The organism is Phytohabitans houttuyneae (genome assembly GCF_011764425.1).
GTDB classification, from domain to species: Bacteria; Actinomycetota; Actinomycetes; order Mycobacteriales; family Micromonosporaceae; genus Phytohabitans; species Phytohabitans houttuyneae.
Genome location: NZ_BLPF01000004.1, coordinates 1,145,134 through 1,202,161 on the forward strand (window position 1 = coordinate 1,145,134; position 57,028 = coordinate 1,202,161).

Consider the following 57,028-nt stretch of genomic DNA (forward strand, 5'->3'; position numbering starts at 1 on the left):
CCGATCTTCTCCCACTCGTACGCTAGCGCCGGACTCATCCAGCCGCGGCACGACGGCAGCTGGTGGCACAACTTCTGGGCGCACTGACTGGTGGTGGTGACGCCGCGGGCGGTGGCGATCGGCGTTCGGTTGGAGGCGTGATGGGTGGCATACCCGGCCCGAGACGGAAGCCGTGGCGGTCCGCCGCCGCGGCCGCCGGGTGGCGGTCGTGCTGCTGGTACTCATTGGACAGTTGCTCGACGATCAGGCGATCGCGCCGAAGGCGCTGGTGCTGACGGCGGGTCTCGCGGTGTTCGCACCGCTGGGCGCGCTTGTCGTCGCCGGCGTGCCGGGGCATCCGGTGGGCCGGCTCATGTTCGCCGCCGGCGCGTTCGCCTGCGCCTCGCTGCTGGCGGCGAGCTGGGCGTCGTGGCTGCCGTTCGCGTGGTTCGCCCAGTGGTCGGGGTGGCCACCGCTCGGTCTCGTCGTGCTCTCCCTGCTGTACTTCCCGGACGGGCGCCTGCCCTCCCCGCGGTGGCGCGTGGTGGCGGTCGGGATCGCCGGGGCCACCGTGATCGCGGCGGGAGCGCTCGCGGTGGCGGCCATCGACCACCCGCGGGACCTTGTGACGGTCGGCGGCACCGACCTCACCGCGCGGGCCGAGGTGCTCGACCGGGTAGCCAAGATCGCGGTACTCGCGGTAGGCGCCGGCCTGGTGGCCGTCGTGGCTTCGCTGGTGGTGCGGTGGCGCCGGTCCGCGGGGAAGACCGCCAGCAGTTGGCCTGCCTCCTGCCGGCAGCGGTGCTCCTTCCGGTCGCGCTCGTCTTCGAGGGCTTCGGCCTGACCGGCTCGTGGGCGCTCGCTGCCGCGGCCATCCCGCTCGGGATGGCGGTGGCCGTGCTGCGGTACCGGCTGTACGACCTCGACCGCGTCATCAACCGCACGGTCGTGTGGCTGCTGATGACGCTGCTGCTGATCGGCGGGTTCGTGGCGATCGTGGCGATCCTGCGCGACCTCGTGATGCGCGGCAGCACCTCCAACGCCTCGCTCGTCGCGACCGGCATGATCGCGGTGGCCTTCGAGCCCGTGCGGCGGCGCGTCCAGCGCCTGGTCGACCATCTGCTGTACGGGCAGCGCGACGACCCGTACAAGGTGATCGTCAACCTCGGCGACCTGCACGGGAAGACGACCGACCCGGACGCGATGCTGCCGCTGCTCACGAGCGCGATCGCTGGCTCGCTGCGCGTGCCGTACGTGGCGGTGCGGGTGTCCACACCGGACGGTTTGCGGCTGGTGGCCGAGCACGGGCGGACGGGCACGCAGCTGGAGGAGTTCACGATGGTGGCGCGGGGCGAGACGCTCGGCGAGCTGCTGGTGGCGACGCGTGGCATCGGCGACAGGTTCAGCCAGCGGGAGCGGCGCCTGCTGGCCGATGTGGCGCAGTACTTCGCGGCAGTAACCGAGGCAACCCGGCTCATCCGCGACCTTCAGGAGTCCCGCGAGAGGCTCATCAACGCGCGCGAGGAGGAGCGCAAGCGCTTGCGCCGCGACCTGCACGACGGCGTGGGGCCGGCGCTGACCGGGATCGGCATGCAGGTGCGGGCGGCTCGCAAGGCCGCGGCCGAGCCGGAGAGGGTGGGCCGCATCCTGGAGGACATGACGGCCGACCTGCAGGTGTGCCGCTCCGAGGTGCGCCAGCTCCTGGACCACCTGCACCGGCCGCCGGAGCTGGACCGCGGGCTGGAAGCCGCGCTGCGCGTGCAGTGCCAGCGGTTTCACAGCCCATCGCTCACTGTGGACCTGCACGTGGCCGCGCACCTGGACGGGTTGCCGGCGGCGATCGAGGTGGCGGCGTACCGCATCGTCAGCGAGGCACTGACCAATGTGGCCAAGCACTCGAGGGCGGAGAGCTGCCGCATCATTGTCGACGCCGACCGGGCCCTGAGCATCCAGGTGGTCGACGACGGTATCGGCATCGTGTCCAGGGAAAACGGCAACGTCGGCGTGGGTTTGGAGTCCATGCGCGAACGGGCCGCCGAGCTGGGCGGTGAGTGCCTGGTCACTCCCGGCGACCCGCGGGGCACGGCCGTTCGCGTGCAACTGCCGATCCCGCTGGGGCGACACGTCCGGAAGGCTGGTGATTCTCCGCTTTGAGGGTACGCATTCCGGCTTTCCGGGCGTTAACATGCGGGCGGCCACTTGCCGTCCTTGACGCCGAGGTGAAACGTGCTGCCACGTTGCCGGGTGCTGATCGTCGACGACCACCCCGTGGTGCGACGCGGCCTCCGGGCGATGCTGGAGGACGAGGAGTGGGTGGAAAGCGTGGCCGAGGCGTCCACTGTGGAGCAGGCGGTGCGCGCGGCGGTGAGCCACAAAGCCCAGGTCGTGGCCATGGACATCAACCTGCCCGACGGCGACGGCATCGAGGCGACCCGGCGCATCGTGACGCTCTGCCCCGGCGTGCGGGTCCTCATCGTCACGCTGTACGACGACAAGGACAAGGTGGCGCGGGCGCTGAAGGCCGGCGCCCGGGGTTACGTGCTCAAGGACACCGAGCCTGACACGATCGTGGACGCGCTCCGCACCGTGGCCGACGGTGGCGTGGTGCTCGGCCCCAAGGTGGGCCCGGAGGTGCTCACCACGCTGCAGCGCACGCCCACTCAGCTGCCACCCCCGTTCGACAAGCTCACCCCGCAGGAGCGCAAGATCCTCGCCGGCCTGGTGCGCGGCGCCACCAACGCCGAGATCGGCCGGGGCTTGGGCCTGAACGAAAAGACGGTGCGCAACTACCTCACCGGAGTGTTCGAAAAGCTCGGCGTGGACAGCCGCGTCCAGGCCGCACTCCGCGCCCGCGACGCCGGTATCGAAGGTTAGAGTCCGCACCGCCGATTCTGATACGGCGAGTTATTGGCGCCGTCCGGCCACGCGGTTCGGGACATCGGTACCTTCGATTCGGGACGCCTCCAGGCAAAAAATCATCGTCATGACGTGGTCCACCGGCGACCGCTCCCCAGCCCCCGCGATGAGCGGCGCTGGGTCAGCGTGCTGTTCGTGGATCTGGTCGGCTTCACCCGCCGCGCGGGCCGGCTCGACCCGGAGGACGTGCGTGCTCTCCAGCGGGAGTACTTCAGCCGCGTCACCCGCGCCGTCGGCCGCTGGCAGGGCGTGGTGGAGAAGTACGTCGGCGACGCGGTGCTCGCGGTCTTCGGCGCGCCCGAGTCCGACGAGTACGACGCGTACCGGGCGGTGCTCGCGGGCCTGCACGTGCAGCGCGAGCTCGCCGGCCTCGCCTGGCCCGACGGCACGCCGGTCCGGGCGCGCGTCGGCGTGGGCACCGGCGAGGTCATCGTCGACCTCGCCGCCGTGCGCGACGGGGGACAGGCGCTGGTGTGCGGCGACATCGTAAACACCGCGGCCCGGGTGCAGGTCCACGCGGCGCCAGGCACGGTCGTGGTCACGGACGCGACGCGGGGGGCCACCGGCCCGTGGGTACGCTACGCCCCGCTGCCCGCCATCACCCCCGCCGGAAAGCCCGCCCCCGTCGACGTGTGGCGCGCGGTAGCGCCAGTGGCGCCATCGGCTCCTGACGGTTCCGTCCCGCTGGTCGGCCGCGCCGCCGAGCTGTCCACTGTGGCCGCCAGGGTGACCGGCGCGCTGGCCGAGCGGGCTCCGGCGCTGGTGCGGGTGACCGGCCCGGCCGGGGTCGGCAAGTCCCGCCTGGCCCGCGAGGCGCTGGCGGCGACCGGCGCACGCTGGTGGGTCGGTTACGGCACGCCCTGCGGCGCCAGCTACTCGCCGCTCGCCGACCTCGTCCGCCGCCAGGCTCGCGTGGAGGACGCCACCCGCCCGACCGACGTGCGGCGCCGCCTGCGGGCGTGGGCAGGCGACCTTGTTCCCGCGGGCGACCTGACCTCCGTCCTGGATGGACTGTTCCGCTTGGTGGCGCCACCGGCCGAGCCCAAGCGCCCGGTGGCCGCTGTCGTCGCGCCGCTCGCGCGCCTTGAGGGCGACGGGGTGGCGCCTGGCGGACCGTTTGCGCCCCTTGAGGGTGACCGGGTGGCGTGCGGCGCGGGGTTGAGGGTGACCAGGGCGCGTCTGGTGGTCTGGGCGTGGTGGTGGGTGGCCTGGGTGCCTCCGTTGTGCCCGGCGCGGCGGTGGACGACCGGGTCGCGGAGGGTGCGCCGTTCGTGGCCGAGGGGCGGGACCCGGCCGTTGAAGGTGCCCTGCTGGCGGTCCTTCGGGCGGCCGCGGCGCACGCCCCGCTGGCGCTTCTCCTCGACGACCTGCACCTGGCCGACCCGGCGACCCGGGCGTTCGTGGCCGATCTCCCCGCGCGCCTCGGCCCCCTGCCGCTGGCGGTGGTCGTCACCGACCGCGCACCGGCGGGACCGTCCGCCGTAGCACTCCAGCCGCTGGGCGCGGCGGACACCGGCCGGCTGCTGCGGCACCTGCTCGACCAGTCCGGCTCACCCCACCGCCTGGCTGCTCGCCTCGCCCCGCTGTGCGGCGGCATCCCCGGCTACGCGGTGGAATACGCACGGGCGGTCGCCGCGGACGGCTTCCCGAAGTGTGGCGAGCCGCCCTTGCCCGCGCGGGTGCGGGGCATCGCTTCCGCCCGCCTCGGCCGGGTCGACGAGCGCGACCGCGCGGTGCTCGGCGCCGCCGCGATCCTCGGCGACACCATCTCCGCCGAAGCGGTGGCGGCCCTGCTGGGCGGCGACGCGAGCACCGCTCGGGCGGCGCTGGCCCGGCTGGGTGGCCTGCTGGTGGAGCGGCCCGGCGCGGAGTACACGTTCGCGGACCCGGCCGTGCGCCAGGTCGTCTACGCCCGGCTGCCCCGCGCCGTGCGGGCCGGGCACCACTGGCGGGCCGCGCTCCGGCCGGGCATACCCGTGGCGAGGGCGCGGCACTGGCGGGCGGCCTCCGCCCTCGACCGGGCGCTCCACGGCGGCAGGGCGGCGACGGATGAGTCTCGCTCCGGTCAGGTCGGGGTCGCGCTTGGAATCACTGGCCCCGGGCCGGGGAGCGTGCGAGGTCGGGGGTGGGTGAGCGCTGGTCCGTGGAGCGTGCGAGGCCGGGGTGGCTGGGCCGTGTTGCGGGGAGCGCGCGAGGTCGAGGGTGGCTGAGGCGTGGTCTGGGGAGCGCGCGAGGTCAGGGATCGGTGAGCTTCGGTCGGGGCAGCGCGCGCGGCCAGGGATGGGTGAGACCCGGTCGGTGGAGCGCGCGAGGCCGACGGTGGGCGAGCCCTCGGCCGGCGAGGGAGGGACGTGCGTGGCGGCCGCGAGCCGCGGGGACGGCAGGCGGGGGAGCGAGCCTTCACGGGCTCACTTGGCATCACTCCGGCCTCGGGCGGCCGGCCGGCAGCGCACGCAGCGGGAGCGGAGCGCGCGGCCGGCCGCCCGAGCACAACACGCCGGTGGAGGAGCGCCGCGCCGGGCGGCCTCACAAACACAGCGCAATGGCGGACGGTGGGCGTGCCGGCCGGCCTCTTATGCGCAGCGCACTGGCGGACCGTAGGCGCGCTGCCCTGGCTTCCGCGCACAACGCATGGATGGACCCGGGCCGCGCCAGCAGGCCGGCCGGGCACAGCACACGAGTGGTCCCGGGCCGCGCCAGGCGGGCGTCCGGGCACCGGGGCGAGGAGGGCGGGCGCCGTACACCGCCGGAGGCGGGCAGCTCCGGGCGGCTCAGTGCCCAGCCCCTGGGCCGCGTCCCACGGATGCGGCCGCCTCAAACAGCGGCCGGCGGCGCTGGACGAAAGGCCATTCCAGACCCCAGCCCGCTGGCGAGCCGCAGCGACAACCGCGCTAGTCGGCCTCAAACGGGCCGACGTTGGTCTCCACCCAGTCGACGAGCGGGCGCAGGCGCCGCCAGTCCGTGCGTACCAGGTCGAAGGCGGCGCGGCCCTCCAGCTCCGGGCCCGCCGCGTGGCGGCGGCCGGCGGTGAGGGCCTCGTGGCGCATCAGCTCCAGGCGCGGGTGGTCGGCGGGGCAGCCGCGCGGGCGGGTCTTCACGCGGTCGCCGCCGGGCTCGAAGCCGTGGCGGGTGAGGGTGCGCACGATCTTCTCCAGCTCGACCCCCGTGGAGGGGGCGTCGACCGCGGCGCGGAAGCGGGCGGTCTGGTCGCGCGAGTGTGCGTAGAACCCGGCCGCCGTAAACAGGCCTCCGGCGTCGACGTGCACGTAGTAGCCGACGCCGCTGGCCACCTCGAAAAACGCGCCCTGATGGGTCTTGTAGGGCGATTTATCCTTCGAGAAGCGTACGTCCCGGTGGGGGCGGAACACTTTCGGCTCGGCGCGCACCAGGGGTGCCAGCTCGGCCGCGAGGTCGCTCATCGGTCCGCGGACGCAGCCGTCGTACACGTCCTTGTGCGCGGTCCAGTAGGTCTTTGAGTTGTCCGCCTCCAGGCCCTCGTAGAACACGAAGGCCTCCGCGGGGAAGCCGGCGAACGCCACGGCCCTAAACCGCGTCGCCGATCTGGACCTTGGGCTTCGGCATGCGCATGCGGCGGAAGGTGATCGAGCGGGTGATCGCGTAGAGGTACAGCGAGCCCATGCGCGCGGTCGACTTGGGGAAGCGCTCGCGCACCAGGCGCTTGACCTTGCGAGAGATCAGCACCGAGTCGACCACGACGCCGAGCGCCAGGGCCGCCCACATGATGTTGGAGACGAAGCGGACGGCGGGTGGCATCGCGGCCGACGAGCCGATCAGCACGATCAGCGCGCCGCCGAAGAACCACGTGCCGACCGTGCGCCGCGAGTCCACAACGTTGCGCACGAGCAGCCGCTCCGGGCCGCGGTCGCGGGCGAGAAGGTAACGCTCGTCACCGGCTCGCATGCCGGCCGCGGCCTCCGCCCGGTCGGCACGCTGCTTTTCGCGCATCCGCTTGTACGCCTCGCGGCGGTTGGACGGCGCGGGCTCGGCCGCTCGGCGGCGGCTGGCGCTGGCGCGCTTGGGCGTCTCGACGCCCAGCTCCTTCTTGCTGGGCGTGTAGCCCTTGGGGCGGCCTTCGGCCTCATCGGCTGACGAGGACGCCTCGTCGGCCGGCGAGGAGTCGACGACGTCGGTGGACTTGCGGCGGAACAGTGACGGCACGCTCACGAGGGTACCGGGATCACGCGCGCTCGGCGTGCGCGCCCAGCGCCGCCAGCTTCGCCTCGAAGTCCTCGTAGCCCCGGTTGATCAGGTCGACGCCGTACACCCGGGAGGTGCCCTCGGCCGCCAGCGCCGCGATCAGGTGGCTGAAGCCGGCCCGCAGGTCGGGGATGACCAGGTCGGCCGCGTGCAGCTTGCTCGGACCGGCGATCACCGCGGAGTGCTTGAAGTCGCGCCGGCCGAAGCGGCACGGGGTGCCGCCGAGGCAGTCGCGGTACACCTGGATCGTGGCGCCCATCGAGTTGAGCGCCTCGGTGTAGCCCAGGCGCTGCTCGTACACCGTCTCGTGCACGATCGACAGCCCGCGCGCCTGGGTGAGCGCGACCACCAGCGGCTGCTGCCAGTCGGTCATGAAGCCGGGGTGCACGTCGGTCTCCAGCGCCACGGCCTTGAGCTCGCCGCCGGGGTGCCAGAAGCGGATCTTGCCCTCCTGGCCGGGGCTGCCGTTGCGGGGCGGGCGCATGTCGGTGACCTCGTACGCCCCGCCGACCGAGCGGAAGACGTTGAGGAACGTCATCATGTCGACCTGCTCGGCGCCGAGCACCTCGATGTCGCCGCCGGTGGCCAGCGCCGCCGCGGCCCAGCTGGCGGCCTCGATGCGGTCGGGGATCGGGCGGTGGGTGTACCCGCCGAGGCGTGGCACGCCCTGGATCTCGATCACCCGGTCGGTGTGCACCTTGATGATCGCGCCCATCTTCTGCAGGACGCAGATGAGGTCGATGATCTCCGGCTCGACGGCCGCGTTGCGCAGCTCGGTCACGCCGTTGGCCATGACCGCGGTGAGCAGCACCTGCTCGGTGGCGCCCACGCTCGGGTACGGCAGCTCCAGCTTGGTGCCGTGCAGCCCGTTGGGCGCGGTGAGGTGCATGCCGTCCGCGGCCTTGTCGACCACCGCGCCGAACTCGCGCAGGGCCTGGATGTGGAAGTCGATCGGCCGCGGGCCGATGTGACACCCGCCGAGGTCCGGGATGAACGCGTGACCCAGGCGGTGCAGCAGCGGCCCGCACAAGAGGATCGGGATGCGGCTGGAGCCGGCGTGCACGTTGATCTCGTCGGAGTTGGCGCTCGCCACGTTGGCGGGGTCGAGGACCAGCTCGCCGTCTTCGGCGCCGTCGCTGACCCGGACGCCGTGCAGCTCCAGCAGGCCGCGCACGACCTCGACGTCGCGGATGCGCGGCACGTCGTACAGCCGGCTCGGCGCGTCGCCCAGCAGTGCCGCCACCATCGCCTTGGAGACGAGGTTCTTGGCACCGCGGACCCGGATCCGCCCGTGCAGCGGAGTACCGCCGTGCACGGTCAGGACGTCATTGACGGTCAACGCACAACCTCCACCAGATGGCACCAACGCGGCACTCTGCCCCCGATCACCGCCCGAGGAGCATAGCGCTCCGTGACGTGGCGAGCGGGGTGCACACCGTATGAGGTGGCACGAAACGGGGAGACCGTAAACGTTGTGCTACACAGCGTTACGGCAGGGCGAGCATCTGGTCAAGCGCGACGCGCGCGTGATGTGCGGTGTCGGCGTCCACGGTGATCTGGTTGACCAGCCGTCCGGCGGCCAGCTCCTCCATCGCCCACACGAGGTGAGGGAGGTCGATGCGGTTCATCGTGGAGCAGTAGCAGACGTTGCGGTCCAGGAACATGATCTGCTTGTCCGGGTGGGCGTTGGCAAGACGCCGTACCAGATTGAGCTCGGTCCCCACCGCCCACGCCGAGCCGGACGGCGCCGCGTCGATGGCCTTGATGATGTACTCCGTCGAGCCGACCTGGTCGGCGGCCGTGACCACCTCGTGGCGGCACTCGGGGTGCACCAGCACGTTGACGCCCGGCACCCGCTCACGCACCTCCTCGACGCAGCTGAGCGTGAAGCGGCCGTGCACCGAGCAGTGCCCCCGCCACAGGATCATCTTGGCGTCGCGCAGCTGCTCCGGCGTGAGGCCGCCGTTTGGCTTGTGCGGGTTGTAGAGGACGCAGTCGTCGAGGTCGAAGCCCATCTCGAGGACGGCCGTATTGCGCCCCAGGTGCTGGTCCGGCAGGAAGAGCACCTTCTCTCCCCGCTCGAACGCCCAGGTCAGCGCCCGCTTCGCGTTGGAGGACGTGCAGACCACGCCGCCGTTGCGGCCGACGAAGCCCTTGATGTCGGCCGAGGAGTTCATGTACGTCACGGGGACCGTGTCGCCCGCGATCCCGAGGTCTTCCAGCAGCTCCCAGGCGGTCTCCACCTGAGGCAGCGCGGCCATGTCGGCCATCGAGCAGCCGGCGCCGAGGTCGGGCAGCACGACCTTCTGCGCGTCGGAGGTGAGGATGTCGGCGCTCTCGGCCATGAAGTGCACGCCGCAGAAGACGATGAACTCCGCCTCCGGCCGGGCGGCCGCCTCGCGGGCCAGCTTGAACGAGTCGCCGGTGACGTCGGCGAACTGGATCACCTCGTCACGCTGGTAGTGGTGGCCCAGCACGAAGAGGCGGTCGCCGAGCGCGGCCTTGGCCCGGCGGGCCCGCTCGACGAGGGTGGGGTCGCTCGGCGAGGGCAGCTCGCCGGGACACTCGACACCCTTTTCTGCGGAGGAGTCACTGCCCCGACCGAGCAGCAGGAGGGCGGCGCCGGTGCTCGACGGCTCGATCCACGTGGAAGTCACGCCCTCCATGATGCGCCCGGACGCAGGTCCGACGCTGTGTCCTGCCACACTGCGGAATCATGCGTGTGCTGATCTGTCCGGACAAGTTCGCCGGTACCCTCTCCGCTCCGGAGGTCGCCGCCGCGGTCGCGGAAGGCTGGCTCTCGGCCGCGCCCACCGATGAGATCGTCAGCCGGCCGCTCTCGGACGGCGGTCCCGGCTTCGTCGACGTCCTCGCGGAGGCCCTTCCCGGCCGCCTGGTGCCTGTGGAGACCGTCGACCCGCTCGGCCGCGCGACGGCCGGGGCGGTGCTGGTGGTGGGTGACACCGCCTATGTGGAGAGCGCACAGGCGTGCGGCCTGCACCTTGTCGAGCCGGCCGAGCGGGACGTGCGGCGGGCGACCTCGTACGGCCTCGGTGTCCTGGTCACGCACGCGGTCGAGAGCGGCGCGCGCACCGTCGTGGTCGGCCTCGGCGGCTCCGCCACGAACGACGGCGGCGCCGGCATGCTCGCCGCGCTGGGGCACCGCCGGTGGACGATTCCGGGTACGCGCTGCCGTACGGCGGGGCGGCCCTTGTCACGGTCGCGGGGCTGGGCGGCACGCCGCGGCTGCGCGGTGTGGAGCTGGTCGCCGCCACCGACGTGGACAACCCGCTGACCGGGCTGCACGGGGCATCCAATGTGTACGGCCCGCAGAAGGGCGCGACGCGCGAGGACATCATGCTGCTCGACGGTGCGCTGGAACGGTGGGCCGGCGTGCTGGAGAAGCTGCCCACGTGCCCACCCGCCGTGGCCGGCCAGGCCGGTGCGGGTGCGGCGGGCGGCCTGGGCGCCGCGATCCTCGCGCTCGGCGGCCGGTGTGAGTCCGGTGTCGCGCTGGTCAACCGCCTGATCGGGCTGGACGCCGCGTTCGACGCCGCCGACCTGGTCATCACCGGCGAGGGCTCGTTCGACTTCCAGTCCCTGCGCGGCAAGGTCGTCGCCGGCGTGGCGGGTGCGGCCCGCGACCGGGGCGTGCCCTGCGTGGTGGTGGCCGGCCAGGTGAGCGCCGGCCGCCGTGAAGCCGCGGCGGCCGGTGTGACCGAGTCATGGTCCCTGACCGAACACTTCGGCACCGAGCAGGAGGCGATGACCCGCCCCGCGGACGGCCTCCGCGAGATCGCCACCCGCCTGGCCGCCGGCTGGCGCCGCTGACCGCGCCGCTGGCGCCGTCCGCGCTGACCGCGCCGCCCGTGCCGTTGATCAGGGAGTTGGTGCTGTGGCGCGCCGTGCGACACGCCCACCAACTCCCTGATCAACCGCTTCAGGGGGTCAACCGCCTAAGGGTCAGCGGCGGCGGAGGCCTAGCAGGGAGATGGCGAGGCCGAAGGCGGCTACGCCGGTGACGAACCAGATCGCTGGGTAGAAGGAGTCGGGCACCGTGCCGGGCGCTGGTTGTGCGGTGGCGATCATCGCTGTCACGCCGGCCAGCACTATCGCGCCACCCACCTGGAACGACGCCTGGACCAGGCCGGATGCCAGGCCCTGTTCCTCATCGGCCACGCCGGCGGTGCCTTGGATGTTGAGGGCCGGGTACGCCAGCGCGAAGCCGAGGCCGAGCAGCAGCATCGTGGGCAGGATCACACCGAGGTAGCGAGGCTCGCCGTCGATCCGCAGGAAGAGCAGGTAGGCGGCCATGAACGACAAGAGGCCGCCCACCACGACCCGCCCGGTGCCGAAGCGGTTGACGAGCGCGGCCGTTCGTGGCCCCCCGAAGGCCACGATCAAACCGCCGGGCAGGAACGCCATCGCCATCGCCAGCGGCGACCACCCGAGCACCACCTGCGTGTACTGCGCGCCGAGGAACTGGAAGCCGACGTACGAGCCGACGACCGTGAGCGCGGCGAGGTTGGCGCCGACCAGCCTGCGGTTGCGCAGGATGCCCAGGCGCACCAGCGGGTGGGCCACCCGCCGCTCGATCGCCACGAACGCGGCCAGCAGCGCCGCGACCAGCACGAACGAGCCGATCGTGCGAGCCGAGAGCCAGCCGGCCGAGGGTGCTTCCACGACGGCGTACACCAGGAGCAGGAGCGCGCCGGTGACGGTCGCCGCGCCGGCGATGTCGTACCCCCGCTTTTGAATGTTCTCGCGGACGTCCGACGGGATGAGCCGGATGCCCGCGACGAGCACGGCGAGCGCGATCGGCACCGGCAGGAGGAAGGTCCACCGCCAGCCGACCTCGGTCATCAGCCCGCCGAAGATCAGGCCCATCGAAAAGCCGCTCGCACCGCAGGCGGTGAAGAAGCTCAGCGCCCGGTTGCGGGCGGGACCCTCGTGGAAGGTGGTCGTGATGATCGAGAGCCCGGCCGGTGCCGTGAAGGCGGCCGCCACGCCCTTGACGAAGCGGGTACCGACAAGGAGCGCCGGGTCGTTCACGAGGCCGCCGAGGAGCGAGGCGACCGCGAAGATCGCGATCGACCAGAGAAACACGCGGCGTCGGCCGAGCAGGTCGGCGGTGCGGCCGCCGAGCAGCAGGAGCCCGCCGTAGCCGAGCACGTAGCCGCTGACCACCCACTGGAGGGTGGAGTTCGAGAGGCCGAGGTCGGCCTGGATGGATGGGAGGGCCACGCCGACCATCGATACGTCGAGGCCGTCGAGGAAGAGCGCGCCGCAGAGCACGAGGAGCGTCCCCCAGAGGCGAGGAGTCCAGCGCTGCTGCGGCTGTATCTCCTCGGCTACCGACTCGGGGACAGGGGTCGTTGCGGTAGAAGCCATGAGCAGGAAAGTACTTGCGCATGCATCTAATGCACAAGCAAATTATGTGTTAACACACATCTGATAGGATGTCGGCGTGTCCGAGCAACCCGGCATCGTGCAGACGTGGCGCACGCTGGCGCAGCGCTACCACGACGCCTCCTGCGCGCTGGAGCGCGAGCTCCACGAGCGGCACGGGTTGGGCATGAGCGAGTTCGAGGTGCTCGACCGGCTGGCCGGCGTGGTGGAGGGAAAGCTGCGCATGCAGGAGCTGGGTGAGCAGGTTCACCTCAGCCAGAGCGCGCTCTCCCGCGCGGTCGCCCGCCTTGAGCGCGACGGCCTGGTCTGCCGGGCACTGTGTCCGCAGGACCGGCGAGGGGTCTTCGTCACACTGACGGAGGAGGGTTTGCGCCGCCAGCAGGCCGCCCGACCCACGCAGCGCGCTGTGCTCACGGAGATTCTGGGTAAAACTGGCCTAGACTCGAACGACAGTCCATTGGGAATCGCCGGCTAGCGGGCTAGCGTTCCCCCTTAGGTACCGAAACATCCGCACCCGGCACAGGGAGATCTCCAAGTGACCACTCCGCAGACCGAGTCGACCGAGGCCAAGGCCGCGACCACCGTTGTCCTCAGCGACGTCGCGGCGCAGAAGGTCAAGGCCCTGATCGAGCAGGAAGGCCGCGACGACCTGCGGCTGCGGGTCGCCGTGCAGCCGGGTGGCTGTTCGGGCCTGCGTTACCAGCTCTTCTTCGACGAGCGTTCGCTCGACGGCGACGTTGTGAGCGACTTCGACGGTGTCGAGGTCGTCGTCGACCGCATGAGCGCGCCTTACCTGGCCGGCGCCACGATCGACTTCGCCGACCGGATCGACGCACAGGGCTTCACCATCGACAACCCCAACGCGCAGGGCTCCTGCGCCTGCGGCGACTCGTTCCACTGAGCTGACCGTCCGAGACGGGGCCATCCCAAGGGGTGGCCCCGTTTTCGTGTCCAGATGGTGACGACGCGGCGACGGACGCGCCAACGGTGTGGGTAGGCTGTCCGCGCACCGCAACACCCCCGTACCTGATCGCGAGGGCAGCATGAAGATCGCCGTCACCGGCTCGATCGCCACCGACCACCTGATGCATTTCCCCGGCCGGTTCGCCGACCAGCTCATCGCCGACCAGCTGCACAAGGTCTCCTTGTCGTTCCTGGTCGACGACCTGGTGGTGCGGCGTGGTGGCATCGCGGCCAACATCGCGTTCGGCATGGCACAGCTCGGCCTTCGCCCGGTGCTGCTCGGCGCGGTGGGCGCCGACTTCGCCGACTACCGCTCCTGGCTGGAGCGGCACGGGGTCGACTGCGACTCGGTGCACGTCAGTGAGGTGGCGCACACGGCCCGCTTCGTCTGCACCACCGACAACGACCTCTGCCAGATCGCCTCGTTCTACGCCGGCGCGATGAGCGAGGCCCGCAACATCGAGCTGGCCCCGGTCGCCGACCGCGTGGGCGGGCTCGACCTGGTGCTGGTCAGCCCCAACGACCCGGACGCGATGATCCGCCACTCGCAGGAGTGCCGCGAGCGCGGCTACCCGTTCGTGGCGGACATCTCGCAGCAGATGGCCCGCATGGACGGCGGCGACCTCAGCAAGCTCATCGACGGCGCGGCCTACCTGCTCACCAACGACTACGAAAAGTCGCTGCTGGAAAGCAAGACCGGCATCTCCGGCGAGCAGATGCTCGACCTGGTGGGCATCCGGGTGACCACGCTGGGCAAGGACGGCGTGGAGATCAGCGGCCGCGACATCGAGCGCATCCACGTTCCGGTGGTGCCGGACGTGCGCACCGAGGACCCGACCGGTGTCGGCGACGGATTCCGCGCCGGCTTCTTCTCCGCCCGCTCGTGGGGCCTGAGCCTGGAGCGCTCCGCCCAGGTCGGCTCGCTGGTGGCCGCGCTCGTCCTGGAGACGGTCGGCCCGCAGGAGTACGAGATCCGGTCGGACGCCTTCCTCAAGCGCCTCGCCGGTGCCTACGGCGACGAGGCGGCCGACGAGGTCCGCGGCCACCTGTCCTAAAAGCATTTTCAAGAAGATGTGAGCTACCGCGACGATGCTCCGTCGTGGTCCGGACCGTTGCGCGTCCCGCGGCCTCACCCTCCGTGGGTGCACGACCCGATCCAAGCGCGTTAGGCGCCGATGCTGCGCTGGATGGCGGCGGTCGCGGCGGTGAGCATCAGGTTCTGCGCCATGGTCAGCGCCCAGCGGCCGGCGGCGGCGAGGCGGCTTCGCACGGTCTGTTCGTCGGCGCGGCGGGCGGCCTCCTCAGCCTCCCGCACCCGCGCCACGACCTCCCGCTCCTGGTCGGTGCGCGCGCCTGCCGCCATCGCCTCCCGCAGCTCGGCCAGCTCCTCGGCGAGCGCGCGGAAGTCGGTCGGTCCGAGCACCTGCTGGTGGTGTACCTGGCCGATCTCCACGTGCTCCTGGTTGCCGATCGCGCCGCCGGTGTTCGTGACCGGCGCGTTGAACGTGAAGTTGTCCCTGTTGGTCATGGCGCTGCCTCCCTGGCCGCCCTGGTTGTGGATGACGATCGGGTTGATCCGGTTGAGGGCGCCCCGCAGCTCCTCGATCTCGCGGTGAAACCGCTGCTCCCGCTCGCAGCGGCGAAGCGTCGACTGCAGCAGCAGCTCGGTGTTGCCCTGGTCGTTCTGCCCGCTGACCAGGCCGAGCAGGTTGTTGCGGGTCACCAGCCGGGCCGCCTCGTTCCAGTGGGTACGGGCGTGCCGCGCGTGCACCCGGCACTGCGCCCAGTCGCGCTCGTCGACCGCGTACTCGGCCTGCGACCACGAAAGCCAGCCGCGCACGTACGCCAGCTCCATGCGGCGCAGCGCGACCACGTTGCGGGTCATGCTCTCGGCGACGGCCGCCTCGACAAGTGACTCGAACACCCGGATCGACTCCTGGCCGCACTCCACCGCCGCGCCGTGGTTGCCGACCTGGACCTCCCGGAGCATCTCGACCTGGCTCTGCACCGCCCGCGCGTACGCCAGCGTCACCGACAGGTCCCGCTCCAGCTCCTGAAACTGCGCCGCCGAGCTGCCGTCGTCGCGGCGGTGCTCCTCGCGGGCGCTCTCCAGCAGCTCCTCGAACATCACCCGGCACCGGTCCAGGAAGTGGTACGCGCCGCGGAAGTTGGCCGCCCGCATCTCCCGCAACCCGCTCAGGAACTCGTTCGTGGCATGCGCGAGCATTCCGCGGAGCATGCCCACCTGCTGCTGCGGCAGGTCGCTACGGGCGAGCTGGTCGAAGTAGCGCATGGCCTCGGCGAGCGCCTGCTCGGCGCCTTCGATGTCGCCGGTCAGGCGGCGCTCGTCCGAGCGTTGCGAGTGGATCAGGCCCTGGACGATGAGGATCAGGCCCTGTGCCAGGTCGCGCCAGTTTCGCAGCGTGTCGGCCGCCTCGCCGTACTGGCCCGCCGCCTCCAGCTGCCGCAGCTCCCGCTCGGCGATGTCGGCCAGCCGCTGGTTGAGGCCGATCACCTGGTCGAGCAGCTCGATGCAGCCGTCGTAGTCGAAGTCGCTGGCGCGCCGGGCCGCCTCCACCTGGAGCACGTTCTCCAGCGCGGTCTCGGTGCGCGCGTAGCGCTCGAACTCCGGTACCGGCAGGCTCTCCTCCTGCTCGTACAGCTCCACGCGGCGCAGCAGCTCGGCGAGGTCCAACTGCTCCAGTTCCTCGACGTCGGTCATGCCGTCGCCCCCTCCGCCATGTTCGGAAACACCTGGACCGTGAACGGGGACGCGCCGGTGGAACGGCGTACCCACAGGCGGGTGCCGGGCGGTGGCGAATGCTCCAGCACCCAGCGGTTGACCGGTACGCGCACCCACCGCTCCAGCAGCGGGCTGCGGATCTGCCGCGCGCCGAGCGCCGCGCCGTCGCGCATGATCTCCTCGATCACCGCGCGGTCGATGGCCGCCCGGTCGAAGACGATCTCCCAGCCCCGGGCACGGGCCGACCCGGCCAGCTGGTCGAGAAACTTGCCGATGATCTCCTTGATCACTTCTTCGCGGAGGATGTCGAAGACGACGACCCCGCTGCCCAGCCGGCCGAGCAGCTCCGGCCGGCCCAGCTCGGTGGTGAAGAAGTCGGTGACGGCGCGGTTGAAGTGGTCGGTGATCGCCTCGTACGGCATGGCCGAGCCGGAGATCCGCTGGCGCAGCGTTCCGGCGCCGAGGTTCGACGTGAACACCACGATCGAGTGCGAAAAGTGCGCGGTGCGCCCCTGCCCGTCGGTCAGCCGGCCGTCGTCGATGATCTGCAGGAACTTGTCGAAGATCTTCCGGCTCGCCTTTTCGATCTCGTCGAAGAGGATCACGCTGAACGGGCGTTCCAGCACCCAGTTCGTGAGCACACCGCCCTGCTCGTGCCCCACGTACCCGGGCGGCGCGCCGGTGAGCCGCTCGCTGGCGTGCTCCTGGCTGAACTCGCTCATGTCGAACCGGCGCAGCGCCGCCTCGTCGCCGAACACCACCTCGGCCAGCGCCTTGGCCAGCTCGGTCTTGCCGACGCCGGTCGGACCGACGAAGAAGAAGACGCCCTTGGGACGGGTGCCCGACTGGTCGCCCTCGGCCACGAAGTCCAGGCCGCCCCGGGCGTTGACGAGTACGTCGCACACGGCGCGCACGGCCGCCGGCTGCCCGATGACCCGACGGGACAGCACCTTGTCGGCTTCGCGGACCTTGGCGATGTCGAGCTGCTCCCACGGGTCCTCGCGCAGTCCGAACCGGTGCCGCGCCACAAGGCGGCGGGCCGCGGCCGGCTCCAGGCGCGCGACGTGCGAGGTCGCCTCCAGCGCGATCAGCTCGCGTACCGACATGCCCTCCGTGAGCGTGGCCAGGTTTGCGGCGAGCGTGTCGAGCCGGTCGGGCGGCACCTCGGCGGCGCGGTAGTACCGCGGCAGCCGCTCGGTCAGGAACACCTTGCGCTCGGCGATGCCCGGACGGTCCGCGAGCACCGCCGCGACCATCGGGTTGTCGCGGTGGATCCACGGCGGCAGCGAGGCGAGGTCACGGACGACGAACACGACCGTGTTGCGCAGCACCCCCTGCGCGCCCGGCACCTCGACCGCCTCCGACAGCAGCCGCCGCACGTGCGCCACGTGCGCGATGTGGTCGACGCTCACCTGCGCGGTCGACCCGATCACCAGGTCGGCCGAGTCGAGTACGAACGCGCATGGCGCCTCCCGCTGGACCATGAGGCGGTGCGCGGCGGCGAGCGTGTCCTCGGCCGTACGCGGCGTCGCGTGGCGGGCCGCCAGCAGCTCCTGCTGCAGTGCCTGCGCGGACGAGGCCAGCCGCTCCTGGCGAGCGCTCCTGCCGTCGGGCGACGGTGCGAGCGCGGCGGCCGGCTCGGGCACCGGCGCCGGCGCCTCCTCGGGCGGGTTGAGCTGCCGCTCCACGAACTCGCGGCTGCTGTCCTCCGGGTAGGTGAGGCCGTCGACGAGGCTGTACCGGGCGACCGCGGCGAAGCCCACGACGTGCAGGAACTCGGACAGCGCCGTGCCGAACGGCAGGTACCTGTCGTCCCAGCGCACGAGGTCCTCGATGTTGCCGTGCAGGACGAGATGCCGCTGCCTGCGCAGCTCGTGAAACGCGCGGACCAGCCAGGGCGCCGCCGGGGGTGGAGTGCTCACGCCTGGTCCCGCCGCAGTCCCTGCCGGGCCGGCGGGGGTAGCGCCACCGCCCCACCCTGGCTGGGCGGCTGGCGGTCACCGGCGCCTTCCCAGGTGACCCGACCCATGTCGAAGCCTTGCGTCCGGGCGGAGGCCTGGAGCTTTTCGATGACCTCGACGAGCGAGGTGCACACGGCGCCCTCACCGAGGGTGCCGGTCGCTTCCTGGCGGACCATCGTGTCGGTCGTGTACAGCACCCGGTGCTCGTCCTCGCCCGTGTCCTCCACCCGCACCACGAGCTGCTCGCCGCCGTGCCGCTGCGCCTGCACGGTGATCGTGCCGTCGGAGGCCTCCCGCACGCTCGACGCCACGACCGCGAAGCCGACTCCCGGCATCGCCTGTACCAGCGAGCGCAGGACGTCCCGCCGCTCGCTGATGCGGTCGATCGTGAGGTCCAGCTCCTCCTCGGCGGTACGCAGCCGCTGGGCCAGGATCCGGCCGAGCCGCAGCACCTCCTCCGGGCGCTCCTCGGCAAGCTCGGCCCGGAGCAGCTCCAGCGAGGCGGTGAGCCGCTCGCCGTCCTTGAGCCGGACGTCGGCGGCGCGGGCGTCGTCGGCCAGCCCGCGCAGCTGCACCTCCAGCTCGTCCAGCAAAGCATTGGCCTCGCGCCGCTGCTGCTCGTACCGCGCCCGCGCGGTCAGCACCTCGTGCAGGTGCTCGCCGGCCACCCGGGCGAGCTCGTCGGCCTGCGCCGGCGCCGGGGTGGCTTCCACGGCCGCCAGCAGCCGGGACACCTCCAGCGCGCCGGTCCGGTCGAACCGCTGGCGCACGGCCGGATCGACCTCGCCGAGCGCGCGGCGGGTCTCGGTGAGCCGGTCGCCGGCGTACTGCCGGTCCCGCGCGGCCAGGGCACGGGCCTCGACGAGGCGCCGCTCGATGGCGTCGAGTCGCCGCTCCTCGGCGTGCAGGGCACCGAGCGAGCTCGCGCCGGCGATCGCCGCCGACGCGGCGGTCAGCTCGGCGGCCAGCTCCTCGGTCGGTACGCCGGTCTGCTCGGCGAGCGCCGCGCGGCGGGACACCAGCACGGTGCAGCGCACCGTGGCCCGGTCGCGGGCGGCGGCGACCGCCACCCGTTGCTGCCGCTCCGCCTCCTCACGCCGGCGCCGCTGCCGCTCGGCGCGTTGCTGTGCGGCCCGCTCCAGGCGTTCGGCGATGCTGCGCGCCAGGCTGTACTTGGGTGACCTGCTCATGGTGTCGGCTCCTCTGCGGGCGGGGCGGCGCGCGTCAGGGCGAGGCTCGCCTCGAGGCGTTCCCGGAAGTCGGGCACGGGCGGTACGCCGGTGAAGTGGACGGTGCCGTCGCCGGCGATGTCGAACTGGAGCCCGGCGCTGCGGTCGTCAGTGGCGTCGAGGGGGCGTGGCGTCCGGTCAGGTGGTGCACGCGCTGGTTGGTCGAGGCCCGCCAGCGCAGGTCGGCGTGTTTGGCGCGCAGGTACGGCCCGTCGACCAGCAGGTCGAGCGCGTCCAGCAGAGCGTGCTGGTCCGGCGTGCCATGACGGCGCAGGTGCGACAGCGTGTAGCCGGTGTAGCTGAGCACCGACATGTCGCGGCGTGCGCGTACCCGCCGCACGAGGTCGGCCGCCGCGCCGGCCTGGTCGAACGGCTCACCGCCGGAGAGGGTGAGCCCGTCCACCGCCTCGTGGACGATCCGCTCGGCCAGCTCGGCCACGGGCAGCCAGCTGCCACCCTCGGCAGGAATCCACTGTGGAGATATGCAGCCCGCGCAGCCGATGCCGCAGCCCTGTACCCACACGCCGAACCGGACGCCGGGCCCGAGGACCGTGCACCGCGGCTGGGTCTCCGCCACGCGTAGCGCAAGGGCGGGTGCGCCGCTCATGCCGTCACCGCGCCCATCAGCGGCTCGCCACGTAGAGGATCAGCAGGATGATGGCGACCGCGATGACCGCCGCCCAGCCGGCGGACGTACCGGTGCTCTTGACCGGCTTGGCGGGGTTCGCCGGCTGCGGTCCGCCCTGCGCGGGCGCGGCCTGCGGCGTCGCGGGCTTCAGCGGCACCGTCGGCTGGGCCGCGGTCTGCTGGCCCACCGTGGGCTGGTGCGGCGTCGTCCGGCGCGGCGGCGGCCCCGTCGGCGCGCTGGGCTTCGGCGGTGGCGGGTAGGGGCTCGACGCAGGTCGGGCCGGTGCCCGCGTGGGCGGCCGGGTCGGGCGGGTGGGCTGGGTGCGGGCCGGCGGTGCCTGCCGGACCGGGCGCTTGGGCTGCACCGGCGCGGTGCGCGTGATGGGCACCGGGGGCGTCCAGCCGGCCGGCACCGGGAAGTGGTCGGACAGGCCGTTCGCCGCGCGGTAGCACCAGATGCACGACGGCAGCGACCGGTGGTACGCGTGCATGGGGTTGTAGCGGCAGCCCATCAGCTCGAAGGCGGCCTGCTGCAGCGCCGCCGCCCACTGCCAGGCGGGCGGGCGCTGGGCGGGGTCGGCGTGCCCGGCCGCGAAGCACTGGCGCAGCAACGTGAGAACGCCGGGCGGCAGGACCGTCGGTGGTAGCAGGTCCGGGCGCTGGACCATCCGCTCCGGGTGCGTGATCCAGTTGTTCTGCCGGCGGATGTTGTTTTCGATGCCCTCCTCGCCGCCGGCGGCCGGTACCCCCTCGAACGGGTGCTGGCCCTCCAGCAGCAACTCGCAGACGATGATCGCCAGCGAGAAGAGGTCGTGCTCGGCGGAGGTCATCGTGGGGTGCCCGGAGAGCATCTCGGGCGAGGCGTACTCGGGGTGACCTCGCTGGACGGGAAGAACGTGCCGGTGCGCGGGTCGGTGAACTGCACCGTGTCGCAGTCGATCAGCGTCACGTAGCCGCCGCGGTTGACAAGCATGTTGTTGGGCGTCAGGTCGCCGACGATCACACTGACGCCGTGCAGCATCTGCACCAGCCGGGCGATCCGCTCCGCGATGGCGAGGTTTGTGCGCCAGGTCGGCTCGGCCAGAAACTCGGCGCGCCGCTCCGGGTCGAGCAGCCGGTGCACGGTGACGCCGCTGACCCGGGGGAGCACCACCGCCCGCGTGGCGCCGGTCTCGTCGACCAGCGGGGCGCGCGGCCAGGCCACGTGCAGGTGGTCGGCCCGGTCGCCGGTCCAGCCGCCGGGCGGCAGCGCGCAGAGCGCCTGGATCCGCTCCTGCGCCGGGGCGTGGCCCTCGAAGTAGATCTTCATGCAGGCGACGTCCGTGTCCGCGATGGTGCGGACAGTGCTGCGCAGCCCGCTGCCGAGCTCTTCCGCGCCGGGGCGGACCGCTCGGCCGTTGGGCAGGCGCAGCTGGCTCACCGGCGGACCGCCAGGATCATCGTCTTGTCGTCGCCCGAGGTGCCGGCGAACTCCTGCGACAGCAGCTTGCGGGTCAGCTCGTTCGCGTCGTTGGCCGGGTTGGCGAAGTACCGGAAGTACCCGGTGAAGCTGGCCGGCGCCATCGGCAGCAGGTCCCCGTTCGGACCGTGGTCGTAGTCGAGGAGGCCCTCGATGAGGCCGTCGGTGCACAGCGCGACCCCGTAGACGGCCGGGTCGTAGAGCACCTCGCGGCGCAGCCATGCCTCCCGCCCGGAGGAGGTCAGAAAGACGGTCTGGCCCGCGTCGCCGCGGTCGACCGGCGGCGGTACGACGAGGTGGGCGCCGCCGGGGTCGCGGCCGACCACGACGAACCCGTCGCCGACGGACACGCAGCAGAACCACGGCGGCGCCATGACCACGGCCAGCACGGTGGTGGCGAACTGGGCGCGGGCCGCCTTGGCGGACGTGCCGCGGGCGACCGCCTGGCGGTTGATGTCCTCGACCGCGCTCTCGACCCGCTGGTCGAACCAGGCGACGCAGAGCTCCGTGTAACGGGCGGCCGCCGCGCGCCACTCGTCGGCCGTGCCGGGCAGCCGCCCGCCGAAGATCTCCTGCCCGGCGTCGGCGGCCGCCTCGACGGCGAAGAGCGCGCCGAGCGCCGAGCGCGGCTGCGAGCCCGCGCCGTCGGCCACCGCCAGCACCTGCGCGCCGCTGGGCAGCGGCTCGCACTTCATCGCGTCCTGGTTCTGCGCGCCGAGCTTGACGTGGTTGGGCCCGATGGTGGAGGCGGGCACGATCCGCCACGTGCCGGCCGAGTTGGGTGCGGCCATCACTGGTCCTCCAGCCAGCGGCGCATCTTCTCGCTCTCCTCGTGCCGCTGCCGCACGCCCCGGTAGAACGTGTTGGCGTCGGTGTTGCGGGACGCGTCGCGCAGCTGGCCGATCGACGCCGACATCAGGCGCATGACCTGGGCGAAGTCGACGCCCGACAGGTGGTACGAGGACTCCGGTGCCAGCCCGCGCAGCACGTTTTCGTCGTGGCCGTGCACGCCGAGCGCGAAGAAGAGCAGGTGGTTGCCGGCCTCGTGGCTGCGCAGCACCGGGGCGAGGTCGCGCCAGCGGTCGGTCGGCTGGCCGCTCTCGTCGGTCGGTACCCCGTCGGTGATCAGGTGCATGATCGGCCGGTACGCGAGCGGCACCCCGCCGGCGCGCAGCGTCTCCTTGCGGGCCGCGATGATCTGCAGCGCGTACTGCAGCGCCTCGACCATCGGGGTCAGCCCGCCCGCCTCGAGCTTCGGCGGGTTGAAGTCGGTGATCGGCACGAACGGCTCCACGGCCTGGCCACCGCTGCGGCCGGACGGGTCGACCGCCACGACGTGGTCCTTGCCGAAGGTGACCAGCGCGATCTCGCCGGTGCGCCGCAGGGCGTCGTCGCGCTGGAGCTCGGTGCGCCAGGTCTGTAGGGCGGAGTTCAGCTGGTCGATCGCTCCGTTCTGGGACATCGAGCCCGAGGTGTCCACCACCAGCGTGAGCAGCAGTCGGCCCTTCGCGGACCGTACGGGGGGCAGCGCGTCGGTTGTCATGTACTTCGTCCTTAGCCGGTGAGGTTCAGCGGTGGATCGGCGAAACGGTGAGGGGGTCCGGGTGCCCGCGGTCGACGACCTGGAGCGGCTGTCCCGGCAGGGCGCCGATGCCCGCCGGTTCGAGTACCGCCCAGACGATGAGGCCGTCGACGTCGACGTAGCCGCCGTCCGGTCCGAAGTGGGTGCGCGCGACGACCTCGTCGCCGCGGCGGGGACGCGACGTCGAGGGCGCTGAGGTACCGGGTCCGCTGTGCCGCGGGGCGGGCGCCGGTGGCGGGTCGAACAAGCTGTTGGACGCGGGCCCCGAAGGGGAGGCGGCGAACCGGCGCTGGCGTTGCGGCGCGGCCGACTCGCGCGGCACGGGCGTCGGGTGGCGCTGCGGCTGGTGGGGGTGACCGGGGTGCGCGTTCAGCGGCACGGCCGTGCGCTGCGGGCCGTTTCTCTGGCCGTGGCGAGCGGCCCACCAGATGACCAGCGCCGGCGCGAGGAGCAGGCCGACGGTGGCGAGCCCCAGGATGCTCAGGCCGGTGAGGAACGCGGCCGCCAGGCTGAAGCTGGACCCGGTCGACCGCGTCGTCGTGAAGAGCCCGTTCGCGCCCTCCGGCTTCGGTCCCTTCCCGTACAGCGAGTCGACGATCATGGCGGGCTCCACATCCGTCGTCTGGCGCACGACCGTGACCTGGTGCTCGAACCGGGCCAGGGTCATGCACAGGGGTGTCTTGGCCTCGGTCGAGCAGGTGTTGCGCCGCGGCGAGTCGATGACGACAAGCACCGTGTCCCGGCCGCGGCCCTCGGCCGTCGCCTCCTCCAAGGCCGCGACGAGCTTGGGGTTTCGCCGCTGGTCCAGGTCGGCGAGCAGCACAGTGGTCTGCTCCTGACCGCCTTGGCCGAGCCCGACCAGAAGGGGAAGGAACACCGCGGCCACCAAGGCGACGATCGCCAGAATGGTGCCCTTCGGAATGGCCGGTGACTGTCGTTGCTGCATTGTCGCCACGAGCAGACGTTCAACCAGGGCGGATGCATTGTCCAGCACTTAGTGAACATCCGGACAAGCCGCGTTCAGAAAGTCATCGACGTCCTTGATATTTGACGCGTTTCCGCAGGTGAAGGCGGTATTTTGGCGCTCGGTAAAAAGATTGGGGAAAGCGAATGCGACGGCGTAATCCGCGCGGGTGATTGGCGCTGCGAAATGGATCGTGTAAGCGATTCGGAATGGCTCACCCAAATGGTGGACCCCGCTCCGCCGAGCGTCAACTCCCGTTAGGTACTCAGGAGACGCGGCGCACGTCGAAGGCGGGTGAGCCGTCAACCTCCGTCGCACCCAGGTACTCCTGGCCGCGCATCCGGCACCAGGCGGGGATGTCGTTTGCCGCCGCCGGGTCGTCCGCGAGCACGCGCACCACCTCGCCGACCTCGACCTCGGGCAACCGCCGGGCCAGGGCGATCACCGGCAGCGGGCACCGCTGGCCCCGGCAGTCGAGCACGCTCACAACCCCACCACTCCCGCTTCGGCGCGCAGGTCGGCCACGATGCCGGGCAGCTCCGCGAGGAAGCGGTCCACCTTGGCCGCCGTGCTCTGCCGGTGCAGCGACACCCGGACGTTGCCGTGCGAGAGCACGCCCATCGCCTCCAGCACGTGGCTCGGGTGCAGCGTGGACGACGTGCATGAGGAGCCCGAGGAGACCGCGAAGCCCTGGCGGTCCAGGGCGTGCAGCAGCGCCTCGCCGTCCACGTACAGGCAGGAGAACGTCACGAGGTGCGGCAGCCGGGCGTCCGGGTCGCCGACCACCTCCACGTCCGGCACGGTGGCGGCCACCGTGGTGCGGATGCGGTCGACCAGGGGCGCCAGGCGCGCGGCCTCGGCGGCCTGCTCCGCGGCGACGGCACGCAGGGCGGCCGCGGCGGCGACGATCGCGGGCAGGTCGCGGCCCGTGTCCCGGCCGCCATCCTGGGGGTACGGCGAGACCCAGCGCGTTCCCTTGCGCACGACCAGGAGCCCGACGCCGGCCGGGCCGCCCCACTTGCGGGCGCTCGCGGTGAGCAGGGACCAGCCGTCGGGCACCGGTACCCGCCCGACCGACTGGGCGGCGTCCACATAGAGGGGTACCCCGTGCGCCGCGCACGCCTCGGCGGCCTCGGCAACCGGCTGCAGCGTGCCCACCTCGTGGCTGGCGCTGATCAGAGCGGCCAGGGCCACACCGCCGCCGCCGACCGCGTCACGCCAGGCGTCGAGGTCGAGGCGGCCCAGGCGGTCGACGGGCACGCTCACCCCGCCGTCGGCGGCCGCGTGGAGCACGGCGGAGTGCTCGATCGCCGAGTGCACGACCGCGGAACCGACCCTGCGTCGACCGATGCGGGCACCGGCGACCGCCAACCGCGCCGCGGCGGTGCCGTCCGGTGCGAAGGCGAGCTCGTCGTCGCGTACCCCCAGAATCTCGGCGGTCGCGGCCCGGGCCGCGTCGAGAAGCTGGCGTGCCCGGCGGGCCTGCGTGTAGAGCTTGCCGGGGTCGGCCCAGCCGTCGTCGAGGGCGGCGAGCAGCGCCTGGCGCGCGACCGGGTGCAGCGGCGCGCCCGCCGCCGCGTCAAAGAACGCCTGCATGCCAGCGACGCTACCCACCCCCACGACGTGTAGTAGATGCATGGTCGAGTAATGTGCGGCTTGCTCGCTACGGCACTGCTAGGGAGGCAGGACCAGGTGATCGCAAGGGGTGCGCACGGCCAGACGGGCCGGGTTGGCCGGCTCGCCGGGCTCGGCGCCGGCGCTCTGGCACTGTCCCTGTTGGGGGCTGTGACGTCGGCTCGGCGTTCGATGGGTTCGGCTGGCCGGAAAACGGCATCACGCCGCAGGCCAACCGGATGTACGACCTGTGGATCGGCTCGGTCATCGCGGCTCTCGCCGTCGGCGCGCTGGTGTGGGGCCTGATCTTCTGGTGCGTGGTGCGCTACCGCAAGCGGGGCGACCAGCTGCCGGTGCAGACCCGCTACAACATGCCGATGGAGTTCCTCTACACGATCGCTCCGATCCTGGTCGTGTGCGTGCTCTTCTACTACACGGCGGTCGTGCAGACCGACGTGGACAGGGTCAAGAACGACCCGAACATGGTCACCGTCGAGGTTGTCGCCTTCAAGTGGAACTGGCAGTTCAACTACCGCGACGGCGCCGGTGAGGACGCCAACACGGTCGCCTCCACGCTCGGCTCGAGCGACGTGATCCCGGTGCTGGTGCTTCCGACCGGGCGACGCATCCGCTTCGAGGAGACGAGCAAGGACGTCATCCACTCGTTCTGGGTGCCCGAGCTGCTCTTCAAGCGCGACGTCTTCCCCGGCAACGTGCGCAACGTCTTCGAGGTCGAGAGCATCAACCAGGAAGGGCCGTACGTCGGGCGTTGCGCCGAGCTGTGCGGCACGTACCACTCGATGATGAACTTCGAGCTGCGGGTGGTCTCGCCGGACGAGTTCGACCGCTTCTTGCAGGCCAAGCGGGACGGTGCCACGACGCAGGAGGCGCTGACCTCGATCGGTGAGGAGCCGTTGGCGACGACGACCAAGCCGTTCGACACCAAGCGCACCGTGTCGAACTTCAACCCGTCCGGCGGAGAATGAGGCTGCGCGATGAAGACTGAGTGGCGGATCTTCGGCATCGTGTCCGCGTTCCTGTTCGTCGCCTGCGCCGTCTACGCCTGGTGGACGTGGTACGACATGGAGCTCGACTGGGTGGGCACGGTCGCCCTCCTGCTCTCGGGCCTGCTGACCAGCATGTGCGGCGGCTTCTTCTGGTTTGTCTCCCGCCGCATCGACCCGCGCCCCGAGGACCGGCCCGACGCCGAGGTCGCCGAGGGTGCGGGCGAGATCGGCTTCTTCAGCCCGGGCAGCTACTGGCCCTTCGGCCTGGCACTCGCCGCGACGGTGGCCGGCCTCGGCCTTGTCTTCTGGATGGTCTGGCTGCTGGCGGCCGGCATGATCGCGGTAACCGCCGCGACGTGTGGCCTGCTCTTCGAGTACTACACCGGCACCCGCCGCACCGCCGAGCACTAGGTTTGCGCGGGCCCGCCGCGTGGCGCGGCGCGGCGGCCCCTCTCTCTCGGCGTTGATCAGGGACTTTGTGGGCGGACGCGCCGGGCGACACGCCAACCAACTCCCTGATCAACCCGCGGGGCCGGTGCGGGCGGTAAGGGCGGCCAGGCGTTCGGTGGAGATGCATGACACCAGGCAGCGTTCCTTGGCGTTGCCCATCAGCTGCGCGGTCCACGTCGTGAAGCCGCCGTCGCCGATCTCGTCGCTGCCGGCGGCGATGCGGATGGCGCCCTCGACGTAGTAGCCGCGGCCGTGCTCGCGATCCGGCAGTTCGGTGACGGGCACCGCGGGTGCCACGGTGTCGCGGACGCGCTCCCGGAGCACCGGGCTGTCGAAAATCGTGAACAGCAGGCGGGGCTCGACCTCCGCCGGCAGGACGCTGTGCCAGTAGCGCAGGTGGCGGGTGAGCAGCCGGGCCTGCGTGGTGCCGGAGCCGGTGTCGCGGGCGCTGGAGACAAGCGCGAATAGCCGGAAGTGCGAGCCGAAGCCGGCCGGGAAGCGCTGGGCCCGCAGCATCCGGTGGCAGGCGGCTACGTGCACCTCGCCGCCGGCCGGCTGGCTCAGGCGGCGGTGGGCCGCCTCGATGGCGAGTGCGTTCGTGGAGTCGCTGACCACCTCGGCGGTGCGCACGGTCGAGACGATCCTGTCCTGGCTCTGCGGGGTGACCGCCGCGCAGGTGCCGAGCGGCACGACGGGGGAGAGCTCCACGCCCTCAAAGTCGGCGGGCAGCAGCCGCCACATGCGCGCCTCCAGGTCGGCCAGCGCGCGCGGGTCGCTGGCCGCCGGGCGCACGAACCGGTCCTCGCGCCAGCGCCGCACGAGGTCGGCCGGGCGTACACGGGAGGCGCGGGCGCGGGCCACCGACAGCAGCAGCGTCTGCAGGTCGGACGAGGAGAGCCCGGCCAGCGACTCGCGGGTGCCGGCGGGGAGCTGGGACCAGACCCGCCGTTCAGCGTCGTTCACATGGCCACGGTGGCCCGTAAAGCCCTCGGGGGTCCAACCGATATAGGTCAGGCGGCGCGGCGCTGCTGTGGCGCTATGGCGCTGCCCTTGTCGCGTAGCCACACCCGCAGCGTGAACGGTGCGACAACCACCGCGGTGCCGCATCCGGTGCAGAGCAGTTCGGGAAACTCGTCGGCGCTCTCGTCTTCGGCGGGCAGGGCCTCGAAGGCCATCTCGGCCTGACAGATGGCACAGTGCATCTCTCGCACGGGTCTCTCCTCTGCTAGGAAAGCGGGAATTACCCGGTTGTGGTTCTCACGCTGCCACGACCCGCACGCCAGATGTCGGAAATCCGACCGGCGTGTCGCGCACATGTTCGAACGGCTGCCCCTTACGTGCGCTCGGCGGCCCGTACGGCGTTGCGGAAGAGCATGGCCACCGTCGTGGGGCCGACGCCGCCGACCCGTGGCGTGATCGCGCCGGCCACCTCGGCGCAGGCCTCGTCGACGTCGGGGAGCAGGCGCCGGCCCGCGTACCGCACGCCGGCTCCGATCACCACGGCGCCGGGCCGCACGTGCTCGGGCTGGATGATGCCGGGCACGCCGGCCGCCGCGACGAGGATGTCGGCCCGCTGGGTGTACCGGGGCCAGTCCGGCACGCCCGTGTGCACCACCGTGACGGCGGCGTTGGCGGTGGGGCGCTTCTGGGCGAGCAGCATCGCGAGCGGGCGGCCGAGCGTGGCGCCCCGCCCCAGGATCACCACCTCGCGGCCGGAGACGGGGATCTCGTAGTGGGCGAGCAGCGCCTCGATGCCCGCCGGCGTGCACGGCAGCGGGCCGGGCAGGCCCACGGCGAGGCGACCCATGTTGAGCGGGTGCATGCCGTCGACGTCCTTGTCCGGGTCGATGGTCTGCAGCGCCGCGTCGTAGTCCAGGTGGGACGGCACGGGGTACTGGACGAGCAGCCCGTGCACCGCCGGGTCCGCGTTGAAGCCGTCGATGGCCCGGTGCAGGTCGGCCTGCGTGGCCGTGGCCGGCAGGTGCTCGTGCGGTGAGGCGAAGCCGAGCTCGGCGGCCTGGCGCTGCTTGATGCGGATGTAGCCGGCGCTGGCGTCGTCGTCCCCGACCAGGATCGTGGCGAGGCTTGGAGTGACGCCGCGCTCGCGCAGGGCGGCGACGCTGGCCGCGGTCTGCGCCATGACGGCCTCGGCGACGGGTGCGCCGGGCAGCAGACGGGCGGTGGTGGGCATGCGCGCTCCTCGGCGCGGGCACCCAGGCGGTCGGCGCCCGCGACGCCGGCTCCCCGATGGTTGAGACCCATCCTCGTGCCGCCAGTCGCTGTCCCGACCATCATGCCGGACGCGCGAAACGAGAAGGCCGCGGCCCGCTGACGCGGACCGCGGCCTCCTGCCGTACGGGTGACTACTTGGTGATCTCCTCGCGGTCCGGCCGCGGTGAGACCGGTGGGTGGCCGGGCGAGACCGGGGCCTCGGCGGGCTTTTCGATCGGGAAGAAGAAGCCGCGGATCGCGGGGCCGAGCGCGCCGAGCCGGTTCATCTTCTTCGGCACCACCCAGCCCGCGTAGTCCAGGCTGCCGTGGCCGTGCTCGTCGACCGGCGCGAGCGGTTGGTGTACCTCGATGAAGCGTCCGTCCGGCAGTCGGCGGATGATGCCGGTCTCGACGCCGTGTGCGAGGACCTCGCGGTCGTGCTGTTGCAGGCCAAGGCAGATCCGGTAGGTGATGTAGTAGGCCAGTGGTGGCGCGATCAGCAGGCCGATGCGGCCGGCCCAGGTCATCGCGTTGAGGCTGATGTGGAACTTGTCGGCGATCACGTCGTTGCCGCCGGACAGCGTCAGGACGAGCCAGAACGCGATCGCCATCGCGCCGAGCGCGGTGCGGGCGGGCACGTCACGCGGGCGCTGTAGCAGGTTGTGCGCCCGGTGGTCCTTGGTCAGCCTGGCCTCGATGAACGGATAGGCGAGCGGCAGCATCGTCAAGATGCCAGGCAACACCACCGTGGGCCAGAAGATCGGTGGGATCGTGTAGCCGTCGCCCCAGCCCCACAGGTCGAAACGTATCTCCCAGGCCGGGAAGAGCCGCGTCGAGCCGTCGAGGAACATCACGTACCAGTCGGGCTGGCTGGCCGCCGAGACCGTGAACGCCTCGTACGGGCCGAAGAGCCAGATCGGGTTGATCTGGAACAGACCGCCCATCAGCGCGATGACGCCGAAGACGATCATGAAGAAGCCGCCCTGCTTGATGGTGTATCGCGGCACGAAGCGTTCGCCGACCACGTTGTGCTCGGTGCGGCCGGGGCCGGGCCACTGGGTGTGCTTCTGTTTGAAGACCAGGCCGAGGTGGACGCTGATCAGCGCGAGTAGTGCGCCCGGGATGAGTAGCACGTGGGCGATGTAGAAGCGGCCCATGATGACGGTGCCGGGGAACTCGCCGTCGAAGATCGACGTGGTTACCCAGGAGCCGATGACCGGGATCGACAGCATGATCGCTGAGGCGATCCGCAGGCCGGTGCCGGAGAGCGCGTCGTCGGGGAGGGAGTAGCCGGTGAAGCCGGCCAGGAAGCCGACCCAGAACAGCAGCGAGCCGATGATCCAGTTTGTCTCACGGGGCTTGCGGAACGCGCCGGTGAAGAAGATCCGGAACATGTGCACCACGATCGCCGACATGAATGTCAGTGCCGCCCAGTGGTGCATCTGCCGCATGATCAGGCCGCCGCGCACGTCGAAGGAGAGGTTGAGGCTCGACGCGTACGCCTGTGACATGTGCACGCCCCGCAGCGGCGCGTAGCTGCCGTCGTAGGTGGTCGTGCTCAGCGAGGGGTCGTAGAAGAACGTCAGGAACGTACCGGTCAGCAGCAGGACGATGAACGAGAACAGCGCGATCTCGCCCAGCAGGAACGACCAGTGGTCAGGAAAGACCTTGTTGAGGATGTTGCGCAGCGGTGTGGCCGCCTGGAACCTGTCGTCCAGCCCTCCGCCGACCTTGGCGGGCACCGCGCTGACGTCTACCTTCCGGCGCTTCATGGCCGCTCCCAAAATGCTGGCCCAACAGCCACCTTATAGTCGGACGTTGCCACGAAGTACCCTTCCTCGTCCACCGTGATGGGCAGCTGCGGAAGGCTACGCGTGGCGGGCCCGAAGATCGGTCGGGCGTTGTCGGTGATCAGGAACTGCGACTGGTGGCACGGGCAGAGCAGGCGGTTCGTCTGCTGCTCGTACAGGCTGGCGGGGCAGCCGGCGTGTGTGCAGATCTTCGAGTACGCGACGAAGTTTTCCCACTGGGAGCCCTCGTTGACCGGCTTGGCGCTGTCCAGCGTCTTCTGCGCGTCGCCCTCCCGCAGGTGGATCAGCAGCGTGGGGGAGTCGGCGTGCTCGTTGGTAGCGCCATTCGGGATACCGGGGAAGACCGTCATCTGGCCGCCGACGCTGACGTCCTCGGGCCGGATCGGCGTGCCGTCCTCGCGGGTGAGGCGCACCGGACGGCCCCCGTTGGCGGCGGGGTCCCAGCCGGTGCGGAAGAGGATGCGGTCCCTGGTCGGGTCCTTGATCAGGCCACCGATGAGCGGGGCGGCGGCGACGAGGCCGACCGGCGCGAGGCCGAGCAGCGCGGCCAGGCCGAGCGTCTTGCGGCGCTTGATGCCCAGCTCGTCGACGATGTACGCCATCGTCTCGCCGGTCAGCTTGCGCTGCGCCCGGTCGGACGGGCCGTCGTGCCGGTCCTGGATCGCGATCTCCCGAGGCATCAGCTTTTTGCCCCAGGCGAGGATGCCGAAGCCGATGCCGAGCAGCGAGATGCCGAGGGTGAGCCCGAGCAGCGGGGTGTAGAGCTTGGTGTTGTTGGAGCCCAGCTCGTACTCCCACGGCCACCAGATGTAGATGATCAGGAAGGCGGTCGCCGCGAGGCCGGTGAGCAGGAAGAACGACGCTACGGCCCGGACCATCCGGCGCTCGGCCTTGGTGCCCTTGATCGGGAACGGGTCCTCGTAGTGGACGATCTCGATGCCGTCACGCCGCGCGCCCTCGCGGACGATGTCGAATCGCGACAGGCGCGGATCGTAGAGGTCGATCTCTTCCCGCTCGACGTCGTGGTCGTGTGTGTGCGTGCTCATGACTTCCCCGCAATCCAGAGGGCTGCGAACACCAGCGCGACGATCCCGACGAGGAAGATCGCGAGTCCCTCGGTCACCGGGCCGAAGCGGCCAAGGCCCCAACCACCCGGGTCCTTGTCCTGCTTCAGCGACTCCTGAACGTAGGAGATGATCTCCTTCTTCTGCTCCGGCGTCAGCTGGTTGTCACCGAAGACCGGCATGTTCTGCGGGCCGGTCAGCATTGCCGCGTACATCTGGCGGTCGGTGGCCTTGTCCAGGCTCGGCGCGTACTTGCCGGAGGAAAGGGCGCCACCGCCACCGCCGAACGCGTGGCAGGACGAGCAGTTGATCCGGAAGAGGTTGCCGCCGCGGGCGATGGCCTCGTCGTCGTCGCTGGGCGCGCGCAGGTCGCCGTCGGGCACCTGCGGGCCGCCGCCGAGCTCCTGGATGTACTGCGCGAGCTGGCGGGTCTGGTCGTCGGTGAACATCGACGGCTTGCGGGGCGCCTGCGCCTCCTGCCGCGCCATCGGCATGCGTCCGGTGCTCACCTGGAACTCCACTGCCGCCGCGCCCACGCCGATCAGGCTGGGACCGCGGTCCTGCACGCCCTGCGCGTTGCGGCCGTGACAGGTGATGCAGCTCTGGTCGAACAGCGCCTTGCCCTCCTCGGCCGCCGTCGACAGCTGCGGCGTGTCGTCGGCTGACAGGCCGGGAGCGAACACGGCGTACACACCGCCGGCGAGCGTCAGCGCGAGAGTGAGGCGCACCACCGTGCCCAGGCGCCGCCGCACCCGGCTGCGCGGTTGTGACCGCCTGCGGCGCAGCCGCGCCATCAGGCCGCCGGGGGTGTCAGAAGTCATGCCAGATGTCCTTCATAACTATGGGACGAACCGAGCGGGCGGAACGTGACAACCTCGTCACTGAAGCAGGTAGATCATCGAGAACAGCGCGATCCAGACGACGTCGACGAAGTGCCAGTAGTACGACACGACGATCGCCGAGGTCGCCTGTGCCGGCGTGAACCGGCCCATGGTGGTGCGGGCCATGAAGATCAGGAACGCCACGAGGCCGCCGCTCACGTGCAGACCGTGGAAGCCGGTGGTCAGGTAGAACATCGACCCGTAGCCGTCTCCGTTGATCTTCACGCCGTCGTGCACGAGGTGGCGGTACTCGTTGGCCTGGCCCAGGACGAAGATGAGCCCCATCACGAACGTGAGAGTGAACCAGCGGCGCAGCGAGTGGACGTCGCCCCGCTCCGCGGCGAAGACGCCGAACTGGCAGGTCACCGAGGATGCGACAAGGATCAGCGTGAAGGTCGTCGCGTACGGCAGGTTGAGAACCTCCGTGTGCTTCTCCCACTGCTCAGGGGCAGCGGCGCGGATGGAGAAGTACATCGCGAAGAGCGCCGCGAAGAACATGAGCTCGCTGGAGAGCCACACGATCGTCCCGACGCTGACCATGTTGGGCCGCGTCAGCGAGTGGATCCGGCTCTTGTCAATTGCTGAGGCCGCAGTCACGCGGTCATTATCGCCACCTCGTAGTACGACGTTGCGTCGGGGTCACCTACGACGGTGTGTCGTGGGTGCCGGGGCGGGCTCAACTCGGAGCTGGGAGCGGAGCGGCCTGCCCGAATTGAGCCGGCATCCGGGGCCCCAGCGAGCGGAGCGAGCCAGCTGGCAGAGCCCGGTGCCGCCTCCGGACGGGCGTGGCCTAGCCTCGAAACGTGCGCCCGTTCACCGTCTCGGCCGTCTTCACCGAGGCCAGCCTCGACAGCTGGATCGCGGTGATGCTGGTCGTGGCGGCCGGCCTCTACCTGTACGGCGTGCACCGCCTGCGGGCACGCGGCGACAAGTGGCCGCTGTCCCGCACGGTGCTCTTCATCGGCGCCGGCCTCGGTTCGATCGCCGCGGTGACGGTCAGCGGCCTGCACGCGTACGACACGACGCTCATCTCGGTGCACATGGTGCAGCACATGGTGCTCTCCATGGTCGCGCCGATCTTCCTGGCGCTCGGCGCCCCGATCACCCTCGCGCTGCGGGTGCTGCGCGGCGCGCCCCGCCGGCGGCTGCTGGCCCTTGTGCACAGCCGGGTCGCCCGCGTCTTCTCGTTTCCGCTGGTGGCGTACGCGCTCTTCGTCGCCAACCCGTTCGTGCTCTACTTCACCGGCCTGTACCGGCTGACGCTGTCGAACACGTTCGCGCACGAGGTGGTGCACGCGCACTTCATCCTCACCGGGTGCCTCTTCTTCTGGCCGCTGCTGGGGCTCGACCCGCTGCCGGGCCGGTGGCCGTACCCGGGGCGGGCGTTGCTCATGGTGCTGTCGGTGCCGTTCCACACCGTGCTGGGGCTGACCATCATGCAGAGCACGACGCTGCTCGGCGGCGACTGGTACCCGTCGCTCGGCCTCACCTGGGCCGACCCGTGGACGGACCAGAAGGTGGCCGGCGGCATCCTCTGGGCCGGCGGCGAGTTCGTCTCCGTGACCATGATCGGCGTGCTGCTCGTGCAGTGGTTCAAGCAGTCCGAGCGGGAGGCGCGGCGCATCGACCGCGAGCTGGATCGCCAGGAGGCCGCGGCCGCCGCCGAGGCCGCCCGCACCGGGGCGGGGGCCGCTCAGTGACTCCGGGTACCATCAGGCCGCAGTTACATCCCTCGTTGGTGGTGGTCGTCCCTAGGCGGGCACGCCAAGGGAGGACCAGCGCGGGTAGGAATGTGGGAGCGCGATGACCGACCGTACGTACACCGTCCTGCTCTACAGCGACGACCCTCAGGTGCGCGACCGCATGCGGCTCGCGATCGGGCCGCGGCCGGCGGCCGACCTGTCGGTGGAGTTCGTCGAGGCCAGTGACTACGCGGCGTGCGTGCGACTGGTCGACGACTACGAGATCGATCTGATGGTGCTGGACGGCGAGGCGACCCCCGGCGGCGGCATCGGCATAGCGCGCCAGATCAAGGACGACTTCGTGGAGGCTCCTCCGACCTGCGTCGTCATCGCCCGGGCAGCTGATCGCTGGCTCGCGGCGTATGCGCAGGTGGACGGCACCCTGCTGCACCCGCTGGACCCGGTTACCACCGGGCAGACCGTCGCCGGGCTGCTGCGTTCCCACGCTGCCGCCTGACCTTGCCGCACCCCGCCCGGAGGCCGGGCGGGGATCTTGATGGAGGCCACCGTGGGCGAGCGGACCTGGCCCAACCTGATCGCCGCCCTGCTGCGCGCCGAGGAGCTGTCCACCGCGGACACCGCCTGGGCGATGGGCGAGATCATGAATGGTTCGGCGACGCCGGCGCAGATCGCCGGCTTCGCCATGGCGCTGCGCGCCAAGGGTGAGACCCCGGCCGAGCTGAGCGGCCTGGTGGAGGCCATGCTGGCCAACGCCGCGCTTGTCCAGCTCCCCGATGACGTGCGAGCGGACGCTGTCGACGTGGTCGGCACGGGCGGCGACCGCGCACACACGGTCAACATCTCCACGATGACCGCGATGGTCGTCGCCGGCGCCGGCGTCCGCGTGGTGAAGCACGGCAACCGCGCCGCCTCCTCCGCGTGCGGCGCGGCCGACCTGCTGGAGTTTCTGGGCATCCCGCTGGACCTGGGCCCGGAGCAGGTGGCGCACTGCCTGACCGAGGTGGGCATCGCCTTCTGCTTCGCCGCCCGCTACCACCCGGGCATGCGCCACACCTCGGTGCCCCGGCGCGAGCTGGGCGTGCCCACGGTCTTCAACTTCCTGGGTCCGCTGACCAACCCGGCCCGTCCGCGTGCCGGTGCCGTGGGCTGCTTCGACACCCGCATGGCGCCGGTGATGGCCCGGGTGTTCGCCGAGCGCGGCGACTCGGTGCTGGTCATGCGCGGTGAAGACGGCTTGGACGAGTTCAGCACGGCCGCGCCGACCCGCGTGTGGGCGGTCCGCGGCGGCACCGTCACCGAGCTGGTGCTGGACGCGACCGACCTGGGCATCCCCCGGTCCGCGCCCGGCGACCTGCGCGGCGGCGACGCCGCCTTCAACGCCGACGTCACCCGCCGCCTGCTGGCCGGCGAGCCCGGCCCGGTCCGCGACGCGGTGCTGGTCAACGCCGCGGCCGCGCTGGCGGCACACGCCGGCCTGCCCGGCGAGCCGCTGGAGGCGATGCGGGAGGCCCTGTCCCGCGCCGCCGCGAGCATCGACTCGGGCGCGGCGGCCAAGACGCTCGACCGCTGGATCGAGACCGCCCAGTCGGCCGCCGCCAAGCCCTAGACAATTCCAGAAGCTTTGGGCTACCGCGACGTCCGCGGTGGTCCAGACCGTTGCTCCCGCGGCCTCACCGTCCGCGGTGGCCGAGGTTCTTGCTCCGGCGACCTCACCGTCCGCGGTGGGTCAGGGGCCGTTGGTCCTTGCGACGTCACGTGCGCGGTGGTCGGGGCCGTTGCGCGCCGCGTCACCGTGCGCGGTGGTCCGGCCTGTCTGTTCCGCCGGCCTCGGGCTCGGTGGTGGTCCGGGCTGCTGCTTCCTGCGGCGTCACCGTGCGTGGGTTAGCGGCTGTTGCTCTGGCGGCCTCGCCCTACGTGGCGGCGCGGGATTCGGTCGCCGGTGGCTTCGTCGCGGTCGCGGGTCCTCGCTCTGTGGTGGCGTCGCTATCGGTGGTCGGGGCTGTCGCTGGGTGGTCTTGTCGTGGATGGTCGGGGCTCTGTCGCGTGTGGCTTAGCCGTCGATGGTCGGGACGCCGCCCGGTGACCTCGCCGCCCGTCGTCAGGTCTGTTGGTCCCGGTGGCCCCGCCCTCCGCGGTGATCCGGACCGTTGGTCCTGCGGTCTCACCGTCCGCGGTGTCGGTCCGTGGGCGCATTGGTGCGCCCAGTTTGAGAGCGTCCCCGCGGTGCGGCCCCTCGGACGAGTGGCTCGGCACCGGGCCGGTCGTGACGTGGCGGTGATGTCGTTGCGGGGCGGAGCCAGCGGAGTGGTTGGCGTCGGTCCGTCGGCGCCTGGTGCGCCCAGCTTGAGTGCACCCGCGGCGCGACCGCTGGATCAGTGGCGAAGACGGGGAAGCGACCACGCGGGCGTGGCGGACCTCCCGGATCGGTGGGTCAGGTGCCGGACCACTCCGCGACGCGGGCGGCGATGCCGTCCGCGGAGCGGACCCAGGTGAAGTGGTCGGCACCGTCGATCGAGTGGCGCTCGCGCGTCAGCGGCGCCGACGCGAGCTTGGCGCACAGGTGGTCGAGCGTCTCGTGCGGCGTGTACTGGTCGTGGTCCACGCTGATCGCCAGCACCGGCGTCCGCACGCCGCGCAGGGCGGCCTCGACGTCGACGCCGTCCAGCTGGGGAAAGCGGCCGGTGCGCGCCGTGTACGCCCAGTCGCGCATCACGCCCCTCGCCTGCCGGCCGCCGAAGCCCCAGCCCGGCCACACGCGCAATAGCGCGCTCGTGGCGCCGATCGACTGGGTCATCGCCAGGACGCCATGGCGGCGGCGCGGGTACATACGCCAGTAGGGCAGCCCCACCGCCACCAGCACCACACCGTCCACAGGGGACTCGTCGTGCAGGGCGAGGTGCAGCAGCGCGGCCTGCCCGCCGAGGGAGTGGCCGAGCAGCAGGCGCCGCCGGCCGTCGAGCCTCGGCTTCAGCGCCTCCTGCACCGCGCCGACGTCGGCGGCCAGGTCGGCGTACCCGTACCGCGAGGAGCGGCTCGGCGTCGGGGTGCTGGCACCCGTGCCGCGCAGGTCGGCCACAACGACGGCGAGCCCGGCCTGGCGCAGCGACGCGGCGAGCGGGCGGTAGTAGCGGGCGCGCACGCCCATCGCCGGCCACACCACGACCACCGGGGCGTCCGGCACGCCTTCCGGCTCCGGGTAGATCTGCAGCCCGATGCGGTCGGTGCCGAGGTCGAGGTGCTCCTGCAGGTACTCCTCGTCAGTCGGCATCGTCGAGGCCGATCGCGAACGCGCCCTCCAGGTCGTGCTGGGAGTACGCGCGGAACGCGATGTGGGTATCGGTGTCGATCACGCCGGGCGTCTTGCTGATGGACCCGGCGATGACCTCGGCGATCTGCTCGTACTCCCGCACGCGCACGATCGCGATGAGGTCCACATGTCCGGCCACCGAGTAGACCTCGCTGACGTTGGGCAGGGCGGCCAGGGTCTCGGCCACCTCGGGGATCGAGTCGGTGGCGCAGTCGATCAAAACGATCGCGGTGATCACGCGTTCACCCTATCCGTTTCGGCGTCCCGCCGGCTCACGTGAGGAGGGTGTAGAGCCCGAAGCCCACGGCGGCGACGGCGATCCCGACGGATGGCACCGACAAGGCGCCGAAGACGACCGCGGCGAGATCGCGGTCTCGTCGATGACGCCGCGGAGGTGGTGCGCGCGCGACCTCCCACCGAGAGGAACGCCCCCGACGAGCGGGTGAAGCTACGCGGAGACCGTCAAGTCGGCGCCGACGCGGATCGCGTCCACCAAGTGCTCGTCGCGGCCCACCCTGCCGCCGGGCCACACGACCGCCCCGGTCAGGGCGCCCTCGACGACGGCGCCGGCGCCGACCACCGCGCGGTCTACGCGGCCGGTGACCACCGCGTCGGGGGCGATCAGGTCGCCGCCGCCGGCAGCGTGGAGGTTGGCCGCCAGGTAGTCGCGGGGGGTGCCGGTGTCCAGGTACGTGCCGGTGAAGGTCACCACCTCCAGCGCCCCCTCGGCCTCGGCCGGCCGCCACACCGTGCGGACCAGCTCGGCGGGCTCGGGCGTGAGGTCGCGCACGTAGCGCCACGGCAGCAGCGAGAAGCCGGCGAAGCGGTGGCCGGCGAAGGCGTACGGCTCGGCGGGCGCGGGCTGGCCGAAGAGGCGCACCGTCTCGCCGTCCCAGCCGTCGAGCAGCGCGACCGGGTCGGCGCCGCTGCCGGCGAGGTAGGCGTCGGCGTTGCCCACCAGCACGCCCCGACCGTCGATCCAGGTACGCAGCCGGCCCACCCCACCGCTGGTACCCAAAGGGTGGTCTTCGGGTGAGACGTGGGCCCGCCCTGCGGCGTGGGCGACCACCTGGTCACCGAGGTAGCTCGCGTTGACCGCGACCGTGGCCGGGTCGGCGAAGCCGAGCCGGGCGACCCGGGCGAGCGCGTGGTCGAGCAGCGGCACGTTGCCGACCGGGCAGAGCGCCTTGGGCACGCGGGCGGTGAGTGGCCGCAGCCGCTGGCCCTCGCCCGCGGCCAGGATCACCGCGCAGAGGTCGCTCACCGCAGGGCGGCCCACGGGCCGGGCTGGTCGGCGAGCGGGCCGATGCCGTAGTACGCGAGCAGCTTCGCCGTCGCCCGGGTCAGCTGGGGGAGGTCGTCGAGGCGGTGCCATTCGGCCTCGTAGACCTCGGCGCCGTCGACCTCGAGCGTGGTCGTGGACGCCGGCACGGACGCCTCGAAGACCACGTCGACCCAGCCCCGGGCGTGTACGACCGCGTTGGGCACGGCCGGTCGGAGGTCCTCCGGGCGCAGCTTGATGCCGGACTCCTCGGCCAGCTCGCGGGCCGCGCCCACGACCGGCGCCTCGCGCCGCTGCAGCAGGCCGGCCGGCAGGCTCCACCCCCGGCCCGGCGGCTGGCGGAGCAGCAGCAGGCGCTCGTCGCCGGCGTCCGAGTCGCGGACCAGGCAGACCGCGCCGACGATGTACTTCGGGACGACGCGCCGCACGATGAAGCGCCGCACGCTGATGGGCAGCCGGTAGAAAACCCCGTACGTAGTGGCGCGCAGCGCTTTCACCGTCTCAGGCTAGCCGGATGTCTACTCGCGCCGGTCGACGAGGGCGATCAGCTGATCGACGACGTCGTCGGGGGAGATCGCGCGGTCGACGACGGCCACCAGCATCGTCTCGAGGTCGGGGTAGCCCAGGTCGTCGGCGAGCGTGCGCAGCGGCATCTCGCTGGCCAGGCCGCGGTTGTGCTTGCGCAGCGCCAGCCCGATCGTCGCCCGGCCCAGCCGCACCTTGTCGGAGATGCTGATGCCCGGCTCCTGATGGTCGGCGAACCACCGGTTGATCTGCATCTGCGCGTGCGGCGACTTGACGAAGTCGAGCCACTCGCGCTGCGGCCCGTGCGCGGGCTCGGTGAAGATCTCCACCACGTCGCCGTCCTGCAGCTCGGAGGCGAGCGGGGCGAGGCGGCCGTTGATCTTTGCGGCGAGGCAGTGGTCGCCGGTCTCGGAGGACAGCTCGTAGGCCAGGTCGACCGGGGTGGCGGCGGCCGGCAGCAGCACCTGCCGCCCCTCGGCGAAGACCAGGATCTGCGCCTCGGCCAGGTCGCACCGCAGCGACTGGAGGAACTGGGCGGCGTCCGACGTCTCCTGCTCCCAGTCGAGCACCCGCCGCAGCCAGGACAGCTCGTCCAGGCGCACCGACTCGTTGCGGTCGGCGGGGCGCTTGAAGCGGTAGTTGGCGGCTATCCCGTACTCCGCGGCGCGGTGCATCGCCTCCGTGCGGATCAGCACCTCGACCGTGCGCTCGTCAGGCCCGATCACCGTCGTGTGCAGCGAGCGGTAGAGGTTGTTTTTCGGGGAGGCGATGAAGTCCTTGAACCGGCCGGCGACCGGCCGCCACTGCCCGTGGATCGCGCCGAGTGCGGCGTAACAGTCGCCCTCCGGTCCGTCGACCACCACCACGATGCGGGGCAGGTCGAACGGGACGCGGTGGCTGCCGGCCACGGTGTCTTTCCAGATCGAGTAGTAGTGCCGGGGGCGGGGGGCGACTAGGGCGGTGACCTTGCCCCGCTTGAGCGCGGCGCGGGTGGCGCTGACGACCGTCTCCAGGTAGCCCGCCCAGTCGGGGCGGTTGCGCACGTGGTCGTCGATGCGCTCGAACTCCTCCGGGTGCAGGTGCATCAGCACGATGTCGTCGAGCTCGCGCTTGAGCGCCTGGATGCCCAGCCGGTCGCAGAGCGGCACCAGCACCTCCTGCGTGGCCCTGGCGATGCGGGCGCGGGAGGCGGGGGAGCGGGCGTCGAGGGTGCGCATGTTGTGCACGCGGTCGGCCAGCTTGATGATCAGGACTCGCACGTCCTTGCCGGCCGCGACGATCATCTTGCGGATCGTCTCGGCCTCGGCCGCCTTGCCGTAGAAGGACTTGTCGAACTTCGTCACGCCGTCGACGAGGTGGGCCACCTCGGGACCGAAGTCGCCGTCGAGCGCCTGCAACGTGTACGTCGTGTCTTCGACCGTGTCGTGCAGCAGCGCGGCGACCAGCGTGGTCGTGTCCATGCCCAGCTCGGCGCAGATCTGCGCCACGGCGAGCGGGTGGGTGATGTAGGGCTCGCCGCTCTTGCGGAACTGGCCCCGGTGCATGTTTTCCGCGATCGCGTAGCCGCGGCGCAGCACGCCGGCGTCCGCATACGGATGGATGTAGCGGTGGGTCTTGGTCAGCAGTGTCACCGGATCGTCGTCGGAGGACGAGCTCCAGGACAGGTAGGAACGCAACCGAGTGGCGAGGGGGAGGTCGGAGGTCTGTGTCGGCAGGGCGCGTCCGATTGCGGCGCCGTGGCCGGCGTCGACGTCCACCGAGACACCTCCCTCACGCGATCACGCCCAAAATAGGGCGTTGGCTCCCAGGAATGCACTTGTCTAACAGCCTAAGTGAGTCTCGGTCATCCTAATGGTTACTTACTCATGAGCTTTCGGTCGAGTCTTTACCGGAAGCCGCCTTCTCCGCACGAATGAGCAGATCACGGAACCGCGCCGCCCCTCGGATGGGTGACGCCCAACCGGTGGACATCTGCACCAGCCGTGTCTCTGGTCGCTCCAGCCACGACAGGATCCGCTCGCTTTCCTCAGTGGACGCGGTGGGGCCGAGCACGGTCTCGGCGGTCATCCGGAGCATGTCGATCGTGGACCGGGGGTGCACCCTGGGCGGGGACACGCCGGCCGCGGCCAGCCGCCCGTGCCGCACGATCGCCAGCTCCCAACCGCCGGTGCCCTGGTGGCGGCGGGCGGCCACCAGCTCGGCTATGCCGGTCAGGCCGGACAGCCGCTGCATGCGCACCGCCGCCCGCAGCAGCGCCGCCATGCGGGTGCGGACCACGGCGGCCTCCTCGTACCGCCGGGCGTCGGAAAGTTTGCGGATGCGGGCGAGCAGCGGGTCGACAAGCGGCGTCGGGTCGCCCGTGATCGCGTCGCGGAACGGGGTGGCGGCACGCTCCAGATACTCCTCCGCGGAGATCCGGTGCTCGCACGGCGCCGGGCACTTGCCCAGCTCGGCGAGGGCGCAGGCCGGCGTCTTGGTGCGGGTCGAGAGGCGCAGCGTGCACTGGCGCAGCGGCACCGCGTCGTGCACCCCGGCCGCGGCCAGCTCGGCCGAACGCCGCGACGTGAAGGGCCCCAGGTAGGCCGCCTCCGGCTCGGCCACCGCCCGGACCAGCGACAACCGGGGGTAGGCCTCCGCGGTCAGCTTGAGCCACACGACGCGCTCGGGGTACTTGGAACGCCGGTTGTACGGCGGGGCGTGCGCGGCGATCAGGCGCAGCTCCCGGACCTCCGCCTCCAGCGAGTGGGCGCACTCGACCGGCTCCACCGTCTCGGCCGCGGCCAGCATCTCCGAGATCCGGGCGCGCTTTTCCGCGGCGGTGAAGTAGCTGCGCACACGGGTCGCGATGTCGCCGGACGTGCCGACGTAGAGGGGGCGGCCGTCGGCGGCCCGGAAGATGTACACCCCCGGGACGTGCGGCAACCCCTCTGCCAGGTGGCGCTTGCGGCGCTGGGTGGGCGTGACCGCCTTGGCGAACTCGATCGCGTCGCCCAGCGTGTGCACCTTGAAACTGCCCAGCCGGCCGATCAGGGCGTGCAGCACCTCCACCGTGGCCTGTGCGTCGTCGAGCGCACGGTGGGTGGGCTGGCGCGCCGTGTGGAAGTGGGCGGCGAGCGTGCCGAGGCGGTGGTTGGGCACCTCGTCGCGGGTCATCGCCCGCCGCGCCAGCGCGACGGTGTCGAGGACCTTGGGGTTGGGCCACCGGTAGCCGTGCTTGGCGCAGGCGGCCTTGAGAAACCCCACGTCGTACGACGCGTTGTGCGCGACCAGCACCGCACCCTGCAGGAACTCCAGAAAGCTCGGCAGCACCTGCTCGATCGGCGGCGCCTCGTAGGTCATCGCCTGGGTGATGCCGGTGAGCACCGTGATGAACGGCGGGATCGGCACCCCCGGGTCGACCAGGGTGGCGAGCACCCCGAGCTCCTCGCCGCCGCGCACCTTGACCGCGCCTATCTCGGTGATCCCGCCCCCGTCGGGCGCGCCCCCGGTGGTCTCCAGGTCGACGACGACGAACGTGGTCTCGCGAAGGGAGAGGGCGGCGGGGTCGTCGAAGAGGGTGTCGAGCGTGCCCTGGACGTAGTCCACATTCGTCACGCGCGGCACGCTAGAACACAGGTACGACATCTTTCACCGCGCAAAAGATCGTCTGAGCGACCGGGCGGGGATGGCGCTGGTGGTGGGAGACTTGTGGGATGTCCGTACCGGTTCCGCCCGACGACCGCCCCGCTGGTGGCGCGGCTCATGGGGGGTCGGAGCCTGTTTCGGGTGATACGCCCACCTATGCCCCCGGAAGTGACGCCAGCCGCGCCGCGCCCGTGGAGGCCGAGCCGGAGACCGTGCTGCCCGAGCCGGAGCCTGTGCTGCCCGAGCCGGTCCGCCAGCGGGTCATCTCGCTGACCGCCGCCGCGCTGCCGACGCTGCCAAACGACGAGCTGCCGGCGGCCCTGCGGCGGGTGGCGAAGTTTGCGCCCAACCGCCGTGCCCGCCACGGCGGGCCGATGATCGCCACGCAGCTGTCCGGCGACCCGCTCTTCCGCCAGCGGATCACGAGTCGCGTCCTCGACGACGCCGGCGACCTGGGCGCCGCCGTCCTGGAGGGCATCTGCCCGGCCGCCGCCGACCCGGTCGAGGTCGCCGCGCTGGCTTACCTCGCCCGCCCCGAGGGCTGGCGCGAGCTCGTCGCCGCCGCCGGCGAGGCGGTCCGTGCCGAGGCCGACAGCGCCGCGGTGACCGACATGCTGCGCGAGGCCGAGCAGCGCGCCGCCCGCGCCGAGCACGACCGCGCCGTGGCCAAGGTCGAGGCCGAAAAGCTCCGCGACGAGCTGGCCCGCGTCCGGGAGGAGCTGGGACAGCTGCGCGAGGAGGCGCGGCAGGCCACCCGCGCGCTGCGCGAGACGCAGGCGCGCGAGCGCAAGGCGACGGAGATGCTGGCCACCGAGCGGGGCCGGGCGACGCGGGCCACCGCCGACCACGACGCCGAGCTGCGCCGGATGCGCGCAAAGCTCGCCGAGGCCGAAGCCGTCGCCGGCAACGCCCGCGCCACCGCCAAGGAGGCCCGCGCCGTCGACGACGCGCGGCTGTGGCTGCTGCTGGAGACGATCGGCCAGGCGGCCGTGGGGCTGCGCCGCGAGCTGGCGCTCGACCCGGCCGAGCGGCGGCCGGCCGACTTCGTGGCCGACTCCTTCGCCGACCGGCCCGACGAGCCGTCCAGCAGCACCCGCGCGCTCGACGCCGACGACCCCGCCCGCCTGGACCAGCTGCTCGCGCTGCCCCGCGCGCACCTGGTGGTCGACGGGTACAACGTGACGAAGCGGGGCTTCGGCGAGATGTCGCTGGAGCAGCAGCGCAAGCGCCTGATCACCGGGCTCGGCGGCATCGCCGCGCAGACCGGCGACGAGGTCACGGTGGTCTTCGACGGCGCCGAGCGGGTGCACGGCCTGCCGCCCGCGCCGCGCAACGTGCGGGTGCTCTTCTCCCGCAAGGGCGAGACCGCCGACGAGCTGATCCGCAGGCTGGTGCGCGCCGAGCCCTCCGGCCGGCCCGTCGTGGTGGTCTCCTCCGACCGCGAGGTGGCCGACGGCGTGCGCCGCCACGGTGCGTATCCGCTGGGTGCCGACGCCCTCCTGCGCCGCCTGTCCCGCGTCTAGCCGGTTTTGTCGTACCCCTCCCATAGCGTCGATGTCACGGACGGTGCCAGACGGCCCACCCTGAGGAGGGACCATGCTCATCGACTGCGAGACCTGCGCGGTTCGGGGAGCCGCGTGTGGCGGGTGCATGTTGAGCGCCCTGCTCGACACTCCAGCGGAGCGCGCCGACCTCACCGGTGACGAGCGCCGCGCGATCGAGACCTTCGCCCGTGCCGGCTTCGACGTGGAGGTCATCTCCGAGCCGGCCCGACCCCCGCTGCGGCTCATGCCGGGCGGACGCCGGCGACGCCACGTGGCTTGAGCACTACTATCGGGCGCCATGACCCCTAGGCTCTGGGCGGCCGTCGCACTCGCCGGCCTCGCGGTGGCGCTGCTGGTGGCTGCCGTGCTGCTGGTGCCCTGGCACCGCCCGCCCGCGCCCCGTGCCGACCAGCTCGACGCGCTCCGTGACCTGCCGCAGGAGCAGGTGCGCAAGGGGCGCGAGTTCCACTCGGCGCTGCGCCCGGGGTCCTACGGCGCGATGCTCCTCGGGCTGGCGGTGACGCTCGCGCTCGGGTTCACCCCGCTGGGCAGCCGCCTTGTCGAGCTGGTGGGGCGCCCGTTCGGCGACCACTGGGTGGCGCGCGCGGTGCTCGGCGGCCTCGCGGTCGTGCTCGTCGCCGAGATCATCACGCTCCCGCTCGCCGCCTGGCGCCACACGATCATGGTGCGCTACGGCCTCTCCACGCAGACCTGGGCCGGCTGGACCGTCGACGTCCTGAAGTCGTACGCGGTGAGTGCCGTCATCGCCGCCATCGCCCTGCTCGGCTTCTACACGGTCACGCGGCTCGCGCCGCGCTGGTGGTGGGCGTTCGGCGCCGCCGGGGCGGCCGCGCTCGTCGTGCTTCTCTCGTTCATCCTTCCGGTACTCGTCGAGCCGGTCTTCAACAAGTTCACGCCGATGGAGCCGGGGCCGCTGCGCACCGAGCTGATGAGCCTGGCGCAGCGCGACGGCGTGCCGGTCAAGGACGTGCTGGTGGCCGACGCGTCGCGGCGCACCCGCGCCGTCAACGCGTACGTGTCGGGTCTCGGCCCCACCCGCCGCATCGTCGTGTACGACACGCTGGTGCGCGAGGCGCCGCCCGAGGAGGTGGCGAGCGTCGTGGCGCACGAGCTGGGCCACGCCAAAGACCGCGACGTGTTCACCGGCACCCTGCTCGGCGCGCTCGGCGCCGCCGCCGCGGTGGTCGCGCTCTACCTGCTCGGTGGCTGGGGATGGCTGCTGCGCACCGCGGGCGTCGACTCGATGGGCGAGCCGCGCGCGCTCGCGCTGATGGTGGCGGTCGTGAGCCTGGTCGGCATCGTGGCCGCGCCCGCGCAGGCGTTCCTGTCCCGCCGCGTCGAGGCGCGGGCCGACGCCCACGCGCTGGTGCTGACCGGCGACCCGGGCACGTTCGAGTCGATGCAGCGCAGGCTGTCCACGGTAAACCTCGGCGACCCCGACCCGCCCCGCTGGGAGTACCTGTACTCCGCCTCGCACCCGTCCACTGTGGAGCGCATGGCGGCCGCGCGCGCCTTCGCGCGGGGCGAGCGATGACCACACTCCTGGTCACCAACGACTTCCCACCCCGCCCCGGCGGCATCCAGTCCTTTGTGCACGGTCTCGCCGTCCGCCAGCCACCCGGCTCGCTGGTCGTGTACGCGTCGACGTGGAAAGGCGCCGCGAAGTTCGACGCCGACCAGCCCTTCGAGGTCGTGCGCGAGGCGACCGGCATGCTCCTGCCGACCCGCCGCGCGGCACGGCGTTCGGCCGAGATCGCGCGGGCCTACGGGTGCGACACGGTCTGGTTCGGCGCCGCCGCACCGCTGGGCCTGCTCGCGCCGGGGCTGCGGCGGCGCACCGGCATCGAGCGCGCGGTGGCACAGACCCACGGGCACGAGATCGGCTGGGCCGCGCTGCCCGGCGCCCGCGGCCTGTTGCGCCGCATCGCGCGCGGCACCGACGTGGTGACCTACCTGGGGAGTACACCCGGGTGCGCCTGGACAAGGCGCTGCACGGCCTCACCGACCTGCGCCGCCTTGCACCGGGCGTCGACATCGACGCGTACCACCCGGGCGTCGACGGCGCCGAGATCCGCCGGCGCCACGGCCTCGGCGACCGCCCGGTCGTCGTGTGCGTGTCCCGCCTCGTCCCGCGCAAGGGCCAGGACGCGCTGATCCGCGCCCTCCCGTCGATCCGCCGCCGGGTGCCCGACGCCGCGCTGCTCGTGGTCGGCGGCGGCCCGCACCGGTCCACATTGGAAAAGCTCGCGGCGGGCCTTCCGGACGTCATTTTCACCGGCTCGGTGCCGGCCGAGGAGCTGCCTGCCCACTACGCGGCCGGCGACGTGTTCGCGATGCCCTGCCGCACCCGCAACCGCGGCCTTGACGTCGAGGGCCTGGGCATCGTCTACCTGGAGGCCTCCGCGACCGGCCTCCCGGTGGTGGCCGGCGACTCCGGCGGCGCGCCGGACGCGGTCCGCGAGGGGGAGACGGGCTACGTCGTGGGCGGCCGCGACCTGGACGCCATCGCCGACCGCGTCGCCAGCCTGCTGTCCGACCGCGACCTGGCCAGGCGCATGGGCACCGCCGGCCGCGCGTGGGTCGAGCGCGAGTGGCGGTGGGAGCTCCAGGCCGCCCGCATGGCCGAGCTGCTCTAGACCGCGCTCTTTCTGGCAAGCCCAACCCCAAAGCAGATGTGAGCTACCGCGATGCCCGCGGTGGTCCGGACCGTTGCTCCCGCGGCCTCACCCTCCGCGGTGGCCCAGCTAACCCCGCAGATCTTTAGCGTCCTCAACTTTCGGAGAGTTGGGTTTGCTTGCCGTGCGACAGGTTCCGTGCTTCTGCGATCTTCGAGGCGCGAGTGCGCGAGTCCGCCCGCAGTTCGGCACCGTCGTCGCGGTCCGTGACTGCCGATCCGGTGCAGGCGGTGTGCGCTTTGAGATCTTGGTGAGTTGGCGCGTTATTTCGACGCCAACTTGCCAAGATCTGCCGGAGCGGGTTCCTGGGTTGAGCTGAGCGACCGCGGAGGGTGAGGCCGGCAATCTGGGGCGTAGCGGCGGCTCACATCTACCTCGGCGTCGGACTCTAGGAAGGCTCACCCTGACCGCGAAGGGACTCCAAACGACGAAACTCCGAAAGTCGAGCGACGCCACCCGCCAAGATCTCGACACCGTTGCCCTGATCAAGGGTCGTGTCGGCCGGTGTCCGCGCACGGGGTCTCACTGTCCGTCGTGTTCCGCATTGCTGAGAGCTTCGGCGCGGCGATGCTGCATCGTGGACAGACCGGTTACCCCGACCGCGGAAAAGTCACTCGACAGCCCGCGTCAGGATCCGGGCGGTTGCTCACCGTCCGGGCTCGCCGGGTGCCGACGCGGTGGGCGCATTGGTGCGCCCAGCTTGAGAGTCGCCCGCGGGCTGGACTCAAGCGGCTTCGGGGTCGGGCTGCTGGTACGCGCTGGCCTGCAGGGTGAACAGCGACGCGTACGTCCCGGACAGTGCCATCAGCTCCGGGTGGCTGCCCTCCTCCGTGACGGCGCCGTGGTCGAGGACGTAGATGCGGTCGGCGTCGCGGACGCTGGCCAGGCGGTGGGTGATCAGCACGACCGTGCGGCCGGCGGCCAGTTCGCGCAGGCGTTGGTAGACGTCGTGTTCGGCGCGGGCGTCAAGGTTGGCCGTCGGCTCGTCGCAGATCAGCAGCGCGGCGTCGCGGTAGAAGGCGCGGCTGACCGCCAGCCGCTGCCACTGGCCGCCGGACAGGTCGGCGCCATCCGTGAAGTGGCGGGACAGTAGCGTGTCGTACCGGCGGGGCAGCTCCTGGATGAAGTCGTGCGCGTCGCCCTGCCGGGCGGCGAGCTCGACGTGGGGCTGCTCGGCGGGGCGCTCGTACCGGCCAATCGTGATGTTGTCGCGGGCGGACAGCGGCCACCGCGTGGGTTCCTGCATCACGACCGCGACCTGGTCGCGGACGCTGACCGGGTCGACGGTGGCGAGGTCCACGCCATCCCAGACGACAGTGCCCCGGTCGGGGTGGTAGAGGCCGGCGAGCAGTCGGGCCAATGTGGACTTGCCGGAGCCGTTCTCGCCGACCAGCGCGATGGTCTCGCCGCGTCGCAGGGTCAGCGTGACGTCGCGGACGGCGGGAGTCTCGGCGCCCGGGTACGCGAACGTGACGTCGCGCAGCTCGATCACCGTGGGGCCCAAGGGTGCCCGCTCGGGCGGCGTCGCCTCGGCCCGCTCGGTGGCCAGCGCGCAGAAGCCCTCGTAGTCGCCGAAGTACAGGCCCTGCTCGTACAGGTGGTTGATGCTGAACGCGACCTGGGTGAGCCGGCCGATGCCGGTGCTGATCGCGTACGCCGCAGCGCCGCCCACCGCGAGCTGCATCCGGCCGGTGACGAGCAGGAAGATCAGCACGGCGTAAGTCACGCCGGTGGCCACCCCGCCCAGGGCGGCGCCGACAAGGTTGGTGCGCACCTGGCGGCCGGAGACGCGCATGTACTCGCCGGTCGCCACGTCCAGGAGGCGCCGCACCTCGGTGAGCAGGAATCGCCGCACGGTGAAGGCGCGGACCTCGGGCGCCGGCTCGCGGTCGGCCAGCAGGTCGCTGAGCATCCACTTGCGACGCCACACCGCCACGAGGCGCAGCTGCTGCCGGTAGCCGAGGCGGGCCGACCGCACCGCCGCCCAGCCGGTGGGCAGCACGGCGAGCACGAGGAGCGGCAGCAGGATCGGGTGGAGGACTGCGAGCACGCTGCCGGCCGCCACGAGGCCGACAAGGTTGGTACCCAGCTCGATCGCGTGGTCGACCACCCGCTGGGCCGCGTCGATGCCGCGGTCCCGGGCCCGCTGCATCGCGTCGCGCCAGTCCGGATCGTCGAACGTGGCCAGGTCCACGCGCGTGGTCAGGTCCAGCAGCCGCATCTCCGCGGTCTGGCTCACCTGCGGCGAGAGCCGGCCCTGCGCGCCGGTCGCGGCCGAGCGGAGGATCGTGTGGAGCGCGTGCGCGCCGACCATGAGCAGCAGCGAGGGTACGGCCGCGCGGATCCGGTCGGGCGTGGGGCCCTCGCGGAGCAGGCCGTCGAGCACGCCGACGACGCTGACCAGGCCGACAGCGCTCGCCACGCCGGCGGCGAGCTCGAAGCTCACGACCGCGATCGTGTGGCGAGGGCTCGCCTGCCACGCGAGCCGCCACGCCTGCGCGAGGAGGTGGGGTAGGCGGCGCAACATGCGCCAGAAGGTGGCGTTGGCCGCCTCGGCGGTGGCGGTCAGCCAGTACGGGACCTTGAGTTCGTCTTCGCCCGCATCCATACGTTCCTTGGTACGTGGCCGGAGCCGTCTACAACAGGGCGTCCACGTGGTCGGGTGACATCGGTGCGCCGAAGTGCCAGCCCTGCGCGGCGTCGCAGCCGATGGCGCGCAACCGGTCGGCCTGCGCCGCCGTCTCCACGCCCTCGGCCGTCACGGTCAGGTTGAGCGTGTGTGCCAGCGACACGAGCGTCGCCAGGATCCGCTCGTCGGTGAGGCTGGCCGGCTCAGCCGCGGGCGCGCGCAGTCCCTCCACGAAGGAGCCGGCCACCTTCAGCTCGCAGACCGGGAGCGTGCGCAGGTACGACAGGTTGGAGTAGCCGGTGCCGAAGTCGTCGATCGCGATCCGCACGCCGAGGTCGGACAGCGTGCGGAGGTTGCCAACCGACTCGTCCGCGCCGTTCATCATCGCGCTCTCGGTGATCTCCAGCTGGAGCCGGCCGGGCGGCAGGTGGTACTCCTCCAGCAGGTCGGTGACCTCTTGGATCAGCCCGGGGCGGCGCACCTGGCGCACCGCGAGGTTGACGCTGACGAACGGCGCCTTCGGGCTCAGGTCGATCCACTTGCGAGCCTGCCGGCACGCCTCCGCCAGCACCCAGCCGCCCAGCCGGACGATGAGCCCGGTCTCCTCGGCCAGCCCGATGAACTTGTCCGGCCGCAGCACGCCGAGCTTGGGGTGGCGCCACCGCACCAGCGCCTCCACGCCCAGCAGCCGCCCGTCGCACAGCGAGACGAGCGGCTGGTAGTCGAGGCAGAACTCGCCCCGCTCCAGCGCGGCCGGCATCGCCGACGACAGCGCGTACCGGGTCAGCTCGCGCTCGTTGCGCTCCGGGTCGAACAGCGCCCACCGGCTCTTGCCGGAGCTCTTGGCCCAGTGCAGCGTGATGTCGGCGGCGCGCATCACCTCGCTCGGCGTGGTGCCGGAGACCGGGCGCTCGACGATGCCGATGCTGGCCGAGACGCGCAGCTCCTGGCCGTCCACTGTGGACGGTTCGTTGATCGCGGCGAGCGCCGCGTCGGCGACCTTCAGCACGTCGTCGGTGCAGGTGGTGTTTTCGACGAGGATGACAAACTCGTCGCCGCCCATCCGGGCCACGAGGTGCTCGCCGACACCGCGGCGCAGCTTGGCGGCCACCGACATCAGCAGCAGGTCGCCGGCGTGGTGGCCGAGCGTGTCGTTGACCATCTTGAAGCCGTCGAGGTCGACGAAGCAGACGCCGAGGCGGCGGTCGGAACCCCCGTCGCGGCCGAAGACGGCCGCCAGCCGCTCGGTGAACAGCGCCCGGTTGGGCAGGTTGGTGAGCGGGTCGTGGGTGGCCTGGTGGCGGAAGCGGGCCTCGCTCTCGCGCAGCGCCTGCTCCGCCTGCTCGCGGGCGACCATCGCGGCGCGGCGGATCGACTCCTGCTCGTCGAGCGTGCGGTCGCGCAGCGCCCGCGCGTACCCGATCGCGACAGTGCCCAGCAGCCGCGCCATCCGGTCGCGCAGGTCGTCGCCGGAGAGCCCCAGGTCGCGCAGCAGGCGCAGGTCGATGACCTCGATCGTGCGGCCGAGCCCTTCGGCCGAGGCGATGTGCGCGGCGACCAGGTCGGCGCCGATCTGGTACCCCCGGCGCAGGCTGAACGGCTCTTCGTAGAGCGCCTCGACAAGGCGGACGGTCAGCCCTTCCAGGAACTCTTCGAGCTGCGCCGGCGTCACCGGCAGGTAGCTGGTGCCGGTCACCGCCTTGGCCCAGGCGCGGGCGAAGATCGCGAGCCCGGGCGCGGTCGATCCGTACCCTGCTGGTGCCAGCGGGTACCGCATCGCGTCCGGATCGCGGATCACCCGAGCCGACCTACTCCGCCGATGTAGACCGCCCGCTCGGGATCGTCGAGCGCGTGCGGACCGTCGGGCCGCCACTCGGGCACCCACACCACGCCCGGCTCGACCAGCGTGAAGCCGTCGAAGAGGCGGATGATCTCGTCTCGCCCCCGGTTGTGCAGGGGGCGGTCGGTGCGCAGGTAGACCGCGCTCGCCTCGTCCCACTCCGCCGGGCTGCGCCCCTCGCCCGACGCCTGGGAGAGCACGAGGAAGCTGCCCGGCGGGAGGGCGGAGCGGAGGCGGGCGACGATCTCGGCGGGCCGGTCGTCGTCGTGGACGAAGTGCATGACCGCCACGATCATGAGCGCCACCGGCTGCCCGAAGTCGATCAGCTTGAGCACGTCGGGGTGGTCGAGGATGCGGTCCGGGTCGCGGATGTCCGCCTGGATGGCCACGGCCTGCTCGTTGTCGCCGAGGATCTCGCGGCTGTGGCCCACCGCGACCGGGTCGATGTCGACGTAGACCACCGTGGACTCGGGGGCCGCCGCCTGGGCGATCTCGTGCACGTTGCCCACCGTGGGGATGCCGGAGCCGAGGTCGAGGAACTGCCGGACGCCCGCGTCCATCATGAACCGCACCGACCTGCGCATGAACGCCCGGTTGGCCTGCGCGATCAGCGGCGTCTCCGGGACGGCCGCGATCATGGCCTTGGCCGCCTCGCGATCGACCGCGAAGTTGTGCGACCCACCGAGAAAGTAGTCGTACATGCGGGCTGCGCTGGGCCGATCGATGTCGATCGTCTCTGGTGCCCAGTCCGGACGTCGCATACCGTCCCCTCTGTCCTGTCCGGGATTACTCTGTCCTGTCTAGGCTCGAATGACGCGCTTGGGTGGTCGCCGCCATTCTGCCCGTAGAGTGTCCCGCCTTCTAGACCGCCCGCCATACCCCGCCCGTACGGGCAGACTACGCCCGAACGCGCCGGTGTGAGGTTCGCCCAGCCGGCGAGACATCATGGTCATTCTGACGGTGACATGTCACCGTGGTTGACGTGGACCAAACGGCATGGACCGGCCTCGTCGTGGCCGCGGCGGCGCTGGCTGCCGCGACCGCGTTCGGCCTGTGGCGCCGCCGCCGTGACGGTCGCCTCCGCGCCACCTCGACCCAGCCGCGCGACACGCCGCCGTCGGTGCCCGCGCTCCTGACCGCCCTCGGCGTCCTTGAGGGCACGCCGGCGACGCTTCTGCAGTTTTCGTCCGCGTTCTGCGCGCCGTGCCGGGCCGTCCGGCGGGTTTGCGCCGACGTGGCCGGCGCCGTCGACGGGGTGCGGCACGTGGAGGTCGACGCCGAGAGCCACCTGGACGCGGTCCGGGAGCTCGGCATCTGGCGCACGCCCACGGTGCTGATCGTCGACCGGAGCGGCCGGGTGGTCCAGCGCGCCTCCGGCGTGCCGGCCAAGGGTCAGGTCATCGCGGCGGTCGCCCCACTGCTCGAGCCGGCGTCATGACGGAGGGCGCGCACCTGACCCGCCGCCGCGCCGTCGACCACGGCCGGCTCGCGGCGAGCCTCTGTACGGACGGCTGACCCACCGCTCAGTCCGTCTCGTTGTACCCCCGGAGGCCCTTCATGCTGCTCGACCCTCGCGGGCCGCGCTTCGCCGCGGCGCTCACCGCCGCCGTCATCGTCGCCGTCCTGATCACCGGCTCAGGATGGCTCGCCCTCGTGCAGGCGGCGGTCTTCGCCATCACTGCCGTTGACCCCCGCCGCGGCCCGTACGGCCTGCTGTACCGCGCGCTGGTCGCGCCCCGCCTGGGCCGCCCGGCAGAGCTGGAGCCGGCCGCGCCGGTGCGCTTCGCACAGGTGCTCGGCTTCGGGTTCACGCTCGTGGCCGCGGCCGGCTACCTGTCCGGCGCCACCGCACTCGGCCTCGTGATGGCCGCGTTCGCGCTGGTCGCGGCCTTTCTCAACGCGGCGTTCGGCCTGTGCCTGGGCTGCGAGGCATTCCTGGCGTTCCGCCGGCTGACTGGACGGCCGCTGGCCGCCCGGATCCCCGCGCCCTAAGGGTTCATTCCAAGGATTTTGAGCTACCGCGACGTCCGCGGTGGTCCGGACCGTTGCGCGGGCCCCCGGGGAGACGTGGAGCGCAGCGGAGCGTCTTCTTGGGGTGCGTTCCCGCCGCCTCACCGTCCGCGGGCGGTGGTCCGTGGGCGCATTCGTACGCCCAGGTCGAGAGCCTCCGCAGCGAACCCGTGTTACCGCGGCCCGACCATCCGCGGCAGGTGCGACGCGAAAAGCCGCGCCCACGCTGCGGGCGCGGCCCGCCGAGCGCCGCTCTGGAATGGATCCTCTGGGTTGTCGCTCAGAACTTCGGTGCGTCGGGCGCTTCGAGCAGGCCCAGCCGCAGGGCGGTCATCAGGGCCTGGGCCCGGTTGGCCGCGCCGAGCTTCTCGTACAGCTTCGAGATGTGGGTCTTTGCCGTGGACTCGCTCACGAACAGCTGCTTGGCGATCCCGGCCACGCTCATGCCGTCGGCGAGCAGGCGGAGCACCTGGCCCTCACGCGGCGACAGCTGCGGGCCGGAAGGTGCGAGCCGGCGCTTCATCGCCTCGGCTAGGTCGGCCGCGGTGAACGCGCTGGGCGAGGAGGCCGCGTGCCGGGCGGCCGCCACCACCTCGTCGGCCGGGGCGGTCTTCGGCACGAACGCGCTGGCGCCCGCCTCCAGGGCACCGAAGAGCTGGTCGTCGCCCGCATACATGGTCAGGACGACGATGCCCATCGTGGCCGAGGACTTGCGCAGCGCGCGGGTGGCTTCGAGGCCGCTGCCGTCGGGCAGGCGCAGGTCCATGATCACGACGTCGGGCTGGAGCGCGCCGGCCTGGCGGACCCCCTCTGCAGCCGTGGCCGCCTCACCCACGACCTCGAACTGGCGGTCCCGCTCGAACGCGTGCCGAAGACCCTTGCGGATCAGGTCGTGGTCATCGACGAGGAGGACCTTGGTGCGGGTAGTCGGCGGTGTGGGGCTGGTGGTCATGCTGGGCTTACTCCCCTTCTGGTGCATTTACGCTATCGCGCACGCTATCGCGCCGGGGCGAGCTTCCCAGCACGACAGCGACAGTTGTACCGCTCGGATGACGTGGCCTGATCTCTAGTCGGCCACGGATACGTTCCGCTCTCTCCGCCATGATCGCAAGGCCGTACCTTCCGTCCGGCCGCTGGTCAGCGATGCCCTGACCGTCATCCGACACTTCTATTTGAGCGAACGGTGGATCGACGGCGCACGTGACCCAGAGGTTCGAGGCACCGGCGTGTTTGCGTGCGTTGGTGATCGCCTCCTGGGCGATGCGGAGCAGTTCGGCCTCCGTGGCGGCCGGCAGGCGGGCGGTCGACTCGTCCAAGGTGTAGTGGACGCGGAGCCCCGCGGAGGCGCCGACCTGCCGCGCGTACTCGGAGATCGCGGCCGCCAGGCCACCCTGCCGGTCGACCTCGCTGCGCAGCTCGAAAAGGCTGAGCCGCAGCTCAGTGATGACGCGAGTGACCTCCGCGCGGAGCGTACGCAGCTCCTCGCCGCTCTCCTTGGCGTCCTCCGGGAGCAGCGCCAGGGCGTTGTCGATCCCGTACCCGACCATCACCAGCTCCTGCGCCACGCCGTCGTGAATCTCGCGCGCGAGGCGCTGCCGCTCCTCGTTCGTCGCGAGCGAACGGACCTCGTCGAACAGCAGCGCGGCCTCCAGCCGGAGGGCCGCGGGGCCCGTCACGGCGGTCACCTTATCTACGACCGATGAGGGGTACGCGTTGGTGACATCAGCCTCGAGAGTCACCAATCCGACAGTGCGGACGCCGGCCACGAGTGGCACCACAAGGGCCGAAACGTCTCCCTTGCGGTGAGAACGCGCCTGCGACCGGTGCGCGGTCTGCGGCTGCTGGCTCGCCCAGGCGTCGGCGATGGCCGAGTCGGCGTCCAGGGTGGTCTCCCAGTCCACCCGGTCGACGCCGGTCTGCGCGAGCACGACGAGGCGGCCGCCCCCGCTCGCGGTCAGCACCGCCGCCCGGTCGGCCCGCGTGATCGTGCGCAGCTCGTCCAGCAGGTGCTCGGCGATGCCACCGGGGTCGAGCGTGGCGCCGGGGAGCTGGCGGGCGACGCTGCGCAGCTGGGTGAGCAGGCGGGTGGCCTCGGCGTACGGCTGCGGTGGCCGGTTGCCGTCGCCGCGCGCCTGCAGCACCCGGTGGAGGGTGCCGGCGGCGGTGATGCCGACCGCGGCGAGGATGAGCCACTGCGCGGTGGCCAGCAGGTAGCCGCCGTCGGTGATCAGGCGCTCGTCGTTGACCTCGGTCACCGCGCCGCCGAAGAGCAGCGTCGCCGCGGCCACGCCGAGCAGCGCGAGCGCCTCGCGGCTGCGGCGGTAGAGGGTGGCGACGGTGAGTGGGACGGCCAGGTACGGCAGCATCGCCTCCGCGCCGAGACCCGAGCCGAGCGTGCCCTGGATCTGCGCCTCGGCCGCGACCTTGCCGGCCGCCAGCCCCACGATGATCACTTCGGCGAAGCGGCCGAGCGGCCCGAGGATCGGGTGGCGCGGGCCAGGATGCCGGGTATCGCCGCCACCGCCAGCAGCCCGATCCACCGCAGCTGCTCCACCTCGCGCGTGGTGATCAGCGTGAGCACCGCGACGAGGGCGAGCACGACGAGGCGCGCCGCCACGGCCAGCGGGTGTGGCCGTGGCCGCCCGTGGGGGCGAGGGCGCCCTCGCGCCGCGGTGGGGAACTGGAGCAACTCTCAGCCTCCGTAGATGGCCGCGATCTCGTCGGCGTACGTCTTGTGCACCACGCCGCGCTTCACCTTCAGCGAGGGCGTCAGCTCGCCG

Annotated in this window: 52 protein-coding genes, 4 pseudogenes and 1 riboswitch (2 of these 57 running past the window's edge); of the genes and pseudogenes, 21 read left to right on the top strand and 35 right to left on the bottom strand. The window is 72.0% G+C overall.

From position 1 onward, the window contains the following. The 6 genes from Phou_RS47330 to Phou_RS47355 all read left to right on the top strand — a co-directional run. A protein-coding gene (locus Phou_RS47330; protein ID WP_173070869.1) for a hypothetical protein crosses the window boundary here: on the top strand, positions 1-87 show its final stretch. 393 nt of this gene lie to the left of the window's left edge; 87 of the gene's 480 nt are visible here — the last part of the coding sequence; the start codon falls outside the window, past its left edge; the stop codon is at positions 85-87. 85 nt (positions 88-172) lie between these two features. Then, positions 173-823: a hypothetical protein gene (locus Phou_RS47335; protein ID WP_173070871.1), complete on the top strand. Its 651-nt coding sequence runs from the start codon at positions 173-175 to the stop codon at positions 821-823. Then, complete coding sequence (locus Phou_RS47340) at positions 724-2,133, top strand: sensor histidine kinase (RefSeq protein WP_173070873.1); 1,410 nt, start codon at positions 724-726, stop codon at positions 2,131-2,133. Before Phou_RS47335 ends, Phou_RS47340 begins: the two co-directional genes overlap by 100 nt. Before the next feature lie 72 nt (positions 2,134-2,205). Then, positions 2,206-2,853 (top strand): response regulator transcription factor, encoded by a 648-nt coding sequence (locus tag Phou_RS47345; protein ID WP_173070875.1) that lies wholly within the window; start codon positions 2,206-2,208, stop codon positions 2,851-2,853. A 114-nt stretch (positions 2,854-2,967) separates the two neighbouring features. After that, a complete protein-coding gene (locus Phou_RS47350; protein WP_173070877.1) occupies positions 2,968-4,380 on the top strand; it encodes an adenylate/guanylate cyclase domain-containing protein in 1,413 nt (470 codons plus the stop codon). Next, entirely contained in the window at positions 4,296-5,105 is an 810-nt protein-coding gene (locus Phou_RS47355; RefSeq protein ID WP_173070879.1) for a hypothetical protein, read from the top strand. The genes Phou_RS47350 and Phou_RS47355 overlap by 85 nt, the downstream gene beginning before the upstream one ends. Before the next feature lie 681 nt (positions 5,106-5,786). On the opposite strand, the gene Phou_RS47360 is transcribed toward Phou_RS47355, so the two are convergent. The 4 genes from Phou_RS47360 to nadA all read right to left on the bottom strand — a co-directional run bounded on the left by Phou_RS47360 (position 5,787) and on the right by nadA (position 9,770). Next, complete coding sequence (locus tag Phou_RS47360) at positions 5,787-6,434, bottom strand: DUF2461 domain-containing protein (RefSeq protein ID WP_173070881.1); 648 nt, start codon at positions 6,432-6,434, stop codon at positions 5,787-5,789. Between the two features lie 4 nt (positions 6,435-6,438). Beyond that, positions 6,439-7,074: a DUF3043 domain-containing protein gene (locus Phou_RS47365; protein ID WP_173070883.1), complete on the bottom strand. Its 636-nt coding sequence runs from the start codon at positions 7,072-7,074 to the stop codon at positions 6,439-6,441. Positions 7,075-7,093: 19 nt separating this feature from the next. Then, on the bottom strand, positions 7,094-8,479 hold the full coding sequence (murA, locus tag Phou_RS47370) for a UDP-N-acetylglucosamine 1-carboxyvinyltransferase (RefSeq protein ID WP_371872276.1): 1,386 nt from the start codon (positions 8,477-8,479) through the stop codon (positions 7,094-7,096). Between the two features lie 121 nt (positions 8,480-8,600). Continuing rightward, positions 8,601-9,770 (bottom strand): quinolinate synthase NadA, encoded by a 1,170-nt coding sequence (nadA, locus tag Phou_RS47375; RefSeq protein WP_173070887.1) that lies wholly within the window; start codon positions 9,768-9,770, stop codon positions 8,601-8,603. 59 nt (positions 9,771-9,829) lie between these two features. Here nadA and Phou_RS47380 point away from each other — a divergent pair. After that, a pseudogene (locus Phou_RS47380) lies at positions 9,830-10,944 on the top strand (glycerate kinase family protein). A gap of 132 nt (positions 10,945-11,076) precedes the next feature. Here the strand turns inward: Phou_RS47380 and Phou_RS47385 are convergent. Continuing rightward, positions 11,077-12,504: an MFS transporter gene (locus tag Phou_RS47385; RefSeq protein ID WP_173070889.1), complete on the bottom strand. Its 1,428-nt coding sequence runs from the start codon at positions 12,502-12,504 to the stop codon at positions 11,077-11,079. A 76-nt stretch (positions 12,505-12,580) separates the two neighbouring features. Between Phou_RS47385 and Phou_RS47390 the strand changes: the two genes are divergently transcribed. The 3 genes from Phou_RS47390 (at position 12,581) to Phou_RS47400 (ending at position 14,540) form a co-directional block, all read left to right on the top strand. Next, the gene (locus Phou_RS47390) at positions 12,581-12,997 is read left to right on the top strand and encodes a MarR family winged helix-turn-helix transcriptional regulator (RefSeq protein WP_218579618.1); all 417 of its coding nucleotides are present in this window, start codon (positions 12,581-12,583) and stop codon (positions 12,995-12,997) included. A 60-nt stretch (positions 12,998-13,057) separates the two neighbouring features. Beyond that, positions 13,058-13,423, top strand: coding sequence for an iron-sulfur cluster insertion protein ErpA (erpA, locus tag Phou_RS47395; protein ID WP_173070891.1), 366 nt, complete (start codon positions 13,058-13,060; stop codon positions 13,421-13,423). A 142-nt stretch (positions 13,424-13,565) separates the two neighbouring features. Further along, complete coding sequence (locus Phou_RS47400) at positions 13,566-14,540, top strand: carbohydrate kinase family protein (RefSeq protein ID WP_173070893.1); 975 nt, start codon at positions 13,566-13,568, stop codon at positions 14,538-14,540. A 110-nt stretch (positions 14,541-14,650) separates the two neighbouring features. Here Phou_RS47400 and Phou_RS47405 read toward each other — a convergent pair whose 3' ends face one another. The 11 genes from Phou_RS47405 to Phou_RS47455 all read right to left on the bottom strand — a co-directional run bounded on the left by Phou_RS47405 (position 14,651) and on the right by Phou_RS47455 (position 25,646). Next, on the bottom strand, positions 14,651-16,207 hold the full coding sequence (locus Phou_RS47405) for a hypothetical protein (protein ID WP_173070895.1): 1,557 nt from the start codon (positions 16,205-16,207) through the stop codon (positions 14,651-14,653). Next, complete coding sequence (locus Phou_RS47410; RefSeq protein ID WP_173070897.1) at positions 16,204-18,150, bottom strand: AAA family ATPase; 1,947 nt, start codon at positions 18,148-18,150, stop codon at positions 16,204-16,206. Before Phou_RS47410 ends, Phou_RS47405 begins: the two co-directional genes overlap by 4 nt. Further along, a complete protein-coding gene (locus tag Phou_RS47415) occupies positions 18,147-19,379 on the bottom strand; it encodes a hypothetical protein (RefSeq protein WP_173070899.1) in 1,233 nt (410 codons plus the stop codon). Before Phou_RS47415 ends, Phou_RS47410 begins: the two co-directional genes overlap by 4 nt. Before the next feature lie 34 nt (positions 19,380-19,413). Continuing rightward, a complete protein-coding gene (locus Phou_RS47420; RefSeq protein WP_218579619.1) occupies positions 19,414-20,025 on the bottom strand; it encodes a 4Fe-4S single cluster domain-containing protein in 612 nt (203 codons plus the stop codon). A 16-nt stretch (positions 20,026-20,041) separates the two neighbouring features. Further along, positions 20,042-20,875, bottom strand: a complete 834-nt coding sequence (locus tag Phou_RS54835; protein WP_173070901.1) for a hypothetical protein — start codon at positions 20,873-20,875, stop codon at positions 20,042-20,044. Then, positions 20,872-21,465, bottom strand: coding sequence for a hypothetical protein (locus Phou_RS47430; protein ID WP_173070903.1), 594 nt, complete (start codon positions 21,463-21,465; stop codon positions 20,872-20,874). The genes Phou_RS54835 and Phou_RS47430 overlap by 4 nt, the downstream gene beginning before the upstream one ends. Then, positions 21,462-22,295, bottom strand: coding sequence for a protein phosphatase 2C domain-containing protein (locus tag Phou_RS47435; protein WP_173070905.1), 834 nt, complete (start codon positions 22,293-22,295; stop codon positions 21,462-21,464). The genes Phou_RS47430 and Phou_RS47435 overlap by 4 nt, the downstream gene beginning before the upstream one ends. Then, positions 22,295-23,047, bottom strand: a complete 753-nt coding sequence (locus Phou_RS47440; protein ID WP_173070907.1) for a vWA domain-containing protein — start codon at positions 23,045-23,047, stop codon at positions 22,295-22,297. Before Phou_RS47440 ends, Phou_RS47435 begins: the two co-directional genes overlap by 1 nt. A gap of 25 nt (positions 23,048-23,072) precedes the next feature. Beyond that, on the bottom strand, positions 23,073-24,041 hold the full coding sequence (locus tag Phou_RS47445; protein WP_218579620.1) for a hypothetical protein: 969 nt from the start codon (positions 24,039-24,041) through the stop codon (positions 23,073-23,075). A 274-nt stretch (positions 24,042-24,315) separates the two neighbouring features. Next, on the bottom strand, positions 24,316-24,537 hold the full coding sequence (locus Phou_RS47450; RefSeq protein ID WP_173070911.1) for a sulfurtransferase TusA family protein: 222 nt from the start codon (positions 24,535-24,537) through the stop codon (positions 24,316-24,318). After that, complete coding sequence (locus tag Phou_RS47455) at positions 24,534-25,646, bottom strand: cysteine desulfurase family protein (protein WP_173070913.1); 1,113 nt, start codon at positions 25,644-25,646, stop codon at positions 24,534-24,536. Before Phou_RS47455 ends, Phou_RS47450 begins: the two co-directional genes overlap by 4 nt. 96 nt (positions 25,647-25,742) lie before the next feature. On the opposite strand from Phou_RS47455, the pseudogene ctaC reads away from it, so the two are divergent. Then, positions 25,743-26,650: pseudogene (gene ctaC, locus Phou_RS47460) on the top strand (aa3-type cytochrome oxidase subunit II). Between the two features lie 9 nt (positions 26,651-26,659). Further along, positions 26,660-27,082 carry a cytochrome c oxidase subunit 4 gene (locus Phou_RS47465; RefSeq protein WP_173070917.1) on the top strand — a complete coding sequence of 141 codons (423 nt, stop codon included), beginning with the start codon at positions 26,660-26,662 and terminating at the stop codon, positions 27,080-27,082. 108 nt (positions 27,083-27,190) lie between these two features. On the opposite strand, the gene Phou_RS47470 is transcribed toward Phou_RS47465, so the two are convergent. The 7 genes from Phou_RS47470 to ctaE form a co-directional block, all read right to left on the bottom strand. Next, positions 27,191-28,084 carry a hypothetical protein gene (locus Phou_RS47470; protein WP_173070919.1) on the bottom strand — a complete coding sequence of 298 codons (894 nt, stop codon included), beginning with the start codon at positions 28,082-28,084 and terminating at the stop codon, positions 27,191-27,193. A gap of 47 nt (positions 28,085-28,131) precedes the next feature. Further along, entirely contained in the window at positions 28,132-28,323 is a 192-nt protein-coding gene (locus Phou_RS47475) for a hypothetical protein (protein WP_173071545.1), read from the bottom strand. Positions 28,324-28,454: 131 nt separating this feature from the next. After that, positions 28,455-29,312 (bottom strand): bifunctional 5,10-methylenetetrahydrofolate dehydrogenase/5,10-methenyltetrahydrofolate cyclohydrolase, encoded by an 858-nt coding sequence (locus Phou_RS47480; protein WP_173070921.1) that lies wholly within the window; start codon positions 29,310-29,312, stop codon positions 28,455-28,457. 13 nt (positions 29,313-29,325) lie between these two features. Beyond that, positions 29,326-29,411, bottom strand: a riboswitch (ZMP/ZTP riboswitch). A gap of 73 nt (positions 29,412-29,484) precedes the next feature. After that, complete coding sequence (gene qcrB, locus Phou_RS47485; RefSeq protein ID WP_173070922.1) at positions 29,485-31,104, bottom strand: cytochrome bc1 complex cytochrome b subunit; 1,620 nt, start codon at positions 31,102-31,104, stop codon at positions 29,485-29,487. Next, positions 31,101-32,189: a cytochrome bc1 complex Rieske iron-sulfur subunit gene (gene qcrA / locus Phou_RS47490; protein WP_173070924.1), complete on the bottom strand. Its 1,089-nt coding sequence runs from the start codon at positions 32,187-32,189 to the stop codon at positions 31,101-31,103. Before qcrA ends, qcrB begins: the two co-directional genes overlap by 4 nt. Beyond that, positions 32,186-33,028, bottom strand: coding sequence for a cytochrome bc1 complex diheme cytochrome c subunit (gene qcrC / locus Phou_RS47495; protein WP_173070926.1), 843 nt, complete (start codon positions 33,026-33,028; stop codon positions 32,186-32,188). The genes qcrA and qcrC overlap by 4 nt, the downstream gene beginning before the upstream one ends. Before the next feature lie 57 nt (positions 33,029-33,085). Further along, entirely contained in the window at positions 33,086-33,685 is a 600-nt protein-coding gene (ctaE, locus tag Phou_RS47500; protein WP_218579621.1) for an aa3-type cytochrome oxidase subunit III, read from the bottom strand. Between the two features lie 206 nt (positions 33,686-33,891). Between ctaE and Phou_RS47505 the strand changes: the two genes are divergently transcribed. From Phou_RS47505 to trpD, 3 genes are all read left to right on the top strand, one after another. Next, entirely contained in the window at positions 33,892-34,788 is an 897-nt protein-coding gene (locus Phou_RS47505; RefSeq protein WP_246274724.1) for a cytochrome c oxidase assembly protein, read from the top strand. A 103-nt stretch (positions 34,789-34,891) separates the two neighbouring features. Beyond that, complete coding sequence (locus tag Phou_RS47510) at positions 34,892-35,287, top strand: hypothetical protein (protein ID WP_173070928.1); 396 nt, start codon at positions 34,892-34,894, stop codon at positions 35,285-35,287. A gap of 51 nt (positions 35,288-35,338) precedes the next feature. Continuing rightward, positions 35,339-36,397: an anthranilate phosphoribosyltransferase gene (gene trpD, locus Phou_RS47515; protein WP_173071551.1), complete on the top strand. Its 1,059-nt coding sequence runs from the start codon at positions 35,339-35,341 to the stop codon at positions 36,395-36,397. 825 nt (positions 36,398-37,222) lie between these two features. Here the strand turns inward: trpD and Phou_RS47520 are convergent. The 6 genes from Phou_RS47520 to Phou_RS47545 all read right to left on the bottom strand — a co-directional run bounded on the left by Phou_RS47520 (position 37,223) and on the right by Phou_RS47545 (position 43,499). Next, positions 37,223-38,059 carry an alpha/beta hydrolase family protein gene (locus tag Phou_RS47520; RefSeq protein ID WP_173070930.1) on the bottom strand — a complete coding sequence of 279 codons (837 nt, stop codon included), beginning with the start codon at positions 38,057-38,059 and terminating at the stop codon, positions 37,223-37,225. Next, complete coding sequence (locus Phou_RS47525; protein WP_173070933.1) at positions 38,049-38,336, bottom strand: Lrp/AsnC family transcriptional regulator; 288 nt, start codon at positions 38,334-38,336, stop codon at positions 38,049-38,051. The genes Phou_RS47520 and Phou_RS47525 overlap by 11 nt, the downstream gene beginning before the upstream one ends. Before the next feature lie 210 nt (positions 38,337-38,546). Continuing rightward, positions 38,547-39,362 carry a nucleotidyltransferase family protein gene (locus Phou_RS47530; RefSeq protein WP_246274725.1) on the bottom strand — a complete coding sequence of 272 codons (816 nt, stop codon included), beginning with the start codon at positions 39,360-39,362 and terminating at the stop codon, positions 38,547-38,549. Then, positions 39,359-39,877 carry an NUDIX domain-containing protein gene (locus Phou_RS47535; RefSeq protein WP_173070937.1) on the bottom strand — a complete coding sequence of 173 codons (519 nt, stop codon included), beginning with the start codon at positions 39,875-39,877 and terminating at the stop codon, positions 39,359-39,361. Before Phou_RS47535 ends, Phou_RS47530 begins: the two co-directional genes overlap by 4 nt. Before the next feature lie 21 nt (positions 39,878-39,898). Then, the gene (locus tag Phou_RS47540; protein WP_173070940.1) at positions 39,899-41,662 is read right to left on the bottom strand and encodes a RelA/SpoT family protein; all 1,764 of its coding nucleotides are present in this window, start codon (positions 41,660-41,662) and stop codon (positions 39,899-39,901) included. Between the two features lie 106 nt (positions 41,663-41,768). Continuing rightward, complete coding sequence (locus tag Phou_RS47545) at positions 41,769-43,499, bottom strand: DEDD exonuclease domain-containing protein (protein ID WP_173070942.1); 1,731 nt, start codon at positions 43,497-43,499, stop codon at positions 41,769-41,771. Positions 43,500-43,597: 98 nt separating this feature from the next. Here Phou_RS47545 and Phou_RS47550 point away from each other — a divergent pair, with 98 nt between their 5' ends. From Phou_RS47550 to Phou_RS47565, 4 genes and pseudogenes are all read left to right on the top strand, one after another. Beyond that, the gene (locus Phou_RS47550; protein WP_173070944.1) at positions 43,598-45,052 is read left to right on the top strand and encodes an NYN domain-containing protein; all 1,455 of its coding nucleotides are present in this window, start codon (positions 43,598-43,600) and stop codon (positions 45,050-45,052) included. Positions 45,053-45,125: 73 nt separating this feature from the next. Beyond that, positions 45,126-45,353, top strand: coding sequence for a hypothetical protein (locus Phou_RS47555; RefSeq protein WP_173070946.1), 228 nt, complete (start codon positions 45,126-45,128; stop codon positions 45,351-45,353). Positions 45,354-45,371: 18 nt separating this feature from the next. Continuing rightward, on the top strand, positions 45,372-46,628 hold the full coding sequence (locus tag Phou_RS47560; RefSeq protein ID WP_173070947.1) for a M48 family metallopeptidase: 1,257 nt from the start codon (positions 45,372-45,374) through the stop codon (positions 46,626-46,628). Next, positions 46,625-47,730: pseudogene (locus Phou_RS47565) on the top strand (glycosyltransferase family 4 protein). The gene Phou_RS47560 and the pseudogene Phou_RS47565 overlap by 4 nt, the downstream one beginning before the upstream one ends. Positions 47,731-48,493: 763 nt before the next feature. Here Phou_RS47565 and Phou_RS47570 read toward each other — a convergent pair. From Phou_RS47570 to Phou_RS47580, 3 genes are read right to left on the bottom strand one after another with little or no spacing between them, the layout of a single operon-like run. Further along, the gene (locus Phou_RS47570; RefSeq protein ID WP_173070948.1) at positions 48,494-50,377 is read right to left on the bottom strand and encodes an ABC transporter ATP-binding protein; all 1,884 of its coding nucleotides are present in this window, start codon (positions 50,375-50,377) and stop codon (positions 48,494-48,496) included. Positions 50,378-50,405: 28 nt separating this feature from the next. Next, positions 50,406-52,175 (bottom strand): putative bifunctional diguanylate cyclase/phosphodiesterase, encoded by a 1,770-nt coding sequence (locus tag Phou_RS47575; protein WP_173071553.1) that lies wholly within the window; start codon positions 52,173-52,175, stop codon positions 50,406-50,408. A gap of 17 nt (positions 52,176-52,192) precedes the next feature. After that, positions 52,193-52,999, bottom strand: a complete 807-nt coding sequence (locus tag Phou_RS47580; protein ID WP_173070949.1) for an SAM-dependent methyltransferase — start codon at positions 52,997-52,999, stop codon at positions 52,193-52,195. A gap of 221 nt (positions 53,000-53,220) precedes the next feature. Here Phou_RS47580 and Phou_RS47585 point away from each other — a divergent pair, with 221 nt between their 5' ends. Both Phou_RS47585 and Phou_RS47590 read left to right on the top strand, forming a co-directional pair. Continuing rightward, complete coding sequence (locus Phou_RS47585) at positions 53,221-53,676, top strand: thioredoxin family protein (protein ID WP_173070950.1); 456 nt, start codon at positions 53,221-53,223, stop codon at positions 53,674-53,676. 119 nt (positions 53,677-53,795) lie between these two features. Beyond that, complete coding sequence (locus Phou_RS47590) at positions 53,796-54,230, top strand: DUF4395 domain-containing protein (RefSeq protein WP_173070951.1); 435 nt, start codon at positions 53,796-53,798, stop codon at positions 54,228-54,230. 298 nt (positions 54,231-54,528) lie between these two features. On the opposite strand, the gene Phou_RS47595 is transcribed toward Phou_RS47590, so the two are convergent. The 3 genes and pseudogenes from Phou_RS47595 to Phou_RS47605 all read right to left on the bottom strand — a co-directional run. Beyond that, the gene (locus Phou_RS47595; protein ID WP_173038679.1) at positions 54,529-55,200 is read right to left on the bottom strand and encodes a response regulator transcription factor; all 672 of its coding nucleotides are present in this window, start codon (positions 55,198-55,200) and stop codon (positions 54,529-54,531) included. Between the two features lie 7 nt (positions 55,201-55,207). Continuing rightward, a pseudogene (locus Phou_RS47600) lies at positions 55,208-56,871 on the bottom strand (sensor histidine kinase). Positions 56,872-56,940: 69 nt separating this feature from the next. Then, positions 56,941-57,028, bottom strand: the end of a protein-coding gene (locus tag Phou_RS47605) for an AMP-dependent synthetase/ligase (protein WP_173070952.1). The gene runs 1,709 nt beyond the window's last position; the window shows 88 of its 1,797 coding nt (coding positions 1,710-1,797); its start codon lies beyond the right edge, outside the window — the gene reads right to left on this strand; the stop codon is at positions 56,941-56,943.

Excerpts from the sequence above, each read along its gene's own strand:
- Phou_RS47385 (WP_173070889.1), bottom strand. The coding sequence starts at position 12,504 with ATGGCTTCTACCGCAACGACCCCTGTCCCCGAGTCGGTAGCCGAGGAG.
- Phou_RS47400 (WP_173070893.1), top strand. The coding sequence starts at position 13,566 with ATGAAGATCGCCGTCACCGGCTCGATCGCCACCGACCACCTGATGCAT.
- Phou_RS47405 (WP_173070895.1), bottom strand. The coding sequence starts at position 16,207 with ATGACCGACGTCGAGGAACTGGAGCAGTTGGACCTCGCCGAGCTGCTG.
- Phou_RS47415 (WP_173070899.1), bottom strand. The coding sequence starts at position 19,379 with ATGAGCAGGTCACCCAAGTACAGCCTGGCGCGCAGCATCGCCGAACGC.
- Phou_RS47420 (WP_218579619.1), bottom strand. The coding sequence starts at position 20,025 with ATGAGCGGCGCACCCGCCCTTGCGCTACGCGTGGCGGAGACCCAGCCG.
- Phou_RS54835 (WP_173070901.1), bottom strand. The coding sequence starts at position 20,875 with ATGACCTCCGCCGAGCACGACCTCTTCTCGCTGGCGATCATCGTCTGC.
- Phou_RS47435 (WP_173070905.1), bottom strand. The coding sequence starts at position 22,295 with ATGGCCGCACCCAACTCGGCCGGCACGTGGCGGATCGTGCCCGCCTCC.
- Phou_RS47440 (WP_173070907.1), bottom strand. The coding sequence starts at position 23,047 with ATGACAACCGACGCGCTGCCCCCCGTACGGTCCGCGAAGGGCCGACTG.
- Phou_RS47455 (WP_173070913.1), bottom strand. The coding sequence starts at position 25,646 with ATGCAGGCGTTCTTTGACGCGGCGGCGGGCGCGCCGCTGCACCCGGTC.
- Phou_RS47465 (WP_173070917.1), top strand. The coding sequence starts at position 26,660 with ATGAAGACTGAGTGGCGGATCTTCGGCATCGTGTCCGCGTTCCTGTTC.
- Phou_RS47475 (WP_173071545.1), bottom strand. The coding sequence starts at position 28,323 with ATGCACTGTGCCATCTGTCAGGCCGAGATGGCCTTCGAGGCCCTGCCC.
- Phou_RS47480 (WP_173070921.1), bottom strand. The coding sequence starts at position 29,312 with ATGCCCACCACCGCCCGTCTGCTGCCCGGCGCACCCGTCGCCGAGGCC.
- qcrB (WP_173070922.1), bottom strand. The coding sequence starts at position 31,104 with ATGAAGCGCCGGAAGGTAGACGTCAGCGCGGTGCCCGCCAAGGTCGGC.
- qcrA (WP_173070924.1), bottom strand. The coding sequence starts at position 32,189 with ATGAGCACGCACACACACGACCACGACGTCGAGCGGGAAGAGATCGAC.
- qcrC (WP_173070926.1), bottom strand. The coding sequence starts at position 33,028 with ATGACTTCTGACACCCCCGGCGGCCTGATGGCGCGGCTGCGCCGCAGG.
- Phou_RS47510 (WP_173070928.1), top strand. The coding sequence starts at position 34,892 with ATGACCGACCGTACGTACACCGTCCTGCTCTACAGCGACGACCCTCAG.
- Phou_RS47520 (WP_173070930.1), bottom strand. The coding sequence starts at position 38,059 with ATGCCGACTGACGAGGAGTACCTGCAGGAGCACCTCGACCTCGGCACC.
- Phou_RS47550 (WP_173070944.1), top strand. The coding sequence starts at position 43,598 with ATGTCCGTACCGGTTCCGCCCGACGACCGCCCCGCTGGTGGCGCGGCT.
- Phou_RS47555 (WP_173070946.1), top strand. The coding sequence starts at position 45,126 with ATGCTCATCGACTGCGAGACCTGCGCGGTTCGGGGAGCCGCGTGTGGC.
- Phou_RS47560 (WP_173070947.1), top strand. The coding sequence starts at position 45,372 with ATGACCCCTAGGCTCTGGGCGGCCGTCGCACTCGCCGGCCTCGCGGTG.
- Phou_RS47570 (WP_173070948.1), bottom strand. The coding sequence starts at position 50,377 with ATGGATGCGGGCGAAGACGAACTCAAGGTCCCGTACTGGCTGACCGCC.
- Phou_RS47575 (WP_173071553.1), bottom strand. The coding sequence starts at position 52,175 with ATGCGGTACCCGCTGGCACCAGCAGGGTACGGATCGACCGCGCCCGGG.
- Phou_RS47580 (WP_173070949.1), bottom strand. The coding sequence starts at position 52,999 with ATGCGACGTCCGGACTGGGCACCAGAGACGATCGACATCGATCGGCCC.
- Phou_RS47590 (WP_173070951.1), top strand. The coding sequence starts at position 53,796 with ATGCTGCTCGACCCTCGCGGGCCGCGCTTCGCCGCGGCGCTCACCGCC.
- Phou_RS47595 (WP_173038679.1), bottom strand. The coding sequence starts at position 55,200 with ATGACCACCAGCCCCACACCGCCGACTACCCGCACCAAGGTCCTCCTC.